The sequence below is a fragment of the Megasphaera micronuciformis F0359 genome, assembly GCF_000165735.1.
Taxonomy (GTDB): Bacteria; Bacillota; Negativicutes; order Veillonellales; family Megasphaeraceae; genus Megasphaera; species Megasphaera micronuciformis.
The window spans coordinates 1-57,671 of sequence record NZ_GL538177.1; the positions used below are offsets into that span (position 1 = coordinate 1).

At 46.7% G+C, this 57,671-nt stretch carries 49 protein-coding genes and 1 other RNA gene (1 of these 50 running past the window's edge); 8 read left to right on the plus strand and 42 right to left on the minus strand.

Annotation, left to right across the window (positions count from 1 at the left end):
* Nucleotides 1-101: 101 nt before the first annotated feature.
* The 5 genes from HMPREF9429_RS00200 to HMPREF9429_RS00220 form a co-directional block, all read right to left on the minus strand.
* Nucleotides 102-1,511 carry an FAD-binding oxidoreductase gene (locus HMPREF9429_RS00200; protein ID WP_006940716.1) on the minus strand — a complete coding sequence of 470 codons (1,410 nt, stop codon included), beginning with the start codon at nt 1,509-1,511 and terminating at the stop codon, nt 102-104.
* A gap of 38 nt (nt 1,512-1,549) precedes the next feature.
* Nucleotides 1,550-2,497 (minus strand): bile acid:sodium symporter family protein, encoded by a 948-nt coding sequence (locus HMPREF9429_RS00205; protein ID WP_006940717.1) that lies wholly within the window; start codon nt 2,495-2,497, stop codon nt 1,550-1,552.
* Nucleotides 2,498-2,699: 202 nt separating this feature from the next.
* Nucleotides 2,700-5,165: a DNA gyrase subunit A gene (gyrA, locus tag HMPREF9429_RS00210; protein ID WP_006940718.1), complete on the minus strand. Its 2,466-nt coding sequence runs from the start codon at nt 5,163-5,165 to the stop codon at nt 2,700-2,702.
* 123 nt (nt 5,166-5,288) lie between these two features.
* On the minus strand, nt 5,289-6,242 hold the full coding sequence (locus HMPREF9429_RS00215) for an L-lactate dehydrogenase (RefSeq protein ID WP_006940719.1): 954 nt from the start codon (nt 6,240-6,242) through the stop codon (nt 5,289-5,291).
* A gap of 24 nt (nt 6,243-6,266) precedes the next feature.
* A complete protein-coding gene (locus HMPREF9429_RS00220; RefSeq protein WP_006940720.1) occupies nt 6,267-10,016 on the minus strand; it encodes a phosphoribosylformylglycinamidine synthase in 3,750 nt (1,249 codons plus the stop codon).
* A gap of 149 nt (nt 10,017-10,165) precedes the next feature.
* Here HMPREF9429_RS00220 and HMPREF9429_RS00225 point away from each other — a divergent pair, with 149 nt between their 5' ends.
* The 3 genes from HMPREF9429_RS00225 (at nt 10,166) to HMPREF9429_RS00235 (ending at nt 12,371) form a co-directional block, all read left to right on the plus strand.
* Nucleotides 10,166-10,441, plus strand: coding sequence for a DUF1653 domain-containing protein (locus tag HMPREF9429_RS00225; RefSeq protein ID WP_006940721.1), 276 nt, complete (start codon nt 10,166-10,168; stop codon nt 10,439-10,441).
* A 3-nt stretch (nt 10,442-10,444) separates the two neighbouring features.
* Nucleotides 10,445-11,059 (plus strand): hypothetical protein, encoded by a 615-nt coding sequence (locus tag HMPREF9429_RS00230; protein ID WP_006940722.1) that lies wholly within the window; start codon nt 10,445-10,447, stop codon nt 11,057-11,059.
* A 118-nt stretch (nt 11,060-11,177) separates the two neighbouring features.
* A complete protein-coding gene (locus HMPREF9429_RS00235; protein ID WP_040773039.1) occupies nt 11,178-12,371 on the plus strand; it encodes a M20 metallopeptidase family protein in 1,194 nt (397 codons plus the stop codon).
* 61 nt (nt 12,372-12,432) lie between these two features.
* Here the strand turns inward: HMPREF9429_RS00235 and nifJ are convergent, their stop codons facing one another.
* Both nifJ and pepD read right to left on the minus strand, forming a co-directional pair.
* Nucleotides 12,433-15,957 carry a pyruvate:ferredoxin (flavodoxin) oxidoreductase gene (nifJ, locus tag HMPREF9429_RS00240; RefSeq protein WP_006940726.1) on the minus strand — a complete coding sequence of 1,175 codons (3,525 nt, stop codon included), beginning with the start codon at nt 15,955-15,957 and terminating at the stop codon, nt 12,433-12,435.
* Nucleotides 15,958-16,203: 246 nt separating this feature from the next.
* Nucleotides 16,204-17,652, minus strand: a complete 1,449-nt coding sequence (gene pepD, locus HMPREF9429_RS00245; protein ID WP_006940728.1) for a beta-Ala-His dipeptidase — start codon at nt 17,650-17,652, stop codon at nt 16,204-16,206.
* 233 nt (nt 17,653-17,885) lie between these two features.
* Between pepD and HMPREF9429_RS00250 the strand changes: the two genes are divergently transcribed.
* From HMPREF9429_RS00250 to eno, 4 genes are all read left to right on the plus strand, one after another.
* Nucleotides 17,886-19,952 carry an OPT family oligopeptide transporter gene (locus HMPREF9429_RS00250; RefSeq protein WP_006940729.1) on the plus strand — a complete coding sequence of 689 codons (2,067 nt, stop codon included), beginning with the start codon at nt 17,886-17,888 and terminating at the stop codon, nt 19,950-19,952.
* Between the two features lie 110 nt (nt 19,953-20,062).
* Nucleotides 20,063-21,328 carry an RNA polymerase factor sigma-54 gene (locus tag HMPREF9429_RS00255; RefSeq protein ID WP_006940730.1) on the plus strand — a complete coding sequence of 422 codons (1,266 nt, stop codon included), beginning with the start codon at nt 20,063-20,065 and terminating at the stop codon, nt 21,326-21,328.
* Between the two features lie 81 nt (nt 21,329-21,409).
* On the plus strand, nt 21,410-21,781 hold the full coding sequence (locus tag HMPREF9429_RS00260) for a DUF488 domain-containing protein (RefSeq protein ID WP_006940731.1): 372 nt from the start codon (nt 21,410-21,412) through the stop codon (nt 21,779-21,781).
* Nucleotides 21,782-21,799: 18 nt separating this feature from the next.
* Complete coding sequence (eno, locus tag HMPREF9429_RS00265) at nt 21,800-23,095, plus strand: phosphopyruvate hydratase (RefSeq protein WP_006940732.1); 1,296 nt, start codon at nt 21,800-21,802, stop codon at nt 23,093-23,095.
* Between the two features lie 79 nt (nt 23,096-23,174).
* Here eno and HMPREF9429_RS00270 read toward each other — a convergent pair whose 3' ends face one another.
* The 15 genes from HMPREF9429_RS00270 to HMPREF9429_RS00340 are packed head-to-tail and all read right to left on the minus strand — an operon-like array spanning nt 23,175 to nt 37,577.
* Complete coding sequence (locus HMPREF9429_RS00270) at nt 23,175-23,810, minus strand: PdaC/SigV domain-containing protein (RefSeq protein ID WP_006940733.1); 636 nt, start codon at nt 23,808-23,810, stop codon at nt 23,175-23,177.
* A gap of 33 nt (nt 23,811-23,843) precedes the next feature.
* The gene (locus HMPREF9429_RS00275; protein WP_006940735.1) at nt 23,844-24,410 is read right to left on the minus strand and encodes a phosphatase PAP2 family protein; all 567 of its coding nucleotides are present in this window, start codon (nt 24,408-24,410) and stop codon (nt 23,844-23,846) included.
* 14 nt (nt 24,411-24,424) lie between these two features.
* A complete protein-coding gene (locus HMPREF9429_RS00280) occupies nt 24,425-25,111 on the minus strand; it encodes an aspartate/glutamate racemase family protein (protein ID WP_006940737.1) in 687 nt (228 codons plus the stop codon).
* Nucleotides 25,108-26,316 carry a [FeFe] hydrogenase H-cluster maturation GTPase HydF gene (gene hydF, locus HMPREF9429_RS00285; RefSeq protein WP_006940739.1) on the minus strand — a complete coding sequence of 403 codons (1,209 nt, stop codon included), beginning with the start codon at nt 26,314-26,316 and terminating at the stop codon, nt 25,108-25,110. The genes HMPREF9429_RS00280 and hydF overlap by 4 nt, the downstream gene beginning before the upstream one ends.
* An 11-nt stretch (nt 26,317-26,327) precedes the next feature.
* Nucleotides 26,328-27,077 carry a nucleotide-binding protein gene (locus HMPREF9429_RS00290; protein WP_040773102.1) on the minus strand — a complete coding sequence of 250 codons (750 nt, stop codon included), beginning with the start codon at nt 27,075-27,077 and terminating at the stop codon, nt 26,328-26,330.
* 14 nt (nt 27,078-27,091) lie between these two features.
* Nucleotides 27,092-28,312 carry a nitrogenase component 1 gene (locus tag HMPREF9429_RS00295; protein WP_006940743.1) on the minus strand — a complete coding sequence of 407 codons (1,221 nt, stop codon included), beginning with the start codon at nt 28,310-28,312 and terminating at the stop codon, nt 27,092-27,094.
* Nucleotides 28,309-29,658, minus strand: coding sequence for a nitrogenase component 1 (locus HMPREF9429_RS00300; protein ID WP_006940746.1), 1,350 nt, complete (start codon nt 29,656-29,658; stop codon nt 28,309-28,311). Before HMPREF9429_RS00300 ends, HMPREF9429_RS00295 begins: the two co-directional genes overlap by 4 nt.
* Before the next feature lie 15 nt (nt 29,659-29,673).
* Entirely contained in the window at nt 29,674-30,678 is a 1,005-nt protein-coding gene (gene hypE, locus HMPREF9429_RS00305; RefSeq protein ID WP_006940748.1) for a hydrogenase expression/formation protein HypE, read from the minus strand.
* The gene (hypD, locus tag HMPREF9429_RS00310; RefSeq protein ID WP_006940749.1) at nt 30,679-31,722 is read right to left on the minus strand and encodes a hydrogenase formation protein HypD; all 1,044 of its coding nucleotides are present in this window, start codon (nt 31,720-31,722) and stop codon (nt 30,679-30,681) included.
* The gene (locus HMPREF9429_RS00315) at nt 31,722-31,928 is read right to left on the minus strand and encodes a HypC/HybG/HupF family hydrogenase formation chaperone (protein WP_006940752.1); all 207 of its coding nucleotides are present in this window, start codon (nt 31,926-31,928) and stop codon (nt 31,722-31,724) included. The genes hypD and HMPREF9429_RS00315 overlap by 1 nt, the downstream gene beginning before the upstream one ends.
* Complete coding sequence (gene hypF, locus HMPREF9429_RS00320) at nt 31,919-34,231, minus strand: carbamoyltransferase HypF (protein WP_006940753.1); 2,313 nt, start codon at nt 34,229-34,231, stop codon at nt 31,919-31,921. The genes HMPREF9429_RS00315 and hypF overlap by 10 nt, the downstream gene beginning before the upstream one ends.
* Complete coding sequence (locus tag HMPREF9429_RS00325) at nt 34,228-35,265, minus strand: nitrogenase component 1 (RefSeq protein ID WP_006940755.1); 1,038 nt, start codon at nt 35,263-35,265, stop codon at nt 34,228-34,230. Before HMPREF9429_RS00325 ends, hypF begins: the two co-directional genes overlap by 4 nt.
* The gene (locus HMPREF9429_RS00330) at nt 35,262-36,560 is read right to left on the minus strand and encodes a nitrogenase component 1 (protein WP_006940757.1); all 1,299 of its coding nucleotides are present in this window, start codon (nt 36,558-36,560) and stop codon (nt 35,262-35,264) included. Before HMPREF9429_RS00330 ends, HMPREF9429_RS00325 begins: the two co-directional genes overlap by 4 nt.
* On the minus strand, nt 36,557-37,312 hold the full coding sequence (locus HMPREF9429_RS00335) for a nucleotide-binding protein (RefSeq protein ID WP_006940760.1): 756 nt from the start codon (nt 37,310-37,312) through the stop codon (nt 36,557-36,559). Before HMPREF9429_RS00335 ends, HMPREF9429_RS00330 begins: the two co-directional genes overlap by 4 nt.
* A 10-nt stretch (nt 37,313-37,322) precedes the next feature.
* Nucleotides 37,323-37,577: a TM1266 family iron-only hydrogenase system putative regulator gene (locus HMPREF9429_RS00340; protein WP_006940761.1), complete on the minus strand. Its 255-nt coding sequence runs from the start codon at nt 37,575-37,577 to the stop codon at nt 37,323-37,325.
* Nucleotides 37,578-37,858: 281 nt separating this feature from the next.
* Between HMPREF9429_RS00340 and HMPREF9429_RS00345 the strand changes: the two genes are divergently transcribed.
* The gene (locus HMPREF9429_RS00345) at nt 37,859-38,062 is read left to right on the plus strand and encodes a hypothetical protein (protein WP_006940763.1); all 204 of its coding nucleotides are present in this window, start codon (nt 37,859-37,861) and stop codon (nt 38,060-38,062) included.
* A gap of 89 nt (nt 38,063-38,151) precedes the next feature.
* Here HMPREF9429_RS00345 and HMPREF9429_RS00350 read toward each other — a convergent pair whose 3' ends face one another.
* From HMPREF9429_RS00350 to HMPREF9429_RS00445, 20 genes are all read right to left on the minus strand, one after another.
* A complete protein-coding gene (locus tag HMPREF9429_RS00350; RefSeq protein WP_006940765.1) occupies nt 38,152-38,937 on the minus strand; it encodes a short-chain-enoyl-CoA hydratase in 786 nt (261 codons plus the stop codon).
* Nucleotides 38,938-39,247: 310 nt separating this feature from the next.
* Nucleotides 39,248-40,270, minus strand: coding sequence for a YadA-like family protein (locus tag HMPREF9429_RS00355; RefSeq protein ID WP_006940766.1), 1,023 nt, complete (start codon nt 40,268-40,270; stop codon nt 39,248-39,250).
* Between the two features lie 630 nt (nt 40,271-40,900).
* Complete coding sequence (locus HMPREF9429_RS00360) at nt 40,901-41,596, minus strand: hypothetical protein (protein ID WP_040773046.1); 696 nt, start codon at nt 41,594-41,596, stop codon at nt 40,901-40,903.
* A 518-nt stretch (nt 41,597-42,114) separates the two neighbouring features.
* Nucleotides 42,115-42,837 (minus strand): hypothetical protein, encoded by a 723-nt coding sequence (locus HMPREF9429_RS00370; RefSeq protein WP_006940770.1) that lies wholly within the window; start codon nt 42,835-42,837, stop codon nt 42,115-42,117.
* Between the two features lie 40 nt (nt 42,838-42,877).
* A complete protein-coding gene (locus HMPREF9429_RS00375) occupies nt 42,878-44,041 on the minus strand; it encodes a GNAT family N-acetyltransferase (RefSeq protein WP_006940772.1) in 1,164 nt (387 codons plus the stop codon).
* A 12-nt stretch (nt 44,042-44,053) separates the two neighbouring features.
* Nucleotides 44,054-44,920, minus strand: a complete 867-nt coding sequence (locus tag HMPREF9429_RS00380) for a DUF2156 domain-containing protein (RefSeq protein ID WP_006940773.1) — start codon at nt 44,918-44,920, stop codon at nt 44,054-44,056.
* Between the two features lie 168 nt (nt 44,921-45,088).
* Nucleotides 45,089-45,859: an IclR family transcriptional regulator gene (locus tag HMPREF9429_RS00385; protein WP_006940774.1), complete on the minus strand. Its 771-nt coding sequence runs from the start codon at nt 45,857-45,859 to the stop codon at nt 45,089-45,091.
* 16 nt (nt 45,860-45,875) lie between these two features.
* Nucleotides 45,876-46,982 carry an efflux RND transporter periplasmic adaptor subunit gene (locus HMPREF9429_RS00390; protein WP_006940775.1) on the minus strand — a complete coding sequence of 369 codons (1,107 nt, stop codon included), beginning with the start codon at nt 46,980-46,982 and terminating at the stop codon, nt 45,876-45,878.
* Between the two features lie 12 nt (nt 46,983-46,994).
* Complete coding sequence (locus HMPREF9429_RS00395; protein ID WP_006940778.1) at nt 46,995-47,240, minus strand: pro-sigmaK processing inhibitor BofA family protein; 246 nt, start codon at nt 47,238-47,240, stop codon at nt 46,995-46,997.
* A gap of 10 nt (nt 47,241-47,250) precedes the next feature.
* Nucleotides 47,251-47,841: a recombination mediator RecR gene (recR, locus tag HMPREF9429_RS00400; protein ID WP_006940780.1), complete on the minus strand. Its 591-nt coding sequence runs from the start codon at nt 47,839-47,841 to the stop codon at nt 47,251-47,253.
* The gene (locus HMPREF9429_RS00405; protein ID WP_006940782.1) at nt 47,841-48,161 is read right to left on the minus strand and encodes a YbaB/EbfC family nucleoid-associated protein; all 321 of its coding nucleotides are present in this window, start codon (nt 48,159-48,161) and stop codon (nt 47,841-47,843) included. The genes recR and HMPREF9429_RS00405 overlap by 1 nt, the downstream gene beginning before the upstream one ends.
* Before the next feature lie 223 nt (nt 48,162-48,384).
* A complete protein-coding gene (gene dnaX, locus HMPREF9429_RS00410; RefSeq protein ID WP_006940783.1) occupies nt 48,385-50,268 on the minus strand; it encodes a DNA polymerase III subunit gamma/tau in 1,884 nt (627 codons plus the stop codon).
* Nucleotides 50,269-50,345: 77 nt separating this feature from the next.
* Nucleotides 50,346-50,445, minus strand: an RNA gene (gene ffs, locus HMPREF9429_RS08800) — signal recognition particle sRNA small type.
* Between the two features lie 136 nt (nt 50,446-50,581).
* Nucleotides 50,582-51,637 carry an OmpA family protein gene (locus tag HMPREF9429_RS00415; RefSeq protein ID WP_232216627.1) on the minus strand — a complete coding sequence of 352 codons (1,056 nt, stop codon included), beginning with the start codon at nt 51,635-51,637 and terminating at the stop codon, nt 50,582-50,584.
* Nucleotides 51,638-51,762: 125 nt separating this feature from the next.
* Nucleotides 51,763-52,197: a GtrA family protein gene (locus HMPREF9429_RS00420; RefSeq protein ID WP_040773053.1), complete on the minus strand. Its 435-nt coding sequence runs from the start codon at nt 52,195-52,197 to the stop codon at nt 51,763-51,765.
* A complete protein-coding gene (locus tag HMPREF9429_RS00425; RefSeq protein WP_006940790.1) occupies nt 52,197-53,528 on the minus strand; it encodes a replication-associated recombination protein A in 1,332 nt (443 codons plus the stop codon). Before HMPREF9429_RS00425 ends, HMPREF9429_RS00420 begins: the two co-directional genes overlap by 1 nt.
* A gap of 23 nt (nt 53,529-53,551) precedes the next feature.
* Nucleotides 53,552-54,139, minus strand: coding sequence for a hypothetical protein (locus HMPREF9429_RS00430; RefSeq protein ID WP_006940791.1), 588 nt, complete (start codon nt 54,137-54,139; stop codon nt 53,552-53,554).
* Nucleotides 54,140-54,149: 10 nt separating this feature from the next.
* On the minus strand, nt 54,150-55,286 hold the full coding sequence (gene sfsA / locus HMPREF9429_RS00435) for a DNA/RNA nuclease SfsA (protein ID WP_006940792.1): 1,137 nt from the start codon (nt 55,284-55,286) through the stop codon (nt 54,150-54,152).
* A gap of 11 nt (nt 55,287-55,297) precedes the next feature.
* A complete protein-coding gene (gene dapF, locus HMPREF9429_RS00440; RefSeq protein ID WP_006940793.1) occupies nt 55,298-56,140 on the minus strand; it encodes a diaminopimelate epimerase in 843 nt (280 codons plus the stop codon).
* A 20-nt stretch (nt 56,141-56,160) separates the two neighbouring features.
* On the minus strand, nt 56,161-57,671 hold the 3' portion of the coding sequence (locus HMPREF9429_RS00445; RefSeq protein WP_006940794.1) for a hydratase. It continues 766 nt past the right edge of the window; 1,511 of the gene's 2,277 nt are visible here — the last part of the coding sequence; the start codon falls outside the window, past its right edge; it ends in the stop codon at nt 56,161-56,163.

The following is a 57,671-nucleotide window of genomic DNA, read 5'->3' on the forward strand; positions in this document are numbered from 1 at the left end:
ATTCACCTTCTCTTGTCAACCTCTTTTTATCTGTTTTTCCGTTTTATACATAAAAAGTACGGAGTATACAAGATTTTGTATACCCCGTACTCTATGCTCCTCTATTCGTCGATATCTACAATCTTCGACGGATTCATAATATTGTTCGGATCGAGGGCTTTTTTAATAGCTTTAATAATATTGCGTTCCCCTTCCGGCGTATGACGTTTGAATTCTTTCAATTTCTTATACCCTACGCCGTGTTCACCCGACATCTTACCGCCCAAAGCATAGACTTCCTTAAAGAGATCGGCATGGAAGGATTCCATCTTTTCCATCCACCCTTCAGGCGACAAGCCGTCCTTATTCAAGGGCAATACGTGAATATTGCCGTCACCGATATGGGCAACCGTAACAGTGTAAAGACCGTGTTTTTCTTTTAAGGCCGGCAGCTTGGATGTAATTTCGGCAATCTTGTCCAAGGGTACAACAAAGTCTTCGGCAACAAACATAATATCGATGTCTCTCGCCGCTTCGGCAAATTGGCGGCGGCAACCCCAAATGCGTTCATCCGCCGCAATAACATCGACGGCACCGCATGCTTCACAAACATCGCCGGCCTTTTCCATCTTTCTGTCCAACTCATCTTCATCAAAAGTTTCTACCGTTACGATAACATAGCAGACCCCTTCATCTACATGGGGCAATGTAATATCGCAATAGTTTGACGAAATTTTCAATGCTTCATTATCCATGTATTCAATGCTGGTCGGTTCAATCCCCGCTTTGAGCAACTTGTTCGGCAAGGTAAAGGCTTCGTCATCAGTCTTAAAAATAGATACCAGGTCAAACTTATAGGGCGGTAAAGGACGAAGTTTCAACGTGACTTCCGTAATAATCCCCAAGGTGCCTTCAGAGCCGCAGAAAAGCTGTTCCAGACAGTAGCCGGTCGAACATTTTTGTAAGCGGCCGCCGATATCTACAATATCCCCTGTCGGGGTAACCACCTTCATGCCGTAAATTTGATTTCTCGTCGTACCGTATTTAACAGCCTTATTGCCGCCCGCATTGGTTGCCACATTACCGCCGATTTGACAGCTGTCGGCACTACACGGATCTCCGGCATATAAAAGCCCCCGTTGACGACACTGTTCCTGTATTTCACTGGTCCGAACGCCCGTCTGAACAACGGCGTACAAATTATCTTCATCCAGTTCCAGAATCTTATTCATTCTGTCGAGTTCCATAACCAACCCGTGGTGAATGGGAATAGCTCCACAGGCAACGCCCGATCCGGCGGCACGCGGCGTAATCGGAACTAGGTGTTCATTGGCAAGTTTCACAACGGCCGCTACTTGTTCCGTCGTTTCCGGGAAAACGACCACTTCCGGTGTACGGAACCAGTAGGAGTTCCCTTCTTCATCCGTTTGGAAGGTCAGAAGTTTTTCCGGGTCCGTCGTAACTCCCTTTTCTCCTAAAATACTACGCAATTTTTCAACAAATTCCGGTGTAACCTTATTGAATTTAGACATGATTTCATTCCCTCCGTTTACATTAAGCCGTTTTAATCTTACTGTCCCATGCCGCCCGCTTTAGTATCGCGACCGGCCCACACAGAAGCTATAAACGAACAACAAATAGTAGTCCATACGACACCGATGGCCCCCGGCAAGGCTGCCACGGGATCGAAGTACTGTACGGCCAGTGCTACGGCTAAGGCCGTATTCTGAACGCCGACAACAAAGGTCATGGCTTTACCCTTTTCAGCCGGCATACGCAAAAGTTTGGATACGAAAAAACCGAGTGCCAAACCGCAGAAAGTATACAATACCAGTGCCACAGCCGCTTCCAGTGCTACTGCCTGTAACAACTTGACGTTTAAGGCCACGACAACCAGCGTTACCGTAACGATGGCAAAAATAGTTGTCGCCGGCACGAGTGCCAAGATAGTATCCATATACTTCGCTGCCGCCTTACGAATGACCAGTCCGAGTACCACCGGTACAATGACAATTTTAATAATGCTCATAAACAACGCCATTCCGTCAACATTCATATACGTTCCGGCATAAAACATCAACAAGGTCGGCATGACAAGAGGTGCCAACATAGTGCTGATACTGGAAATAGTAACGGATAACGCCTTATCCCCTTTTGCCAAAAAGGTCATGACATTCGACGTCGTTCCCGTCGGCGAACAGCCCAACAGTATAAGTCCCACTGCAAGCATGGGAGACAATCCCAAAATCTTACCTAAGCCGATCCCGACCAAGGGCATACATATATATACAGTAAGAATACCGATAATAACATCCTTCGGTCGTAATATAATCAGCTTAAAGTCCTGTGGGGTCATCGAAAGTCCCATGCCGAGCATAATTAAACTCAGACAGGGAGAAATCACCACCTTGTAATCGCGAAACATGTGCGGCCACATGTAAGCGATAGCGGCCGATATGATAACCCATAAAGGTACATATTTAGCCATGAAGGCAATACACTTTTTCCAATCACCCATAGCATCCCCTCCTAATATATATTTATAAGTACATAATAATTATATCAAAGAGGCGTCCTAGTATAAATAGGAATAAACGGCTTATTTGTCATTTATATAACGATTACTTTCTTCTTGCCGTTTATGCAAAATACGCTTAAACGTTTATCTTTATACAAAAAAGGCATTTTTGCCGTAAAGCAAAAATGCCTTTTCTTACATTCTACATCAGCGTATCTTGGACCGGTTCGTCGCTTCCTTCAACAGAAATCGTATCGAGAGCGGCCACTTTATCGTTTTCTTCAAGTCGCTGAATCTTGACTCCCGACGTATTGCGTCCCTTCTTAACACCGATACTTTCAATATCCGTGCGAATGACGATGCCGTTTGAAGTAATGAGTATGAGCTCTTGCGTATTCCGAACAACTTCAACACCCACAATGACCCCGGTCTTCGGCGTAATCTTAAAGTTTTTTACGCCCTTACCGCCACGACGCTGGACCTTATAGGCATCTACGTTATTGCGCTTGCCGAAGCCTTCTTCACTGACTGTAAGCACTTGTGAATCATCGGCCAGGATGTCGGCACCGATAACCATATCGTCTTCAGCAAGAGTGATGCCGCGAACGCCGCGCGTATTTCTGCCCATGGGCCGTACATCCGTTTCTTTGAAGCAAATAGCCATGCCCTGCTTTGTGGCAAGGATGATATTCTGATCACCCTTGGTCATGCGAACCTTAGCCAGGTGGTCACCGTCCATAAGAGATATAGCAATGAGACCGTTACGGCGTACATTACTGAATTCCTGTAAGGACGTCTTCTTTACAAGGCCCCGTTCCGTCGCCATGAACAAGTTTGCCTGCGGATCGACCTGGTCAACATCAATCAACGCGTTTACTTTTTCCCCTTGTGACAGAGGCAAAAGGTTAATGGCCGCAATACCCTTGGAGTTTCGGCTGTTTGCTTCGGGAATTTCATAAGACTTCAGGCGATAGACGCGACCGAAGTTGGTAAAGAAAAGCACCGTATTATGAGCCGACGTATATAAAAGATGGTTAACCGCATCTTCATCCTTCGTCGCCATTCCCTTTATGCCGCGACCTCCTTTATTTTGTGTATGGTATACATTGGCATTAATACGTTTAATATAGCCGCGTCTGGTCAGGGTCAGCACCATACGTTCATTAGGAATGAGGTCCTCTACATTTAATTCCGACGTATCCGCTTCAATCTGTGTGCGGCGTTTATCGGCATACTTCTTCTTCGTTTCCAGAAGTTCATCTCTGATAATACCCATGAGTTTGTGTTCATCAGCCAAGACACTCCGCAAGTAATCGATTGTCTTTTCCAGTTCGGCATATTCTTCCTGAATCTTGTCGCGTTCCAAACCGGTTAAGCGACGTAAACGCATATCCAAAATGGCAATGGACTGCTTTTCGCTCAAATCGAATTTACTCATTAAGGCATTCTTGGCAATTTCATCCGTAGCCGATTCACGAATCGTCTTAATGACTTCATCTATGTGATCGAGGGCAATGAGCAACCCTTCCAAAATGTGCGCCCGCGCTAAGGCCTTATCCAGTTCAAAACGGCAACGTCTGGTAACGACGACCTTGCGATGTTCCAAATAATAAGCCAATACTTCGCGCAACGTCAGTACCCGCGGATGTCCGTCCACAAGAGCCAACATGATAACGCCGAACGTTTCTTGCAGCTGTGTATGTTTATATAATTTATTGAGAATAATATCGGGATTTACGTCGGCACGCAATTCAATGACGATCCGCATACCTTTACGGTCCGATTCGTCACGTAATGCCGTAATGCCGTCAATATCCTTATTGCGCGACAAATCGGCAATACTTTCGATAACCCGAGCCTTATTGACCTGATAGGGAATCTCCGTAATGACAATGCGATTCTTCCCTTTGGACATCGGTTCAATTTCGGCGCAAGAGCGCATCTTCACACTACCGCGACCGGTCGAATACGCTTTAAGTATGCCTTCACGACCGAGAATCTTAGCGCCCGTCGGAAAATCAGGACCCTGAATCTTTGTCATCAACTGATCCAACGTTACATCCGGATCATCAATCATCATGACAAGCCCGTCAATTACTTCCCCTAAATTATGAGGAGGTATATTTGTCGCCATACCGACGGCAATCCCTGCCGAGCCGTTTACCAGGAGGTTCGGGATTTTAGCGGGAAGTACGGTCGGTTCCTGTAAGGAGCCGTCATAGTTCGGCATGAAATCGACAGTCTCTTTGTCAATATCCGCCAGCATTTCGCCCGTAATCTTTGCCATACGTACTTCAGTGTAACGCATGGCAGCCGCCGAGTCGCCGTCTACGGAACCGAAGTTGCCATGACCGTCTACTAAGGGATAACGCGTCGAAAAATCCTGTGCCAAGCGAACGGTCGCATCATACACGGAACTGTCCCCGTGCGGATGATACTTACCTAATACTTCACCGACAATACGTGCCGACTTCTTATACGGTTTATTAGGTGTCATACCGGCTTCGTGCATAGCATACAAAATGCGACGATGAACGGGTTTTAACCCGTCTCGTACATCGGGCAACGCACGCGTAATAATAACACTCATGGCGTAGTCGATATACGAATTTTGCATTTCGTGTTCCAAGCACACGGGTAACACTTTATCAAATTGCTGTTCGTCCACAATGTCACCTCAACTAACCAAAACGTTTTCTTAAAAACAGCAGCTCATAACCGCCGTTATGAGCATATCCGTTTTATTATAGCAAATACGGTCGATTTTGAACAGGTTTACGTAGCTCGTCATTTACAAAGACTCGGCTCTGTCAAGGAAGGACCGTATAATTTCGCAAGAAGCGTGGAATTTTTCCGCTTCTTCGGGTAATAAAGGAACCTCGATGATTTCTTCAATGCCGTTTTTTCCTAAGACACAAGGTACGCCGGCTACGACATCTTTTTCCCCGTACTGACCCGTAAGAACGGTCGAACACGGCCAAATCAACTTTTGATCATGAAAAACCGCACGAATCAACATGAGCGCCGCATTGGCGATGCCAAACTCCGTACAACCCTTAAAGTCCACCTCTATATCGCCAGCCCGTTTAACGCGAGTCTGCAACTCATCCAAATCCGTATCAGCTAATTCCGGCTTGCTCTTAATTACATCCGTAAAGGGACGGCCGTTAATACGTACCGTCGACCAGGCGATAAATCCCGAATTACCGTGTTCTCCGAGACAAAACCCCTGTATGGAACGGCGGGCATACCCGGTAAGATTGCCGATAACACGAATAAGTCTGTATGTTTCCAAGCTCGTTCCCGTGCAGAAACAACGACTTGCTTCCCACTTCATAGCCCGACGAATATATTCGCAAATAATATCTGCCGGGTTGGAAATATTAATCATAATACCTTTGAAATCCACTGTCTTTAACCGGCTTACCACTTCATCAGCCATACGAATGGAATCGTCAAACATATCCAATCGAGTTTCTCCGGGTTTGCGGCTACGGCCGAAGGCCGTAACCAGTATATCCGCATCGTTCAACTCTTCATATCCGCCGGCACGAATAACCGTATCGCGACCGCAAGCCGCTCCGGTTACGGCATCGTCCAGATCGAAGGCCTGACCGACAGCCTTGTCTTTATCTATATCGATAAGGACGATGTCATCCGCTTCACCCGACTGAATTAATGCCAGTGCTACATGTGAACCTACGTGCCCTGCTCCTACAATAACGACTTTCCGAGTATCATACATCTTTTACGTCCCTCCGGTTTTATATTATTTGAAATATTCCGTACCTGCTGCAAAGATGGGTTGTACCTTATTACCGTCAATGTTTCTGAACATCGTTTCACCTGTATATCGTTCCGTATGTGCCATCTTTCCGAGAACACGACCATCGGGACTGGTAATACCTTCAACGGCAAATACCGATTGATTCGGATTAAACGTACTGTCATAAGTAGCCTTACCGTTCAAATCTACATACTGAGTAGCAATCTGGCCCTTAGCCGCCAGTTGACGAATCTGTTCGGGCGATGCGACAAAACGACCTTCACCGTGAGAGATCGCCACCGTATGTATATCACCGGCCCTTACATTGGAAAACCACGGCGACATGACGGATACTACCTTCGTATCGACCATGCGCGACAAGTGGCGACCAATGGTATTATACGTAAGCGTCGGACTGTCGGCCTTTAGAGGCTGAATATGTCCGTACGGTAACAGGCCAAGTTTAATTAAGGCCTGGAAGCCGTTGCAAACACCGAGAACCAAGCCGTCCCGCTTATACAGCAAGGACTCCAAGGCTTCCGCTAAGGCCGGGTTACGGAATAAGGTAGCAATAAACTTGCCCGACCCTTCCGGTTCGTCACCGGCACTGAAACCGCCGGGGAACATAATAATCTGCGCTTGCCCAATGCGCTTTCTCATTTCTTCAATAGAGTCTTCTAAGGCCTGCGGCGTTTCATTGCGAATAATAAAGGTATCCGTCACGGCCCCGGCCGCTTCAAAGGCATCTGCCGAATCGTATTCGCAGTTCGTTCCCGGGCAAACGGGAATAAAGACGCGAGGCTTGCCGAATGATTCGCTCCGTTTCGGGCCGTACGTTGTATAAAGAGGTAATTCGGCACTTCCATCCGCCGATTGGCTCTGCAAGGGGAAAATACGCGATAAAGTTTTTTCCCAAGCAGTCTGCAATTCTGATAAGGAAATACGCACGTCTCCTGCAACGGCTGCGGGCTCTTCAATCGTCTGAGCCACGACGGCAACGGCATTGAGCTGACTAGCCCATTGAGCCCCTTTTTCAGCATCCGTTTCCACTACAATCGCTCCATACCGAAGGGCGAACAGGTCTTCAGAGCTTACGTCCGAAGAGACTGTAAAGCCGATCCCGTTGCCGAAAGCCATTTCCGCAAGCGTGGCTGCCAACCCGCCCTTACCGACGGCACGTGCACTGTAAATATCTCCTGATACCATGTGTTCATGAATAAAGTCGCAGTGCTGACGGAATACGTCCCAATCCAAAACAGCATCTTCGCCGCGGCGAACATCAAAGAGAACAATTGCATGTCCGGCCTTTTTAAATTCGGGTGAAACAATGTGTTTTGCATTTTCCGTCGTTACGGCAAAGGATACCAGCGTCGGCGGAACCGTCAGCTGTTCAAAGGTACCGCTCATGCTGTCTTTACCGCCGATAGCCGCAATTTGCAGTTCCTTCTGAGCCGTATACGCCCCCAACAGAGCTGCCACGGGCTCACCCCAAGCACGAGCATCCGTACCGAGGCTTCTGAAAAATTCCTGCAGCGTTAAATATGCTTTTGTACGGTCGCCCCCTAAGGCCACTAACTTCGCTACAGACTGAACGACAGCATATAAAGCGCCATGGAAGGGGCTCCATGATGCCAACTCGGGATCATATCCGTGGGTGAAAACACTGGCTGTTTCCGTCTTTTGTCCCACACCTACGGGAATACGTGCAACCATACCTTCAACCGGAGTCTTTTGGTATTTTCCGCCGAAGGGCATGAGAACGGTACGGGCACCGATAGTGCTGTCAAAGCATTCCGCAAGGCCCTGTTCAGACGCTATATTCAATGAGCCCATGGTGCTTAGCCATGTGTCCTTAACATCTGTTACGACAGGTGCCGTAAAGAAATCTTCCTCTTTCGGATTTTGTACGACAGCCTGACGGTGCTGCATGACACCGTTTGTATTCAGGAATCGGCGAGATAAGTCTACGACATCCTTGTTTCGCCATTTCATAACCAGACGATTCGTACCCGTGACAGTAGCGACTACTGTTGCTTCCAAATTCTCTTCCGTCGCATAAGCCATAAACTTTTCTGCATCTTTAGCCGCAACGACAACGGCCATACGTTCCTGCGATTCGGAAATAGCCAATTCTGTTCCGTCGAGCCCCTCATACTTCTTAGGTACCGCATCCAGACAAATGTCGAGGCCGTCCGTCAACTCGCCGATAGCCACGGAAACACCGCCGGCACCGAAATCATTGCACCTTTTAATAAGAGTTGTGACTTCCCCGCGTCTGAATAAGCGCTGAATCTTTCGTTCTGTAAGAGCATTACCCTTTTGTACTTCCGCCCCGCTCGTTTCCAAGGACGTAAGCGTATGCTTCTTAGAAGAGCCCGTAGCTCCGCCCATGCCGTCACGACCGGTCTTACCGCCCAAAAGAATAACTACATCGCCGGGTTGCGGTTCTTCACGAACTACATTGGCACGCGGTGCCGCCCCTAAAACAGCCCCGATTTCCATGCGTTTGGCTACAAAACCGGGATGATAATATTCCTTAACTTCTCCCGTCGCCAACCCGATCTGATTGCCGTATGAACTGTATCCTTTGGCTGCACCCGTCGTAATCGTTCTCTGCGGCAACTTTCCGGGAATCGTATCTTTTACGGCTTGCCTGGGGTCCCCCGCACCGGTTACACGCATAGCCTGGTATACATACGCACGTCCGCTTAAAGGATCACGAATACACCCGCCCAGGCACGTAGCTGCACCGCCGAAGGGCTCAATTTCTGTCGGATGGTTGTGCGTTTCGTTCTTAAAGAGGAGGAGCCACTCTTCCTGCCTACCGTCTACATCGACAGGGACGATAATAGTGCAGGCGTTAATTTCATCCGATTCATCCAAATCCTGCAACTTTCCTGCCGCTTTCAGTTCCTTAACGGCAATGGTCGCCATATCCATTAAAGTCTGCGGTTTTTTACGTTTTAAAGCTTCTCGTGTCGTCTTATATGTTTCATAAGCACGACGAACAGGCGCCGTAAAGGTTCCGTTTTCGAAAACAATATCCGTGAGTTCCGTCATAAAGGTCGTATGGCGACAATGATCGGACCAATATGTATCGATAACACGAATTTCCGTCATTGTCGGATTACGTTTTTCTTCATTACGGAAATAGTCGCGGCAAAACAGCAAGTCTTCATAGCTCATCGCCAGGGACAAGCTGTTTCTGAGTTCCTTAAGCTCTTCATCGGACATAGTGATAAAACCGTCTATTACAGGTACGTCCGCCGGTTCTTCCCAAGCCGTTTCCAAGGTTTTCACTTCTGCTAAAGAGGCCTCTCTTGCTTCAACGGGGTTGATGCAATATTGTTTGATTATTTTCTTATCTTCATCCGTCAGGTCCCCGGTAAACACAAAAACTCGGGCTGTCCGTACAACAGCGTCGTTTTTCATAGTCAACATTTGCAAACATTGCATAGCCGAGTCGGCCCGCTGGTCATACTGCCCGGGCAAATATTCGATGGGTAGCACAAAAGCCCCGTCGGTTACGGGCAGGGTATCGTACACCGCATCCACAGGGGGTTCGGAAAAAATCATATCCTTGGCTGCCGCAAAAGCCGCATCGTCAAGACCGCTCAAATCGTAGCGATTGTACAAATGAACGTCTTTAAGTCCGTCAATCAGCAGGTTTTCTTTCAAGTCCGCATACATGCGTCTTGCTTCATGTGCGAATGCATCTTTTTTAGCAACGTATAAACGACGAATGGATTGCATCGAGTGACCTCCTCAAGTCGATAAATAATTTACTCGTATAGATTATTATACGGCTATACGTCTGTTACTGGCAAGGCAAAAGGCCATTACCTATGGACAAAATACGCCTCTATGTGTAAGATGTGTACCAATGAGAGGAGCTGTTACTATTGAAACGTGAATTACCTAAAGCCAATGAGGTGTGGCGGCATTTTAAAAATAAATTATATTTGATCGTGTCTATTGCCACCCATTCGGAAACCCGAGAGCCCTATGTCGTCTACAAAGCCTTATACGACGATTATGCAGATTATATTCGCCCTCTGGATATGTTTATGAGCGAGACGGACAAGGTCAAGTACCCTCAAGCCGAACAACACTGGCGCTTTGAAAAAGTTGCCGACGCGGCTGCTACGGACCCGTACCGCCATACGGACAGGAGGTAATTTATGCGCTCACAATTCTTTGACGGCTTCAATTTCAATGATAAGAAATATAGCCTTGTGGCTATTGAAAAGCCGAAAGAGCTTTTCAATATAAAAAGTCTCCCCTTGCGGCCTACGGTTTTTGACGAATCCTGTTTGCGCGGCTACTCGGCGGTTTATCGACTGGACGATGAAAAACGGCTTATTCTGTCACAGTTATTTACCAATAACGGCAACGATGAAGCTCCCTCGCTCTTCGGAGTAGAACCCGTTTCTTTCCATTCTCCTGCCGGAAACGTACGCTACGACTTGGAAAGACCCGTAATCTATACGGGGTCGTTCCTGATTGCCTACAAGTTTATTCACGAATTCTTTACCCCTTTCGGTTACCAACTCCCCCATGCCTTCGAAACGGTATACGAGTTAACGTTTGACAATGGCGTGTTCACCCGCGTAGAAGATCGCTCCTCAGCCGCCGCCCGCTTACGTACGGAATATGAGCCGCCTATAAACACCAAGAAAAAGTTGCAATCGAAGTTCGGCAATATATTCAAAGGAAAATCGGAAGAATTCGGGTTCGATGATGATATTATTGCCCAATATATGGATATAAGCTACGATACAAAGTATCTGTTTTAATATAACGCCTCCTACAGGGAGGCGTTATTTACATTTTCGTATATCATGCAATTCTCAGTAGCTTATATCCGGCTTCAATGGTATTATGAGAATATCTATACATAAAGGAGAGATTATAATGAGCCATACGATTAAAGACCTCGTCACCGCTTACGGTAATAAGGTGATAGATGACAGACGCTATTTGCACGCACATCCGGAACTGTCCTTTCAGGAAACCGATACGGCTCACTGGATTCGTAAACGCTTAGCCGCCGCAGGCATTCCTGTATTAGACGGGATTTCCGGCAACAGTACGGTCGGGTATCTTATCGGGTCTCAACCGGGGCCGTCTATCGGCCTGCGCGCCGACATCGATGCCTTGGGCCTTACGGAAGAAAGCGATTTCCCCTTTAAAAGCACAAAACCGGGCGTTATGCATGCCTGCGGTCATGATGCTCATACAGCAGTGCTCATGGGTGTTGCCGAAATCCTCGCCGCCCATAAAGATCTTATAAAAGGCACTGTATACTTTATTTTTCAACAAGGTGAAGAGTTCCTGCCCGGCGGCGCCTGCACCCTTGTTGAAGAAGGCATTGCCGACAAGGTGGATGCGTTTTTCGCTATTCACGTCGATGCCGAAAGACCCTTCGGATCTGTTGATGTTCTGGAAGGAACTCGCTCTGCCGCCATCGCCACTTTTGAAATTACCGTCACGGGCAAAGGCGGCCACGGCAGCACTCCCCATACAGCCAACAACCCCCTCTTACCGGCTTCCGATCTGGTAGATGCCATCAGCATGATCCCCGCTATGAAATGTGGCCCCTTAGATAATGCTACAGTCAGTGTTACCTACTTACACAGCGGCACTCACGGCGTTGCCAACGTCATTCCCGAAACAGCTGTCTTAGGCGGTGCCGTACGCGTATTGGACACGCAGTTGCGTAGCTTTGTAACAGCGGAGATAAAACGCTTGGGAGAAACGATTCCCGCGGCCTACGCGTGCAGTTCGGAGGTAACGATAGTCAACGGTTATCCGGCAGTTGTAAATGCGCCGGCTTGCGTTGCCGTCATGCAGGAATCGGCTCGTGAAATCGGTCTGGAAGTCGCTCACATCGACCCGCGGCTGGGCGGCGAAGACTTTGCTTATTACGGTATGAAAAAGCCGGCGGCCATCGCCTGGTTCGGCATGGCCGATGCAACGGGAAAGCACGCACCTACACCGCATCACAATCCGAAATTCCGCATTGATGATGAAACGGGGCTGCCGGCGGCCTTGGAATACATGCTCACCGTATATACCAAGGCTTGCGAGGCCTTCGCCGCTCATTAATGAATGCTCAAAGACAGGCAAAACGCCGACGACACATGTCGTCGGCGTTTTATATTCAGCCTTATTGGGGAGGCATAAACCCTCTTTCCATAGCCAAATAGGATTCATATCTTTCTTTTGCATCTTGTTCCGTCTTTTCAAACAGAGCTTCTGCCGAATCGGGGAAGGTCCGCAAGAGGGATGCGAATCGAGTTTCACCCATGAGGAAGTCGCGGAAGCTTTCCTTAGGCGGCTTCGAGTCGAGAATGAACGGATTCTTGCCTTCCTTCTTAAGAAGCGGGTTGTAACGCCATAAGTGCCAGTATCCGGCTTCTACAGCGCGTTTTTGTTCCAACTGGCTCTGTCCCTGGCCGATTTTCAGACCGTGGTTGATGCACGGTGCATAACCGATAATGAGGGACGGGCCGGGGTAAGCTTCCGCTTCCTGCAAGGCCTTCATAAACTGATTCTTATCGGCACCCATAGCGACCTGAGCTACATATACATAACCGTATGTCGCTTCCATGAGACCGAGATCTTTTTTCTTCGTCTTCTTGCCCGATGCTGCGAACTGTGCTACAGCTGCCGTCGGCGTTGCCTTAGAAGCCTGACCGCCCGTATTGGAATATACTTCCGTATCGAAGACAAGGACGTTAATATCTTCGTTCATAGCCAAGACATGGTCAAGACCGCCGTAACCGATATCGTAAGCCCAACCGTCTCCGCCGAAGAGCCACTGACTGCGTTTTACAAGGAACTGCTTCATCTTATAAACACGTTCCAATTCAATATGGCCGTCTTTTTCAGCTTCCAAAAGTGCCGTAACCTTTTCAGCCCGTTCGCGAGTGCCTTCGCTTACAGCCATCTTTTCTTTCCATTCAAGGAGAGCGTCTTTCAAGGCCGTACTTGCAGCTGCGGATTTCAAAGCTTCTTCTACATAAGAAGCAAGGAGTTTGCGTTCCGCTTTTTCAGCAACCAACATACCGAAACCGTATTCGGCATTGTCTTCGAAAAGGGATGTTGCCCAAGCCGGACCGTGGCCCTTTTCGTTCTTCGTATAACCGCATGTCGGTGCACTGCCGCCCCATACGGACGAACAACCGTGTGCATTGGCAATCATCATACGATCACCGTATAACTGCGTAATAACCTTACAATACGGAGTTTCGGCACAACCTGCACAAGCACCCGTAAACTCGAGCAAAGGCTGTTCAAACTGGCTGCCGATAACCGTTCCTTTATTAGCCGGATTGGGCTTATTCGGCACCTTAATAACATAATCCCAAATAACGGACTTGGGTTGTTCTTCATCGAAGGGTTTCATGGTCAGGGCCTGTTTCGGGCAAACATGCGTACAGCTGCCGCAACCGAGGCAGTCCATGACGGAAACTACAATGCTGTATTTGTAATCGCCGGCCGTCTTAATAACCTTGTTCGTATAGCCTTCCGGAGCTTTAGCCGCTTCTTCATCCGTTAACAAGAAGGGGCGAATAGCTGCATGAGGACATACAAAGGAGCACTGATTACAACCGATACATTTTTCATTATCCCAACTGGGAACGAACATAGCCACGCCGCGTTTTTCTTCGGCACATGTGCCTGTCGGCCAGTGTCCGTCTTCAAAGCCGTCGAAAATACTTACAGGCAGGTCGTCACCTTCAAGACGATTTGTCGGCAACGCAAATTTCTTATAAAATTCGGAGTGGCCGGACATATCGATTTCTTCATCAACAGCATCGGCCCAAGATGCGGGAACGTCGATTTTAACAATATTCTTAAGGCCTTCATCAATAGCCGCATAGTTCTTGTTAACGACTTCCTGTCCTTTTTTACCGTACGATTTTACGACCGCTTCTTTCAATTTTTCGATAGCTAAATCTACGGGAATAACTTCAGACAGCTTGAAGAACGCCGACTGCATAATCATGTTAATGCGCCCGCCTAACCCGATAGACTGAGCAATACCTACGCCGTCAAGGATATAGAACTGAACCTCGTTTTTGGCGATAGAGCGTTTCATAGCTGCCGGCAATTTTTCTTCCAGTTCTTCCGGTTTCCAAACTGTATTGAGAAGGAAGGTGCCGCCCTTTTTAATGCCTCTGAGCAAGTCATAGTTATATACATACGACTGTCTGTGACAAGCGATGAAGTCGGCACTGTTTACCAAATAAGGCATATTGATGGGGCTGGAGCCGAAGCGTAAGTGAGATACGGTTACACCGCCGGATTTCTTCGAATCATACGCAAAGTATGCCTGTGCATACATATCCGTGTTATCGCCGATGATCTTGATAGCACTCTTATTTGCACCGACCGTTCCGTCAGAACCGAAGCCCCAGAACTTACAAGCTTTCAACCCTTTAGCCGCCAAATTGACTTCTTCTTTACGCGGTAAGGATTTAAAGGTTACGTCGTCGACAATGCTGAGCGTAAAGTCGGTCTTCGGCTCAGCTTCTTTCAGATTATCGAATACGGCAATAACGTCTGCCGGCAAGAATTCTTTGGAAGCAATACCGTAACGACCATTGTAAATCTTCGGACGAATATCTGCACGTGCAAAGGATGCGGCTACGCTGTGATACATAGGTTCGCCGTTGGCACCCGTTTCTTTTGTACGTTCAAGAACGGCGATTTTTTTAACAGTCTTCGGCAAGGCTGCCAAGAAATGTTTTTCCGACCAGGGACGGAACATATGAACATTGATACAGCCCACTTTTTCGCCCTTTTCATTCAAATAGCGAACCGTTTCTTCAATGGTCTGAGCACCGGAACCGATAGCGATAATAACGTATTCCGCATCGGGTGCTCCCGTATAATTAAAGAGATGGTATTCACGACCGGTTATTTCGTGAATCATCTGCATATATTTTTCAGCTGTTTCGGGAACCTTGTCATAGAAACGGTTCAACGATTCTTTATGTTGCATATAAACTTCCGCCGGTTCACAGAAAGCTACCGCTTCGGGATTATCCGGATTCATCGCATGCTTGCGAAAAGCTTCAACTGCTTCCATATCGAGCATGGGGCGCAAGTCTTCATAATCAATAACTTCGATTTTCTGTAATTCATGGGATGTACGGAAACCGTCGAAGAAATTGATAATAGGTACACGACAGGAGATGGCCGTTGCATGTACGACAGCTGACAAGTCCATAACTTCCTGTACGCTCGATTCGGCCATCATACAGATACCCGTACCGCGCATAGCCATAACATCGTCATGACCGGCGAAAATGGTATAGCCGTTAGAAGCAATAGTTCTGGATGCTGCGTGGAATACGGCAGGCAGTAATTCCCCCGCCACCTTGAACATGTTGGAAAGCATGATCATCATGCCCTGAGACGACGTAAAAGTCGTCGTTAAAGCACCGGCATTTAAGGCACCGTGCAAGGTACCGGCCGCACCTTTTTCAGACTGCATTTCCTGTACGAGAACCGGTACTCCGAAGAGGTTCTTACGACCATGGGCCGCCCATTCGTCAACGTGTTCAGCCATAGGCGAAGACGGCGTAATCGGAAATATAGGTGCTACTTCCGTGAAGGCATAGGCAATGTGAGCGGCCGCCTCATTGCCGTCCATTGTCTTAAATACTTTTTCCCGACTCATTTCTTTCACTCCTTTTTTAATTTTCCGTCTATCTTTCTTTTAAAGCATAGCTACTATGCTTTATCTTGATATTATTGTAGTCTAAAACGTTTATCTTCTCAACAAAAAGCCGCCACCTTCCGGAGCGGCCGGTTTTTGAATAAAAACTCAAAAAGAGAGAAAATGCGATAACAAAGGCATTTTCTCTCTTTTTATTCGCTGGTACTAAAAAAAGTACCACATAATCTTAAGTTGTCGGTTCCCGCTTTATTTTGTCAGTCTTTCCAATGTACCGGCTATAACTTGGACAAGTTGGGCTACCGTGTCGAGTTCCACTCGTTCGTCCGCACTATGAATATCGTGAGTTTCGGGACCGACCGAAACGATGTCCAAGTCAGGATTCATAGCATAGAGGAAACCCGTTTCCAAACCGCCGTGCATAGCTTCCATTCGCGGTTCTTTACCCATTACTTCCTTATATGCATCTGCCATGAGGGCCTGCAACTTACTATTTTTACTTTCTGTCCAAGCGGGGAAGGGCTTTTCTATATGCACTTTCGTTCCCGTAGATTTTGCCATAATAGGCATGACGCGAACCAAAGCCTGCAAACGAGCGTCAGACGACGAACGGGGGAAGTACTGGAAGGCCAATACATCTTCTCGAGTCTCAATAGTACCGAGGCTGGCTGAAAGAGCCGGCAAACGCGGCAGGCGGCGATCCATTGCAAAGACGCCGCAATGGAGCAAGTTGATAACATCGACAATCGATGTCGTATCTTCTGCAGAAAGAACCGATTTCGGAAGGTCTGCCGGCGTAACTTCGAATACGGCATTCGGATCCGTTTCTCCGTAAACAAGATGAAAATCTTTTTCCGCTGCGGCCACCGTCGCCTTCACACGGTCAACGTCCTTTGCCGCTACTACTATGACTGCCAAAGCATCGGACGGAATGGCATTAGCCGCAACGCCGCCCTTATAATCGGCCAAAGCATATTTCACACCGCCTTCAGACAAGCGATACAAAATATCGGCTACAGCCTTAATGGCATTGCCGCGACCCTCGTTAATAACTTCGCCCGAATGACCGCCGGCCAAAGCGTGGGCGCGAACAGTCAAAGCCGTATCGCCCGTCAAAGCACAACGGTGCAAGTCACGCATAAACTCCATGTGACAACTTCCGGCCGATGCGACACAAATAACATGAATCGATTCGGAGTCACAGTTAATAACATATTTAGCGTCTTTTACGTGGTCTGCCGAAAGAGATAAAGCACCGGTCATGTTCGTTTCTTCGTCGACTGTAAAGATAAGACGCAACGGGCCGTGTTGAATTTTCTGTTGTATAAGATAAAGCGAAATTGCTACGGCAATCCCGTCGTCTGCGCCGAGACTCGTCCCGTCGGCACGCAAAATATTTCCTTCACGAACCAACTTAATCGGATCTTTTTGCGGATCAAAGGCTACTCCCGGCTTAGCTACGCAAACCATATCCATATGGCCTTGTAAAATAGTCAAAGGAACGTTTTCATAACCCGGCGTTGCCGGAACATCGGCAATAATATTATATATTTCGTCTTGTCGAGCCTTTACACCCAATTCGGCAAGACGGGCAACAATATAGTCACTTACTTCTTTTTCATGATGAGACGGGCGGGGATGTTTGGCAAGTCCTTCAAACTCCTTCAACACGCCCGAAATAATTTCTTGTTCTGTCATAACAGTAACCTCCTTCGCTATGGGTCAAAACTTGTATAAACCTATACTGTAATCGTCAATATTATAACATACCCATACCTTCCCGTCTTGTACTTAAACGCAACTACGGGTCTTATTACTGACTTTTTCGGCATTATTCCGTCACTGTTTCGTGACAATAAGTATTCTTCTATAGTATACTATTTAGAACCGAATTGGATTTTTATCATATTTTAATTAAGGAGGTAGAGTATATGAACTCTCAAAAAGATGTAACCGTATACCCGACCCTACCGGAACTTACCTTCCGAGGTATGTTCCTGGGTATGCTCATTACGGTTATCTTCACGGCGTCCAATGTTTACTTGGGCTTAAAAGTAGGCTTGACGTTCTCATCATCCATTCCGGCCGCCGTCATTTCTATGGCTATTCTGCGCATGTTTAAAGATTCCAATATTTTGGAAAACAACATGGTCCAGACCCAAGCTTCTGCTGCCGGTACGCTGTCAGCCATCATCTTCATTCTTCCCGGCCTTTTAATGCTGGGATACTGGCAGGGCTTCCCCTTCTGGCAAACCATGGTTCTTTGTGCTTGCGGCGGCTCGTTAGGGGTCTTATTTACCATCCCTTTACGTCGTGCCATGGTTGTAAACAGTGACCTTCCCTATCCTGAAGGCCTGGCTGCTGCGGAAATCCTGAAAATAGGCTCCGCTTCTCATGACGAAGACAAAAAAGCATCCAAAGACACGGGCATGAAAGATATCGTTAAGGGCACGTCATTAGCAGGCTTAATCAGCCTATGCGCCAACGGCTTCCATGTTCTGTCTTCCGAATTCAGCTACTGGATGTCCTTCGGCAAGGTGACGACACAGATTCCCTTGGGCTTCTCCATGGCCCTTCTCGGTGCCGGTTACTTAATCGGCATTGCCAGCGGTATCGCCATCTTGGTCGGCACTCTCCTGGCTTGGGGTGTCTTCGTTCCCTATTTAACTTCCACATTATCGCCGGCTGAAGGCCAGACGGCTGCCGCTTTTGCTAAGGCCGTATGGGCCCAAAAGGTCCGCTTTATCGGCGCCGGCACTATCGGTATTGCCGCCATCTGGACACTGATAAAACTGCTGGGGCCCGTTATCGACGGCATTAAAATGTCCATTAACGCGATTCGCGCCAACGATACGGCTGAAAAACAGGCTTTACACCATACGGATATCGATATGAGTCCCAAAGCGGTAGGTCTGGTTTTCCTGGCCATCCTGGCCGGCCTCTTCTTCACCTTCTACACCTTTGTCGCTGATGCGGCTCTGCCGGCAAGCGTAAGCATTACGTATATTGTCGTCGGTATTTTAATCGCCATTCTCATGGGCTTCTTCGTTGCCGCCGCCTGCGGTTACATGGCGGGCCTCATCGGTACCTCTGCAAGCCCCATTTCGGGCATCGGCATTCTCGGCATCATCGTTTCTTCTCTGGCCGTCCTTGCCTTAGGCAATGCTTTCAATATATTCGCTACGGCGGAAGGCGCAAAATTCGCAACGGCCCTGGCCATTTTTATTACCAGTGTCATTGTCAGCATCGCCTCTATCTCAAACGATAATCTTCAAGACTTAAAGACGGGCTATATCGTCGGCGCTACGCCCTGGAAACAACAGGTAGCCTTAATTCTCGGTTCCGTAGTCGGCGCCATCGCTATTGCGCCGGTTCTGAATCTGCTCTATCAGGCTTACGGCTTTACGGGAGCTCTGCCTCGTGAAACCATGGATCCGTCACAGGCACTCGCCGCTCCGCAGGCAGTCCTCATGACGACCATCGCACAAGGCATTTTCAGTTCCGATTTAGACTGGAACTTCATCCTCTTCGGTATCGGCGTAGGCGTCGTTGCAATTATTGTCGACATGCTTTTGCGTAAGAGCACCAAATCTCTCGCTCTCCCGCCCCTGGCTATCGGCATGGGCATTTACTTGCCTCCTACCTTGGAAGTTCCCCTGGTCATCGGTGCCGTTATCGGCTATTTCATTCACAAGCACTTGCGTAATCGCGCTCAACAACGTAACCCCGAACACGTAGAGGAAGATGTAGACGCTTGCCATCAGAGAGGCGTACTCTTCGCCTCGGGACTTATTGTCGGCGAATCTCTCATGGGCGTTATTATCGCTATGATTATCGTCTTCTCCATTACAACCGGCGGCAGTGAAGACCCGCTGGCTCTCGTAGGCAAGGATTTCGCTAATACGGCCGACTTCCTCGGATTGGGCGTATTCGTTCTTTCCATCATTTATTTCATCTATCACATCTTGTCGACGAAATTTACGCCGTCTGACAAATAATAGAAACGAATTAAAGCCGTATGGCCGAAAGGCTATACGGCTTCTCTCTGTTCTCACCTTCCGCCATATGATAAAATACACATGTAGATTCATATATTGAGGTGATTTCAATGCAAGGTCTGGCATTGTCTTTACAACAAAAACAAAAAACAACCCAGTTCCAGAAGCTTGCCACAACATTGCTAACCCTTCAAGGTCAAGACCTGGATGAATATATACGACAGCAAAGTGATGAAAACCCGCTGATTGAAGTGGCTTACCCTTCTCGCCGTCCCGATGCGGACCTGCCTATAGCCAAACTGTCGGAAACGCCGCAAGAAAAGCTGAAAAATCAGCTTTCTTTACTTTCATTACCCGTAACGATTCGAAAAATTGCCGAATTCATCATTGATTCCTTGGATGAAAAGGGGTTCTTTAAAGACGAAGACTTGCGGACGGCCGCCAGGCTCCCCTTTAGCCGTTGGGATATCGGGCGCGCAGCCATAGCCGTTCGCTCCCTCGATCCGCCGGGCGTCGGGGCGCGTTCGCTTTGCGACTCACTCATTATCCAAGCACGCCGCAAAAAAAACTGTCCGCCCCATACATTACAGCTTTTAAAAAATCACTATGACAATTTTCTGAACGGTCGCTGGCAAGTTCTTCGCAAGGAATCAGGCATAACTAACGATGAATTATCAAAGGTTATCGCTTTTTTACGTACTCTGTCGCTGGTTCCCTTGGAGCAAACGCCTCCGACGGCATTGTGGATTCGACCTGAAGGGGAACTGGTCATCGACACGGACACTGCATCCGTTCGCCCCGTATTGTTTCAGGCCTGTCCGTCCGTACGCTTCCGTTCCGACTTGTATGCGAGTTATCACAATACGGGGGATAAGCCGACACAACTCTTTTTGAGTCATGCCAAGCGTTCATATGCAACCTTACGTTCCGCCTTGGCTTATCGTTCCGATTCCATTCGACGAGTTTTGGAAGTTATTGCCACCGAGCAGCAGGAAGCCTTGCTGGCAGGTGTTCCGTTACAACCGTTAACACAGCGCGATATTGCCTTACGGACGGGACTGAGTGAAACAACGGTAAGCCGAGTCTGTAAAAATCGATACATACTTTTTCGAAACCGTACATACAAGATCCAGCATTTTCTTTCTCGTGCTTACGAAAAAGAGGTAGGTTCCAGTATTTCAGATGACGAGGTAAAACGAAAACTGCTTGCCCTGATTGATACGGAAGACCGCACCAAGCCCTATTCGGATAATGCTTTAACAAAGCTTCTTGTTGCCCAAAATATCCCCATCGCCCGTAGAACGATAACTAAACTGCGATTGCAACTGGGTATCCCCAACAGCACTATTCGAAAGGCCCATAATTCTAATTCTTAATTGCTAAAAATCTACTGTAGAAGTATAATTCAAATGTTGCAAGAATATAGTTATTATACGTAATTAACGGAGGATGATTTCGTGGGTAAATTACAGTGGAAGCGAGTTTACGACGCACCGGAAGAAAGCGACGGATACCGTATTCTTATTGATAGACTTTGGCCGAGAGGCATGAAAAAGGAAGCGGCCGAACTCTCCGACTGGGCCAAAGACATTGCTCCGTCAACGGACTTGCGCAAAAAGTACCATCACGGGGAGATTTCCTACGAAGATTTTGCCGCCGCTTACGACAAGGAATTATCCGATAATGCAAATTTACCGACCTTTGCTAAAGAAATCAAAGATCACCTTCGTGACGGTAATGTAACACTCCTTTACGCCGGGAAAGATCCGGATAAAAGTCAGATTCCTACCTTAAAAAACCATATTAATAAGCATGAACATATTAGCTGAGAAAGGGTGTATTTACTAATGAAAACACTGAAAATCGAAACGGTCATTGGTCGCGAAATCATCGACTCTCGCGGCAATCCTACTGTCGAAGCGGACGTAATTCTTTCCGACGGGACCGTCGGCACCGGCGAAGCTCCCAGCGGTGCATCTACAGGTCAGTTTGAAGCCCTGGAGTTGCGTGACGGCGACAAATCCCGTTTCGGCGGCAAAGGTGTCGACAAGGCCGTGACAAATATTAACACGATTATTCGCGAAACGCTTGTAGGTATGAACCCTTGTGACGCCTACGCCATTGACCGTGCTATGATCGCCGCTGACGGCACGACTGATAAATCCAAACTCGGTGCCAATGCTATCTTAGCCGTATCTATCGCTACTGCCAAGGCAGCCGCAACGGCCCTCGGAATCCCTTTATATCGCTATATCGGCGGCATTAGCGGGAATCGACTGCCCGTTCCGATGATGAATATTCTGAACGGCGGTGCCCATGCAGCCAATACGGTAGATGTACAGGAATTTATGATTATGCCTGCCGGCGCCCCTTCCTTCCGCGAAGGCTTGCGGTGGTGCACGGAAGTATTCCATGCCCTGGCAGCCCTGCTGAAAGAAAAGGGCCTGGCTACGTCCGTCGGCGATGAAGGCGGCTTTGCTCCCGACCTGGCAAGCGATGAAGAAGCCATTCAATACATTCTTGCCGCTGTTGAAAAAGCGGGCTATAAACCGGGTAAAGATTTCGTTCTGGCTATTGACGCCGCATCCAGCGAATGGAAGAGCGGTAAAACAGGCGAATACGTCTTGCCTAAATGCGGTAAGAAATATACATCCGAAGAATTGGTTAACCACTGGAAATCCCTAGTCGAAAAATATCCTATTTATTCCATTGAAGACGGTTTGGATGAAGAAGACTGGGACGGTTGGAAACACATGACGGAAGTACTCGGGGATAAGGTTCAACTCGTAGGCGACGACCTCTTCGTTACGAATACTCAACGTCTTTCCAAGGGCATTGCTCAAGGCAGTGCCAACTCCATCCTTATTAAACTCAACCAGATCGGCTCTCTTACGGAAACGCTTGATGCCATTAAGATGGCTCATCACGCCGGTTTCACGGCTATCGTTTCCCACCGTTCTGGCGAAACGGAAGATACCACCATTGCCGACTTGGCAGTCGCTTTGAATGCTGACCAGATTAAGACCGGCGCTCCTAACCGAAGTGAACGCGTAGCTAAATACAACCGCTTGCTTCGCATCGAAGAAGAGTTGGGCGACAGTGCCGTATATCCGGGTTTCAACGCCTTCCAACAAAAACACTAATATAAAAGTAAAGACGTATGGCTTAAGCCATACGTCTTTTTATTTGTCTGACAGTTTTTTTATCATTCTCTTGTATAAATCAACTGTTCATACGATTGAAATATTCAATGGCCTTCGGACTGAATTCAATAAACGTATTGCCGTATGAGAAGGGACCCAGTTCATACGGCTGGTATACGAGATTGATATATCCCTTGCCGCTTAAGAAGTAATTGTCCGATGCATAGTCTACATGCCATCCCTGTGGCAAGTATGTCCTTTTCCGAGTGCTCGTATAAAAGGAGAGGACCCCGTCCCGCACAGCAGTATCCAGTTGTTTGGCACTTGCAATTTTGACGTAGTTATATAAAGGAACCCGTTGGCCTGTTCTCTTATCATACACCATGCCTCTGGTTCTGTAGGATCCGTGCGCCGCCCCGGCACGATAATAGTACGTTGTCAACAAGAGAGAAACTACGTCCTTATCTTCATACGTCACTTTATAGCTTTGCGATACTTGGTAAACGTGACGATTATAGTAGGCGTCCTTGGCTTCACCTACATAAGCGGCAATATCCGTATTGATAGCAGTCTGAGCTATCGCATTTTCCGTATAAACGAGTGGATACTTCAAATCCATATTCATATCCGTTTGGCTGCCCGTCACGACTTTGGCATACGCCGGGACTGCCAAGGTGCTTAAAAGTGCTATCATACCGAGTTTCTTCCAATTCATTATCTCATCACTCCTTCTCTTTAGCCGGAACCTTTATTTCTGTCTCAGTATATCTTCCGCTTCTGTACAAACATAAGCCAACTGTCGAGATAATTTTCGCAATCTTTGTGATGAATGCACCCATACGGCGCAACCGGCTGCCAGTACGGCACTGCCGATAATATCACTCATGTAATGTACACCCGCGAAGACTCTGGACAGGCCTTGTAACAAGGCCCACCCCAAAAGACGGTTACCTCCGCTTTGCCGGCTAAGGATAAGCGAAAAGGCTGCGGCTACGGCATTTAGCGTGTGATTACTCGGAAAGGAAGCATTATCTCCGTGAGTAATACGTGCTGTTTTACCCCGAGTAAACGGCCTCGGTCTGCGCCAGATACGCCGAATGAGAAATGACACTGACGAGGCCGCAAGAACGGAAAAAATTGCCTCCACGAGGGCCTCCCGTTTTCGTATCCGTTCCTTACGAGATGCCACAAACCACGAAACAATTCCGTACAAAGGATAAATAAGAAACCCGAAACGAGCCACCCAAACAAGAAGTCTTTCATATCCCCGTACTACTACGAAAGTTATATAAATAAAGCGTAAAATACGTGACATTTTCTATACCCCGATTATTCCGTCACGGCCTTGATCAAAGCTTCTACATGCACGTCCGTTACATCTACAACAGGCACAGATATATTCATCGTCTTGAAAAGAATCGGCAATTCCGTACATCCTAATATAAGCGTATCTATATGATGACTGCCAATCATTTCTTCAACAAGGTTCGAGAAATATTTTTGTGCCGTCTCCGTTATGCTTCCCGCTTCCAATTCTTTTTCTATAAATTTATGAACCTTCAACTGATCGGCTTCTTCAGGAACAATCGCTTCAATGCCCTTATCTCTAAAAGCCTTTTTGAAAAAGTCTTCTCTCATGGTAAACAAGGTACCTAACAACAAAGGCCTCTTAAGCCCTTGTTCTGCCACATAATGAGCTGTCACGGCTACACTGCTGACCAAGGGAACATGTGATTTTTCAGACAACTTGTCAAAGACGATATGCGGCGTATTGCCCGTCATAGCGACGACTTGTGCACCGCCTGCCACCAGATTGGTAATGCCCTTGTCCAAATACGCCGTAAGACCTGCATAATCCTTTTGGCCACAATAAGACAACACTCGATGAACATCTAGGCTCTCTATAAGAAGTGGCGGAAACAGATTTTCCCGCTTATAAACTCTCTCGGTTATCTTTTTATAGTATAACAGCGTAGATTCGGGGCCGATACCGCCGATTAACCCTAATTTTTTCATAACTTCTCCTTCAAAAAAGCCAATTCCGGAACAGCCTCTGCCGACCGTTCCAGAATACCGTTCATGTAGGCAATTAAAATGCCGTAGTTAACAATCGGCCTAAGTTGACGCTTAGCTTCTTTCGCTCTATATTTCATTTCTTTTTCGTTCAGCATACACCCGCCGCAATGAATGACCAAAGAATAGGGACTCAAATCTTGCGGGAAAGTCATGCCGCTTGATGTTTCAATATGAATGTCTTTTCTCGTAAAGGTTTTAAGCCAACGCGGAATTTTCACCGTGCCGATATCTTCACATTGTCGGTGGTGTGTACATCCTTCGGCAATAAGCACCGTATCCCCGTCGGCCAATCGTTTTACGGCATTAATGCCGGTTGTAAGAGCAGGCAAGATCCCCTTGTGACGAGCCATTAACACAGAAAAAGATGTCAATTTCAAATGCTTCGGGGCAATGGCGGCCACTTCTTTAAAAACCTGACTGTCCGTAATGATAAAAACCGGTTCTTTGTTCAAAAGAGAAAGCGTTTCACCCAATCGTTTTTCATCCGTAACTACGGCTACGGCTCGAGCCTCTAAAATTTCGCGAATCGTTTGTTGTTGCGGCAAAATAAGGCGCCCCTTCGGCGCCGCCTTATCAATAGGCACGACAAGAACAACCGCATCGCCTTCATGAAGCAGATCTGAAATAATAGGTGTCTCAATATCCCTTACCCCAACCAGACTGATCAGTCGTTCCTTAAGCTTATCAATACCGGTCTTTGCGACGGTGCTGACAAAGATTTCACGGCCTGTCTCTTCCTTGTCGCAATTCAACAAATCCGCCTTGTTTCTCACAATACAATACGGGATTTTTCTCTCTTTTACAAGGGCAATCAGCTCCTTATCCGATGGCGTAAGTGGCAGGGTACCGTCCGTTACGATAACGGCTATGTCCGTCTTACGTAATACCTCTTTAGTTTTTTCTATGCGTAAGAGGCCCACCTTACCCGCATCGTCCAATCCCGGGGTATCTATTAATACGACAGGACCTAAGGGCAAAAGTTCCATAGCCTTATACACAGGATCCGTCGTCGTTCCCTTCACATCCGACACAATGGCCGTATACTGCCCCGTAACGGCATTGACCAAGCTAGATTTTCCCGCATTTCGATTACCGAAAAAACCGATGTGGATTCGCTCTCCTCTCGGCGTTTCATTCAGTCCCATAGCCGTTTCTCCTATTCATTTCCGAGCAGGCGTTGCGCCAATTGTCTATATACGATACTTATATCGGAATCCGGTTCGCCTTCTATAACCGTCATGCCTCGGTCTTCCCAAACTTGAATTTCTTTGCTTCTGGGAATATCCGCCAAAATAGGCAGATCTCTTTCGTCCGCAAAGGCTTTAACCCGCTCATACTCGTCTTCTACATTACGACGATTCAAAATAAGTCCTTTCACGCTCGCATAGCCGCGGTTTTGGAAGTTCTGTACAGCCTTATAAATATTATGAGCGGCATAAAGGGACATTTTTTCTCCCGATGTAACGATACAAACTTCTTCGGCATATCCGTCACGAATAGGGGCGGAAAAGCCGCCGCATACAACGTCTCCCAGGACATCGTACAAAACAATTTCGGGATTTATCTTTTCAAATACTTCCAATTCATCTATCAAATCGAAGGTGGCGATAATACCGCGTCCGGCGCAACCGAGCCCCGGCGTGGGACCTCCCGTTTCCATACAAAAAACATGACCGAATCCGTAGGCTCCGATGTGTTTAAAATCGGGGGCTTCCGTATACTTGCGATAATAGTCCATAACAGGCATGAGCGGCTTACCGCCCAATAAATTCATAGTCGAGTCGGCCTTCGGATCACACCCGATTTGAATAACTCTTTTTCCCATTCGAGCAAAGGCGGCAGCCAAGTTTGACGTAGTCGTCGATTTGCCGATACCGCCCTTACCGTATATAGCCAATTTTTTCATAATATACTCCCGAATTATAAATTCTTCGCCCATTCTTCAATAAATCCGCCAATAAAAAGCGGCATTTCATCCCTGTACCGACGGCCGGAATAGGCTTCATGAGGAAAAGATACGAACCGTTTCGCCTCTTTCGGTAACAGATGTGCGTAAATAGGGTCGGCTATAATTTTCTTTGCAGTCTTACAAACCTGCCGCAATTCATCTTCTACACTGATAATATCCATATCTTTCAAAAGTAAATTCGGTGCATCCGCCAAGGGACAAATAAGACGAATATTTTCTATGCCTTTTTCAACTTCTAAATAACGACGCAAAGATAAAATTCTCACAGGCTCGCCGATAAGCAGTATATCACAAGGCTCTTCGCTTTGTCGGCTCTCATTTTTCCATGCGTTGAGATCAGCCATGGCGAACTGTACCTTACGTAATGACTCTTCTCCCGTAAGTCCCGTTAAATATGTCGAGTCACCGCTCTCCAAAGCCTTTAACCACGGCTCTACGGCAGCACGTCCTGCGGGAATTCCCACTACATAAGGAATATCATACTTTTCCTTCAGGTACTGGGCTGCATAAAAACCCGTAGAAGACACGACGGCATTAACATCCCCTTCGGCGGCAAGGGACATATTTTCGAGAGAATCACCCATAGACCAGGATGAATGCACCTGAAGTCCCGCTTCTTCAATCAGCTTTTTCAGTTCCGTCGCATTACCGACAACGGAAAAATCCAGCGGTGTCAAGCCGAGTATATTGACTTTTACTGCCGGTTTTTGCGGCTTTACTCGCGGCGACTTTACAAATTCTTTTGCCAGCCGTAAGTAAGCTTCGCCGGCTCCGGGCAAATAACTGTGAATACCGTCTGTCCTGAAGGATAAAACGGGAAGGCCTGTACGTTGCCTCAAGATCCGTTCAATAGCCCGAAAATCCGTACCTATAGCATTCGGCATGGGGCTACCGCCGACGGCAATAAAGACCGGACAAGTTTCTTCGGCAGCGGCCGCCACTTCGTCAATAAGACGCATATCATTGCCCTGAATCGTGTCGATCTCACAAAGTCCCGAAATATATACCATAGACGGCGTGTCATACCAACGCGGTTCATCATGTGTACTGTACGTAGAATTACATCCCGATGCGTCATGCATAACTACAAGACCGCCCAGTTCATATAAAGCTGACGCGATGCCGAACATATCAACCGCATAAGTAGACAATATTTGTTGTGCCTGTTTCACGCCCGACACCCCCAAGCCTTGATTTGAATAAGGGACTGTACGTCCTGCTCCGTCCCTGCACCGAGTATCATCATATCCATGAGCTTCAAAAGCCCCGTATATCCGTACAAGCCGCTGTTCTCAATAAGATTTACAAAATGTTTGGTCCCCGTAAAATAGGCTGCTTTTTGCCCGACAGCCAAGACGGGACCGTGACGTTGTACCTCGTCTCTCGGTAAAAGGCGACGTTTATAATGCATAGTCGAACGTAATGACAGGCGGGGATAATGTTCTTTAAGAAAATAAAAATCGGCCTCGTCGGCCCTATCGACCGCATCCAAATAAACGGCAAAGACATCTATATCATGAGTCAGCAAAAACCGTGCCAACGACAAGGGCCGCGGCGTGGCCGAGCAGTCAACGGCTACCCCCATTCCTTTTAAAGCGTCCTTAAGCTGCCTTGCCTTATTTGCAATTTTCTTTTCATACATATCGCAATCGGGCAAAGTCGCCCCGAAACGCTTCGCTGCCGTTTCTAAAAGTGAGCGTATCTCAAAAATATCATAAGAATAGGGCAGATATACAGCGTCTCTTTCCAATCTTCGAGCCGTATCTTCCGCTGCCGGACGAGAATTTTCCAAGAAAAAAATCTCCGCCTGCGCCGCCCCCAAATCCTTATAGTCGGCATAGGTTTTACAGTCTGCAAAATCCCCGATTTCCCACCCGGCATCAACAAGCATTCGCACCAATTCCGATTCCTTGTCTACAGGATAATAGTTAACTATAAAGTTGACCTTTTTCCGTACGGGTAAAGCCGTAACGGCTCGCATCAGCTGGCGTCGACCCAACACATCGGGTGAATAGCGCCTTTGTAGCGTAGGAATCATATAACCGTCTATAAAATCGATGTCCGGAAACCTTTTTCGCAACTGTGCGTATACTAAATGTATATCAATATGCAAAAAATGTTGAATGCAACTTGTAAATCCTTCAACACACCTGGGTCGTTCGGGAAGATGTTCGACAATATGCGCAATCCCGTCTATCATCATTTCTTCCAAATTGCCTTTTATAATATTCTCGTTCGTCACCGTAACCGTTGAAAACCGTTCGGCTCCGCCTTCTATCTCATGAGCCGACAACACCACTCCGTGCAAACAACAAGCACAACAAACATAAACCTGATGGCATTGGGGAATCAAAAAAGGAGAATGGGCAATTGTCCAATGTCCGCGAGCTGGCGATGCATATTGAAGCCCTATATGAAAAGGCTTCGGATACGAAGCTTCGCCTATATCGATCTCCGCCCCGTCAGGTGCCACTCTTATAGTCGGTACCCTCGGTCTTATTTCATTTTCGTAAATCATAAAACCGACGCTCCTTTAACAAATACGGGGCAATAACTCTCCGCTCGGCGGCGGTAATATCGTTTCCGTTCCTATTTCCGTCGTCACGGTTACCGTACCGCTACGCCCATCCGTAACTTCCCCGATAATGGCGGCATCAACAGAATACGGCTGAGTATGTAACACGGCTACTGCCTGTTCTGCCGCTTCCGCCGGTACGACAAAGACCAACCGGCCTTCACAGGCAAGATATAAGGGTTCCAAGCCCAGCATGCCGCAAACCCCCTTAACGGCCGGTCGGACAGGTATGTCCTGTGCCGTCAGATGCATGCCCGTACCGCTTTGTGCCGCAATCTCATATAACACGGTGCCGACACCTCCGCGCGTAGCGTCGCGTATGACATGTATGTTTTCTGTTTGCGCCAAAACGGCGGCGACAGTCCGATTCAGGGGAGCACAATCACTGGTTATATCAGCTTCTATACCGAATGTATCTCGGGCCAATAAAATAGCACATCCGTGACGACCTATATCGCCGCTTACAATGATTTTATCGCCCGGTTGTGCCGCTGCCCCGGACAGACAAAGACCGTCACGAATCTCACCGATCCCCGTCGTCGTTATGAAGAGTTTATCTACCTGGCCCCTTCCGGCAACCTTAGTATCACCGGCTACAATATGAACGCCTGCCTCAGCTGCCGTTATCGCCATGGCTGCCACATATCGTTCCAAGTCATCAAAGGGTAATCCTTCTTCAATAACAAAGGCGCACGTAAGGTACTTCGGCACGGCACCCAGGCAAGCCAAGTCGTTAACAGTACCGCAAATGCTCAACTTACCGATATTTCCGCCGGGAAAGTCCGGCGGTGACACGATAAATCCGTCCGTCGAGACAGCCAATCTATTCGTACTAGACGGTAATACGGCCGCATCATCGGCAGTAAACAGAGGATTCCCCAAATATTTTTTAAAAATACGCTCAATCAACTCGGACGTCTTCGCACCGCCCGAACCGTGGGCCATTGTAATTGTTTCGCTCATTTATATACCTCCGTACCTGTAAAAGGCAGAACATGTACCTTCTCCCGACACCATACACGCTCCTACGGGATGTTCAGGTGTACACCCTTTACCGAATACGGGACACTCGGTAGGCATACACTTGCCTTGCAACACGTCGCCGCAACGGCAAGCCGGGTTTTCCTTGCCTGCAATATGAGGCATCGAATATTTTATACGACTGTCAAAGTCGATAAAAGACTTTTTTAATTTCATGCCCGATTGTGCAATAATACCGAGGCCTCTCCATTGCGAATCACAAGGTTCCATAAACCTATCTACAACGGCACGTCCGTTAGGGCTCCCTTCCGGTCGCACAATGCGGGGATAGCAATTAACAAAGTAAGGTCTGCCTTCTTGCGTTTTCTTGACTATAAAAGCCAAGGCCGTAATCAACTCGGCAGCCGTAAAACCGGCAACTACCCCCGACGTACCGCGCCGAGCCAAGTCTTCACAAACGGCGGTCCCGCTGACGGCATGGACGTGTCCGGGGTACAAAAAGGCGTCACAACTTCCGCGCATAGCTTCATATGCTTGAGGCATCGTTTTATTAGCCGTCAATAGAGAAAAATTCGTCAGCCCCTCCGATGCCGCCGCTGCTACGGCAATACAAGCCCCGGGTGTCGTCGTTTCAAAGCCGACAGCCAAAAAGACTACTTCCTTATCCTTGTTCGCCGCCGCATACTCATAGGCATCATAAGGTGAATAAACGACTCGTACATCGGCACCCCGAGCCCTGGCATCGCTCAACGTCTCGCTTGACCCGGGAACTCGCAATAAATCCCCGAAGGTACAGACCGTAACCCCTCTTTCTCGGGCCAACCACAAGGCCTCGTCAATAAAAGCTACGGGGGTTACGCATACGGGACAACCGGGGCCGGAGACCAGCTCCATATGAGGGGAGAGTAATTTCCGTATACCCAGCCTGAAGATTTCGTGCGTATGCGTTCCGCATACTTCCATAATACGAATCTTCGGCCCCTTATATGACATAACGAGCCGTTTGGCTCCTTCCAAATCCGCCATTATAAATCCTCCAGCAATTCCGTTGTTTCTTCAATGTCATCGGAGCTGATTTTAGCAATAGCCGTCCCGGCGTGAACCATAACATAATCGCCCGGATCAAGATTTTCAATGAGTTCCGCCGATACTTGTCGCCGGGCTCCCGCCGCGTCGACCAGTGCTATATTCCCCTTCACCTTCACGACTTTCGCCGCCAATCCTACACACATGTTCTTTCTCCTTTTTGTAACTTAATCATAGCTGCCAAGGCCTGTCCCAAAGCAATTCCGCCGTCATTCGTCGGTACGAGACGGTGCGTATATACTGTAAATCCTGCCGTTTCCAAATAGGCGCGACTTAATCGTAAAAGCAGGGTGTTTTGAAAAACACCGCCACTCAGACATACTTTTGAAAGTCCTGTTTGTTTGCGAACAGCTTCAGCTCCCTTGCACAAAAGACCTGCCGTTCCCTTATGAAATAAGTAAGCACAATAATTAACACTTGCTCCCTTATCAAATAGTTCTGTCACTTGTTTTACCAAGTCCAACAGATCCAATATAAGCCGTCCGTCTCTTTTTTCAACAAAAAGATTCAAGGGCGCCTCTTCACCCGCCTTACCTTGTTCATAGGCTTCCGCCGCAAATTGGAGCTTCATAGCACCTTCGCCTTCAAAGGTTGAAGCCCGACACACTCCCAATAAGGCGCTCATACCGTCAAAGAAACGACCGACTGATGTGGAAATACAGGTATTGACACCTTGAGTCAGCATAAACAATTGCACTGCAGCCTCTTGCGGAGTACACAACGAGAGGTCGCTCGCCAGATGACGAACGGCATCTTTCCCGTACAGTGCATACAAAAACGATAAGGCTGATCGCCATCCGTCTCGCACAGCTGCATCACCGCCGGCATGAAGAAAGGGACTGACAGAGCCTACGCGTGTAAATCCGTCATACGAGACTTGTAATAATTCGCCGCCCCAAATCGTTCCGTCCGTACCGTACCCGGTCCCATCCAAAGCTATGCCGATAACTTCATCAGAGCAGCCGTTTTCCGCCATACACGAGAGAATATGTGCATAATGATGTTGTACGGAAATGACGGGGATTTGGGCCTGTTTAACCAACTGCGACGACTCATAGGCCGGATGTATATCCGTAGCACCGCATTGCGGAGTAATCTCCAATAAGTCCCGCAACCGTACGGCACATTCATGTTGTGCCGTTTCCGTCCGCACACAACCTACATCCCCGATATGCGGTGAAAGATAAAAAAGATTATCCTTCGCCAAGCAAACCGTATTCTTTAATTCTCCCCCGGCCGAAAGCACGGTGCCGTGAAAATCGCCGTTCACATGAATCGGTAAAGGGGCATAGCCGCGCGAACGACGAATCATATACGGCTCATCTGCACTGACTGTAACAACCGAATCGTCTACACGTAATAAAATATCCCTGTCATGAGATAAGATGAGGTCGCATAAGCCCGGTAAGTCCGTACGGACTTCTTCATCAGTCCGACAAATAGGCATACCGCTTCGATTGGCACTGGTCATAACCAATAAATCGGGCATATGTAAACCGTCATTATAAGAAAACAGGAGAAGCTGTAAGGGGGCATACGGAAGCATAACTCCCATATACGGATTGTCGGGTGCCACAGATGCAGCAGCCTTACCGCCAATCCGTCGTTTCATGAGAACAATCGGTCTTTCATAGCTCGTCAGTAATTCTTCGGCGGCACGAGTGACTACACACTCTCGCTTCGCCGTCTCAAGATCAGCAGCCATAACGGCAAAAGGCTTAACCGGACGCGGTTTCAGGCGTCTTAGTCGACTGACAACCGCTTCGTTCGTGCCGTCGCAACAAAGATGAAATCCTCCGATACCTTTGACCGCAATAATCTTCCCTTGACGGATTGCTTCCCGTGCCGCCCTAATCGCCTGATGTCCGTAAATTTCCGTGCCGACCACATATACTTGCGGGCCGCATTCGTTGCAGCATACGGGTTGGGCATCATAGCGACGTGAATTGGGATCCGTATACTCTTTTTCACAAGACGGACACATGGGAAAGTTATTCATACACGTTCGTTCCCTATCATAGGGCATAGCCTTCATGACGGTCAGTCGCGGCCCGCAAGCCGTACAGTTAATGAAAGGATGTAAATAGCGACGGTCCGACGGATCAAAGAGCTCCCTTTTACATTCATCACAAATGCCGATATCGGGCGATACAAAAATATGTCCCTTATCAGGGGTGCTCTCAATAATGGAAAAGCCGCTTAACAAATCGGCCTTGTCTATATAATCCGTTTCCATACCCATAATTTGAGAACGCGGCGGAGCTTCATCTCGCAAAGCATGTAAGAAAAAGTACTCTTCTTTTGCCGGCACGGCCATGATAACTTCCACATAGGAGCCGCGATTACTCACGGTTCCTACAATACCGCAACGTTTTGCCAAACGACTGACAAAAGGTCTGAATCCCACGCCCTGTACAATGCCGAAAATACGAATTCTCAAAGCCTTCACAACGAAGTCCTCCCCGATACGGCAAAGTGCGGAAAATCAACAAAGAGGCCTTTAAACTTTCCGGTTGCCCGCTTTAAAAAGATATCGGCAAAGATGACCTGGAAGGAATTTTCTTCTATTAGACGTAAAAAATCGTCTTCTTCCGCCAAATGCACATCCTTTTCCTTCATCAGTTCACGCGGTGCCGAAAACCAGGTCGCCGTCATTACGTCCGCCCCTCTTTCAGCCAACTCGTCTGCTAATTGTCTGGCCGCCACCTGTTGATGTACGACTAGAACACGTTTACCCTTCCAATCGTCAAGCACCTTAGTCTCATGGCCCTGCAAAGGGTATATACATTCATACGGGGTACCGAACTTTTTACAAGCATAAACCGCCGCCTCGAGCCCAGACGGTGATAAAACCAGATTTAACGTGTTTTCACAAGCTCTTTGCAACGGCTCCAAGCCTTCTTCTCCGTAAATATGAACCTCATCCCAGCCTTTATGCAAAAGTTGCTCTTTAATGCGTTCTCTATCTTGAGGAAATACGCAGTCCAAGGGAGTCGCTCCGAAAATACCGACACTGTTGTCTTGCCTTTTCCCCGTTTCTTTTGCAAAAGTTTTTAAAAGCTCTTTATAGGCTAAGGCTTCTCCTTTATCATAGTATTCCGTTCCCGTCGTTTCTACGGTTATAATCGGTTTTTGAATACGCTTTTCCGCCAATCTGCGTAGGCCTCTATAATCCGTGGCAATAACGGCCGGTACAGGAGTCCCTATAATAGCGGCAAAATCCGCATCTATATCCTCGGCCACAGATGCCAATTTATCCACCAAGCGGTCGTCCCGCCCCAAAATAGCGTCCATATCACGCAAACCGGCACTGAACACGGCACTCCTTTGTGAAAACCAACGCGGTTCATCAAACCCGCAAATATTTCCGGCACAACCGCCGGCATCACAGACAACTATGATGCCGCCCAGCCCGTATAAGACTGCCCCGGCACCGGATTGATCGGGTGCAAAGGGGGATATGTATTTCCACAAACCCTTCATATCCTATGCCCCTCCATGGCTCTTGTCATTTCATGAAACAGGGTTGTCACCCCTCTATGTCCGAAAGGTTGAATCTCCTGATTCCAAAAAACATGTGCCGCCTTCGGGTGATAATATGCTGCATCCTTTCCGATTGCCAGGTCAATACTCTCATCGTCTTTATAGTGCAGCATCGTCGGAGACAGGTTGGAGTACACCTTAATACTTCCGTTTGTCTCTGCAAGTTGGCGCAGACGCACAAAAGATTCCGCTGTTACAGTTCCGTAAATCTCCCGTACGTCCAATCCGTACTTACTCAAAGCGGCGGCCATATCAAAGGCATCTCCGTTCATCATTTCTCCTATGGCTACTCGTACCGGCCCGTATTTTTTAAGAAATTCTTCAGCAGTTGCTTCCGCCTCATCCTTATACGGTCTGTCATCAAGAGATACCCCTATAACCTTAGAAAAAATGCCGTACTGCTTATGTATTTTCTCCGTATCATACATGCGGGTCAATTCTATACTCGGTATTTGTAAACGTTCTTCCATATCCTGTGCCGCCAACCGTGATTCAGGGTGAAGGACGAGATTAAAATTGGCCTCACTCATGGCAAGATATTCATCAAAATCGTCGCAACGAGAAATCTCCCGAATATGCTTTACTCCGGCTTGCTTTAACAGGTCATATAGCTCGCAGTCATCCTGTAATGGTGAAAAATACCCGAGAAGATTTACAGCATCACCGCGACGTTTTCGTGACTTCAAGAGCGAATAAACAGCTTGCCGTACGGCTACCATCGGCGGTTTTCGACCTTCTCTAGTTAAGGCATACATATAGCAAGGAACGACAGGAATCCCTGCTTCATTTGCCGCCTTTCGACAGACGCGCTCCATATCCGTTCCTAAGAGAGCATCAACGCAGGTCATACAGACCATGACGACTGACGGTGCTTTTTCCGAGCTCTCGCAAATTTCTCTAATGGCCTGAGGAATTTTCTGCAAATGACGACTCGTAATAATATCCGTTTCGTCCATTGTATAGAAGAAAAAACGGTCACTATAGCCGCTCATTTCACTTAAAATCGTCGTATTCCGACCGCAACATCCAGGTCCCACGAGAAGCATAATCGAGCCGGGAATGGCCAGCCCCGCTCTTTTTACTCCGAATCCTTCCGCCCCCGGCGAATTAAAGACCAAGGAGGCAGGCGAATTGTAGATTACATGCTCAGTCGAAATAAGTTCGGCAGGAATACGTTCCGGTCCTGCCGCCGCTAACTCAGCTACGGTTTTGTAAAAAGCCGCTTTCTGCATCATACTTTTTCTCCTATCAAGGCTTCGGCTATGGATAAGAAGTTACGGCTGATAGGCAGGGTTCTATCCCCTTCAATAACGGTACAACCTTCTTCTTCAAAGCGAGAAATGTCATCATTGCGCGGAATATCACCGATAATCGACAAACTCCGTTCGCTTGCAAAAGCCTTAACCTTATCCTCTTCACCGGGAATGTTCCGACGATTAAAAATAATGCCTCTCATACGAGCATAACTGCGATCCTCAAAATTCTGCACAGCCCTGTAAATATTATCGGCAGCATAGAGTGACATCTTTTCACCCGATGTAACGATAATAACGTCTTTGGCATAACCCTCACGAATGGGTGCCGCAAATCCGCCGCAAACGACATCACCCAAAACGTCGTACAAGACGACGTCGGGCTTATATATATCAAAGAGACCTAAATCTTCTAAAAGGGCAAAAGTAGCTACAATGCCGCGGCCGGCACACCCCAGCCCGGGCGTAGGTCCACCTGTTTCAATGCACAAGACCCCGCCGAAACCGATTTCGGAAATGTCTTCAATCGATTCCGGCTCTTCGCCCTTCTCGCTCATATAGTTCATAACAGGCTGCAACAAATGGCCGCCCAAAAGATTCAGTGTCGAATCGGCCTTCGGGTCACAGCCGATTTGAATAACCTTTTTGCCTAAACAGGCAAAAGCCGCCGCCAAATTGGATGTCACCGTCGATTTACCAATGCCGCCCTTACCGTAAATTGCAATCTTTAACATAAACCTACCCCTATTCCGGTAACCTTGCGTAAATGGTTTTTGAACTTACGTGCTTTATCATACCCAACTTACCGGCAACGGCACTGATTACGGACTGGGGGGCATCCATAGTAATACTGATAATAGATATCCCTCGTTCTTTATAAGGTAATCCCATACGCCCGATAATATATTCTCTGTAATCGTGAAAAACGGCATTGATCTTTTCCGCCGCCCCGTCGTCGCTGACAATAATACCGATAAGAGCTACTCTAGTTTCATCCATAGCTACTCCTTATACAAAAAATCCCTGCGCAAATCGCAGGGATAGAGTCATCACATAGAAGACGAACCTTATTTACATGAGCTTATCATTGTAAACGAGGCCATACGGATATAGTTGTCCATGCGGTTTGCCGTCAGGCCGTTCCTTTCGACTCACCTATTGCCTACAGTATATCATTTGCCGGAATCACTGACAATTACTACATAATCCTTGCTTTTTTTATCCTTCTCGACATGCTATGATTAATAAAACATATAAAAAGCCTTTACGGAGATGATAAAATGATTTGTAAAACCTGCGGTGTCGAATTAAGAGACGGCGTTCGCATGTGTCCCATTTGCGGCACACAACAAGTGGAAGTACCGCCTAAACCGCGTCAAACACAACCGGCTAAGCTGGTCTTAACCAAGCAGAGAATCATCAGTCTGCTATTTGTTTTATTGTTCATTACCGTCGCCCTTTGGCACATAATAGTCCCGCAATAACACCGGGAAAAAAGTATCCCGTCGAAAATAATCGACGGGATACTTTTTATTTACAGTTCATATTATAGTAATTTCTTAATATGAACGAATTATTTGCCCTGGAAATTCTTTTCTTTTCTCTTTTCCATGAAGGCAGCCATACCTTCCGTCTGGTCTTCTGTGGAGAAGCACAGGCCGAATACTTCGTCTTCATAAGCAATACCCGTAACGATATCGCACTGCATTCCGCGATTAATAGCTGCTTTGGAAAGTTGTACGGCAATAGGAGCATTAGCCGCAATCTTCTTAGCCACTTTCATAACCGTCGGCATCAATTCTTCCTGGGGAACGACTTTATTAACAAGGCCGATACGATACGCTTCATCGGCTTTAATATTAGCAGCTGTGAAAATCAATTCTTTACCGTAACCGCGACCTACGACACGGGGCAGACGTTGCGTACCGCCAAAACCGGGCGTAATGCCAAGACCGACTTCAGGTTGGCCGAAGAGTGCATTTTCAGAAGCATATCTGAAGTCGCAAGCACAAGCCAATTCACAACCGCCGCCGAGAGCAAAGCCATTAACAGCTGCAATAACCGGCTGAGGAAGGTTTTCAATGCGGGTAAAGACATCCTGCCCGATTTTACCGAAGTTACGGCCGTCTACAGCGTTTTTCGTGGACATTTCCTTAATATCCGCGCCGGCAACAAAGGATTTATCTCCACCGCCGGTAATAACTACTACTTTAACGTCTTTATCCGTTTCAAGTTTGCCTACCAAATCATTTAATTCCAACAGCGTTTCGGAATTCAACGCATTCAGTGCCTTCGGGCGATCAATCGTCAAAACACCGATTCCGTCCTGGTTTTCAAATTTAATGTTGTTATAAGCCATTGTAATAACCTCCTTTAAATGTGCAAAACCGGATTTATCTCGCTTGTAATGGGCTATTCACAAGATAAATTCTTTATATTCATAGTATACCACGTTCCATTTGTAACAATAAGTATTTTATCTTCTTTTTCTATTCCTTTTATCGTTCGATAGCTTTTTATCTATGTTTTTTCGTAATACCTATTGTAATAATATACTTCTTTTATTTTATTTTTACTTTTTATATAAACTCTTTCAGCCTTCATTAGTGATTTAAATCACATTTATTCCGTAAAAGAGGAGCCTTCATCAGAAAGCTCCTCTTTAATAACTATTTTTGTAACTGTGCTACTTTAGCCTGTAGTTCTTTATTTTCTTCACGAAGTTGACGCATTTCCCGTTCCATAGCATCCATTCTTTCCGCCAAATCGGAATCCTGCCGAACGGAAGGTTCCCCTTCTTTTCCGACTCGGAAGGTAGCTCCTATATTGGCCGACAATTTGTGGCTGTCACCGAAATTCGATGCCGCTCCGAAGGAAAGCATCAAGTCACGGGACGCATTGTAAAATCCGCCCATAGCTACGGCTTTTTTCCCGTCATAGGAACCTAAGGCTGCCGCAATCTGGAATTTCGATTCACTTCCCGTGTAATCTAAAGGATGTAGTCCTGCCAGAGCTGCCGAGGCGGCACCGACATTTTTAATTTCTTTACTCAAGCCACCGGTCATATTTGCCCCGTATTGATACAGCTGATTACCTGTTACAGCATCATGAGATCCTGCAGCAATACGTCCATCCGCTACGTTAACAATCCGTCGTTGTGTCGTATCGTTGCCGACAGACACAACATTGGTTTCTGCCGCCGTACTGCCGCCGCCGATAGCAATACTCCCGTTACCGGTGACGGAAGCATTATGCCCCATAGCCAGCCCTTCTACGGCATTAACATTGGCACCGTTACCGATAGCTGCCGCATAATCTTTCTTAGCTACCGCATTAGCCCCGAAGGCTGTACCGTTTCTACCCGTATTCGTATTTAAACCAAAGTTCGTCCGTTCGCCGCGAATGACAACACGTGCCGTATCGGGTGCACCGTTACCTAAGTTATCGGGTACATGACGTCCGCCATGTACAGGATATGAATCAGGTGCATAATTCGAATCGGGTGTCAAAAGAACACTGGCTCCTGTCGTCGCATCAACACGAGTTCTGCCGGCTGTCGCCTGACCCGGCGTCGCCTGACCGATCAAAACACTGGCTGCCGAATCTATTTGCGGCGCCGCCGCACAAACTACCCCTCCAATTACGGCACAAGCCGTAAGGGTCGCACAAATACGCATACTCTTATTTCTCATTACTACCCAGTCCCCTCTACTATTTGATAAGTATATACGTTATGTTTTTATTTTAATACTATGATATTCATTGTCAATATCTATTTTTAGAAAAATATTTCATTCTTACTAAGAATGAAATCGTTAATATCTCCTCTTTATCGGCTCTTAATCGGTATCTTTTTAATTTGTTTTATTTATAACAATAATAACAGTTATCTAATTTGTTTTCATTTGAATATATTTTATACACATAAAATACATCTTTTGCGGCTATAAAATAAAACAGCCCCCTTTTTAAGGAGGCTGTTTCTTTACCTGTACTTATATTATACCCGTCACCATACAATATAAAATAGATGAGCTTTTGACAATTTATGAGCGCATTAAGCCTCTCATTGAACGAACGTTATGCATAAAATAATCTCTTGCATTACTTTTTACTTGTTGCATAATCTATTTTTTCTAAATGACGAAGATATACTATGTACCTTTATTATACGTAGTCGGAAAAGGAATTATAGACAAGTCATTGGACTCATTTTGACTAAAAAAATTCAAATAGTTCAAAAAATTTGATAAACGCTTTTATGGAAAAAATACCCTCCCAATCGCTTATCCGATAAAGAGGGTATTTCTCTTATATGAAGTTTACTTTCCGTTTTTTAAAGCTTCAAGAGCTTGTCTTAATGCTTCATTTTCTTTACGCAATTCCGTAACTTGCTGTGTCAACGCATACAATTGGTTGCCCGTTACGACATCATTCGAGCCGAAAGCCACGGTCCCGTCGGCAACATGGGTTATCTTACGAACTCCCTTGTCACTGCCGACGGATACGGTATTAACCGTATCGGCAATACTACCTGCTCCGAGTGCCACACTGTTATCCGCCGTAACGGAAGCTCCATGCCCCAAAGATAATCCGTCTTCCGCCTTAACAGCCGCCTTATTGCCGAATGCCGCTGCATAGTTACCCTTAGCTTTAGCTCCCGCCCCTACAGCCGTACCGTTTTTAGACGTGTTCGTATTCAAGCCGAAGTCTGTCCGTTCACCACGAATGACAACACGAGCCGTCGCAGGTGAATCGGGTTTCAAATTATCGGGTACTCGTCTACCGTCTCTTTCAGGATAAGAAAGAGGCCCGTAATTTTGATCAGGCGTAATCATAATACTGGCCCCTGCCGTCGCATCTACACGAACCCGTCCGGCCGCTTCCGTTCCGGTAGCCCCACCGATACTGATAACCGCACTCGGGTCGGCAAATTGAGTTCCCGCAGCCAATCCCGTAATAGCCGAAAAACAAAGACCTGCAATTAAGCCGACCGACGTTACCTTACGTAGTTTCATAACAATCACCCTCCACTCGCTATTCATTAATTATTCTCAAGTAATTATAGCAAGTTCAGACAGCTAAATAAAGTCTGACCGGGAAAATCCGGCAAACAAAAAACCCGATGGGGCAAAGGATTCTACTTTGTCCCATCGGGTTATTTTACGCACCCATGTCATGTATGCTAGGATTGAGTCCGCCCGGCTTGGAGTTCAGAACCAAAGCATCCTCCAATTCCAGTCGTTTAATCCAAAAAAGGGATTTAACACAGATCGTCACGACATCTTTACCAGCTACGGGACGAAGAGTCGGCGGGTACCAGACGGTAATACCGCCAAAGTCTTCATGCGGGCAATCGGGTTTTAATGAGCGGTCAACCAATTGCAGTACGGGAATATATCTACCCCCTAAGGCATCACCAACTCAACAGTTCCCCGTATTTGATTGATAGTCGAAGCGAATAAGAATATTTTTTCCTTTTTTATTTATATAGCGCATAGCGCCGTCAGTTACGTGTATCATAAATGAACTTCCTTTAGAGAGGCTTTATTTGTTCCGCATAGTCGCGTACAAAATAGTGTTTTTTCGCCTTTACGGGAACAACTTTTGCCTTATCGTTAAGATAAACAACCAGCATGTGTTCACGTGAATCGGCGGCTACAGCGGTCAAGGGTATTTTTTCTATTTCATCCGGTGAAGAGTAGTCTCTCGCCAAGACGGTTTTTTCCGAACTCATACGTCCTACAGCCCCGTCTTTCGGGTTATAAATGTAGGCAACCGGCTTTGTTTCAAATACTTTAAGAGCTTCTTTTTTACGAATCAAAAGGGCTTCCGAGGTAGCTATAAAAACCTTGCCGGACGGCAATTCCTGTTTTACAGCAGAGTTTTCGTCAATTGCCCGTACATAAGAAAGAGGATACCCCTGTTGAACCGTAGACGGAGCCTTGGCAACTCGACCGCTAAGGGGAATGAGTTTACTACCGGGTTGCTTTGTCATATTCGCAAAAAGGGAGCTGAGCGTCGTATCACTATTGGTACCTGTAAGCACCATATCCATATAATCAGCATCGTTACTTGTAATTTTTTCCGAATCTTTAACAGATAAAGGTAATGTATCTTCAGTTCCCGACACGGTCGCCGTCATTCGGACTTGCGTCGCCGTCGTATCTGCCGCCTGAGTTTCATCGTATGTGCAAACGCCCCCGTTACAAGACGCTACTACTACCGCTATAATCATAAATTTCGTTACCGATTTCATACTTAATCTCCTCTAATATTGCCGGCTATAGCCGACAACCTTAATACCATTCATTAATATATGTTTCCGTTCTGGGGAAAAGGCGGTCCAAGAAATCCATGTCTTCCTCTCTCGCCGTTAATTTATTATAAACGGCCAAAGACTTCGCATCAAGTGTACCGAAAACCAGAAGAGCTAACGCGCCGATAGTCATCCGTATCGTTGCCACTTCTTTTACCGATTCTACGACGGCCTGACCGTCTTTCACAGTTAAGGAAAAGGTCCCCGTATTCCAGTCGGCCAAAGGATCTTCTACAGAAAATACCGCATGTCCTTGAATTTTTTTATCGTATGATAACTTTTCCAAAGCACCTTTGACATCGACAATACGGCCCGTCATGAAGGGTATTGTTTCATGGCCCTTTTTACCGTCCGGATAGAACCGATATGACTGGTCTTTCATTCCTTCATTCCACTGCAATTGTTCGCCTTGCGAGCGATGATTATAGAAGTACTCGAGGAGTCCTCTTTTGCCCTTATAATCGGAATATACGAATTCTCCGCATTGAATTGTCGACTCTCCCAGTTGGTAAAAAGCATAAGCAACAGGGTCCTCCCCGTCAAAAACAACACAAATATTTCCTTCCGCCAACTGTGCTTCTATATGACGACGCCACGAAGCTTCATCGCGATAGGCATAGCCGGAAAGTCCCGATGTATATGCCCGATAAACCTTATCCAAGTAAGGCCATCGATCGGCTGAATCGACAAAGGCAAAACGAACCGTTCGATCCGTTAAGGGTCTCAAGGAGTCAAGGGGCATCGTTTCACGCCATTGATGACAATACAGCTCATAACCGTATTGTTGATAAAAACCGGCCTTAGACGGCATAAGGATATGCACAACCTGACCGCGCCGCCGCATTTCCTTCAAGGATGCGGTTAACAGCTTTCCTCCCAAACCGCTGCGGCGAGCAGCCGGATGAGTAGCCAAGCCGACAATATAGGAAACAGGAAAACGAATACCTCGAATATTCAATTCATATTGATTCAAATGCGTCAAACATACGACAGCATCGTCCTGAATCCCCAAAAGTACGTTTTCGGGCTCATACATATTAGCAAAATACCAACGAAAGAACGGGTGTTCCTTCGGTTCGAAACAATATGCCCACAAGTCTTCCACCACATTTCGGTCCTGCGGACCGGCCAAGCGAAATTCCATATGCGCCTCTTTCTATTTAGCCAACGTAACACTGAATTTTTCTACATAATGGTCGGGATTGTATGATTCCTTTGACTGACGCAGCCCCGGAATACCCATATCCTCTTCTCTATTAATATACGTCGTATGACTCCATGCATGTACAACGAATTCATGATTAATTGCCTGATAAAGACCTCGGATATTAGGATCGCTTTTTTCAAAATGAATAATAGCCGTATCATCGTTGAGCATTTCTCCTATAGAAAAGGCGGCTATTTTATTAAAAATGCGAATGGCTCCACCCTTTGCACCTAAGGCATCCCAGTTATCAAAGATGGTTTTAATAGCTTGGCGTTCGCCTTTCATTTCATCCTCATCTTCCGTATCGCGATCGATACGATTTTCCATCCACCGTTTGTCCGCATCCAGGCATTCTTCAAAAATATCTTCCGTAATGGGAAGATATTCATATCCCATATACTGGTTACGGAAATGATTCAAGTTGTTCTTTTTCTGCCGGAATTTTTTACCCGACAAGTTAATCAAATCTTGTGTCAAATAAACGTATTCATAGTTATCACGGTCAGGCACAATCGTGTAGCAGTCAGGACACAGCATATTCAACTTGTCGACTACCGGTTGTGTAACCCCCTTCATCAAAAAAGGGTGATTATGTGCCGTAAACCATTCTTTCATTCGTTCCAAACCGGCAACGAGTCCACCATCTTTGCGCGAAAAAGGGGGCAACCAGAATTGCTGATTGCCGCGTCCCGAACGAATATACAAGACCTGATCTTCTTCAGCCCACTGGATGTCGTACGGGTATTGCCAAGCCAACAATGTCATAAAGGTAGCATCGGCCTGTTCGTACCGTTTTTCATGAAAATATGAATCCAATACGGGCTTATCGTTAATAGTAAATTCTCTAAACTGAATGATAATAATCTCTCCTTGCTAAAGTGCCTGACATATAATCGACAGGCTAAAACCGTTTGTATCGTTTCATTATAACAATCTCAGCAATTATCTGATATTCACTGTACATCAACTTCACATAATACGTTTCTATTTTTTCTTACGACAACCTAAGGCATAGGATATTTCAGATGCATACTGACTCATAGTAAAAAGCATTTTTTGGCGAATAGAATCATAAAATCTCATAGACGGACCGGCTACCGTCAACGAAGCGACCACTTGTTCTTCAAAGTTAAAAACGGGAACGGCTAAGGCAAACAGACCGTGTTCACTCTCATCTTGTGTAACTGCATATCCGTTATGCCGAATCATGGACAGTTCGCTTTCCGACAAACCGCCGTGCTTTTCACTGATGCGTTTTTGTTCGTCCTTATTAGCCCATGCAACCAACACCTTGCCTGCCGCCCCCTTATATACAGGCAACGACTCTCCCAAAGGGATGACACGGCGCAACGAATGGGTACTTTCCACGTGATCCAAACAGATACGACTGTCCCCTTCAGCAACATAAATACTGGCCGTTTCATTAAACTCTTGCTGCAATCTACGCAGATACGGTTTGGCTAAAGTCACGATATTTTCCGTCCAGTGTGAGGAATAGCCGAGGGCTAAGGCCTTGGGTCCTAAACGATACTGCTTCGAATCTTCATTTCGAGTTAAATACTGTCGACGCTCCAACGTGTTGACAATGCGAAAGGCCGTAGAGGTATTGAGCTTCGTCATACCGGCAATCTCTTTCAAAGTCATGCCCGTATTACACTCTACAAACAAATCCAATACATCCAGACTTTTTTCCAACGATTTTAAAAGGCTGTTTTCCCGATTCGCTTCGTAATGTCCTGTATCCTTCATATACATTCCTTCCGACTGGCTCTTATGATGATACTTTCATTCCTATTTCCAAAGAATCCGGCGGGTCGGATACAATCGTATCCCCCTCTTTAAGGCCGCTGAGAACGATCACTCGTCCGCCTTCTTCATCTCCCGTTAAAACGGCTCTGGCATCAACGACTCCGTCACTGTTTACAACATATACGAAATCTCCGCTGTCTTTGGTTTTAACCGCCTCTTTAGGCACCGTAATCTGATTGATTTCCTGAGGTGTAGAAAGGCGAATATGGTAAAACTCTCCGGGAACGAAGAGATTTTTATTATTGTTAAACGTAATTTTTGCCAAATAGGCATTGGTAGCTCCGTCAACTTCCGTCGACAAGAAGGTAAGTTCCCCCGCTTCTGTTTCACCTCCCGGCGTCAAGACCTGTACTTTCAAGGTCCCGGCCGTCCGTGCAGCTTGAACCGCATCGATATAGTCCTGCGGTACGGCGAAAGTGGCCACCAGTGGCGTCAACTGCTGAACTGTCGCCAACACATTTCCCGCAACGGCTACAGACGAATTTTCCGCAACAGCGGTAACCCGACCGTCGATGGGTGAATAAATAGTGGCATTACTCAGCATTTCTCTCGCTGTTTGAATCGTCTGTTGCAACTGGGCTAATTTCTCCGTATCCACAGCCGGTGTCGCCCTATACGTACCGCCACCATTTGCCCGCGACTGCATTTGATTATATTCAACACGTGAAATGGCACCCATCTGATACCATACATCAAGCTTTGCCCGCTCTCCCGTATCGACGGCCGGAGCTTCGTATACCGGTGCCGATGATGCCGATGCCGACATAAGCTCCGCTTCAGCACTGCTTAAACTTTGTTGATACGGCGTCGGGTCGACTTGAGCTATTACTTCTCCGGCTTTAATATCTTGACCGACAACCGGGGGGGCCGACACCAATTTTCCCGATACTTTCGGCATAATTTCCGCCGAATGTAAGGCCGTAATATTCGCATCTAAAGTCAAAGCCACCGGATGTGGCGACTTAGTCACCTTTTCCGTCTTAGCGGAAATAGTGTTGCCGCAACCGGTTAACAAACTTACGGAAAGCAGAAAAGCTCCCAACAATCCGAATGCATGCTTCACATTCATCCTATCGCATCCTTAAATAACCAAATAAAATAACGTTACCGCCACCACTCCGGGTACGCCGAAAAAACCTACAATAAGTCCCGTAAGGGGCGTAACATTAACGTGGTGCAAGCCCGCCAGAGATCCGTACGTATTGACCAGGTGAAGCAAAAAAAGCCCCATCATTGTATTAATAGCCAATCTACGAATAGGTGCTAAAATAAAACGATTTATAATAAGCAGCAGAACAATACCTGCACCGATATATAGGTATTCCACACGAAGTTCCTCACATTTCCCGGCGATTGGCTACGGCCCCGGCTAAAGTCGCTTCGTCGGCAAATTCAATATCGCCACCCATGGGAAGTCCTCTGGCAATTCTTGTCACCTTAACCCCTGCCGTTTTCAACAATCGTGCCAAATACAAGGCCGTCGCTTCACCTTCTACATCAGGATCTGTAGCAATAATGACTTCTTGAACCCGGGTGTCGCCCAAACGCTGCAATAATTCCTTGATATGCAAATCTTCCGGTCCGATTCCGTCGAGAGGAGATAGGGCACCGTGCAACACGTGATATAACCCGTGATAATCCTTTGACCGTTCAATAGCCGCCACGTCTTGAGGTGTTTCCACTACCATAATGACCGAATGATCTCTGTGTGCATCCGTACAATAAGTACACGGATCGGTAGATGATAAATTAAAACATACGGAGCAAAAATGCATCTGTTCTTTCGCTTTCCGAACCGCATCGATAAAGGCTTCCGTTTTCTCATCCGGTTGCTGTATCATGTAATACGCTAATTTACGAGCCGTTTTAATGCCGATACCGGGCAAGCGTCGAAATTGTTCCGCCAAATGTTCCAAAGGCGTATCCATTAGAACATACCCGGCAAATTCATACCACCCGTGATTTTGCTCATTTCCTGAGCCATCATGTCATCAACCTTCTTGCCGGCTTCATTAACAGCCGCTACAATCAAATCTTCCAACATTTCCTTATCTTCCGGATCAATCACGGACGGATCGATAGTAACACTTTCCACCGTTTTTTCGCCATTCATGACAATAGTTAACGTACCGCCGCCGACAGTCGCTTCAACAGTACGTACCTTTAATTCGTCTTGCATCTTCTTCATATCTTTTTGCATTTTCTGCACTTTTTTCATCATACCTTGCATATTGCCGCCACCGAACATAATAGTTCCTCCTTATAGTAAGCGAATATATTTTACACCCTATTTCGGTCATTCCAATTAGGAACGATTCCTTTTAAAACTTTACAATCCTTTATATTATACTATATTTTCACCGCTTCTGTCATAAAAACAAAGAATATATGCGGCCTCTTCCACTTACTTTCTTTATGAAAACGACACCCGGATAACGTAAGAGCACTCGCCGGTGTGAGCGAGTGCTCTGTTATGTATCTTTATATTCTACGAAAATACGACAATCTCCTACCGAATCAAGCACGGCCGCCAAGGCTTCTCGTTCTCCCTGCGGTATATCTTGCCGTTCAATAGCCACCGGTTCGTGTGAGCCTTCAACTTGTTCAATCAGCACCGGTTCCTTCTCCATGTCTTTTGTAGGGGTGAGATCCGACTTTATATCCGAATCAGTCTTTTTTTTTTCATATGCCGACAATTCGCTGTCCCCTTCAAGGTAACTGCGCATATGGTATCCCTTACCGAGAACTTGAGCCAAGGCTTCATCTACACAAGTATAATAGTCCTCTCGATTGGCTCGCTTAACCATAAATTCTGTCGGCAAGGCAAGGATAAACTCCGTCTCTCCGATATAAACAACTCGCCCGTTTCGTATACACGACAAAACAGCTTTCTTTTTAGCCCTGTCCAAGACAGCACAAACGCTACTCCAGATTCGATTATATTCAGCATCGTTAACCGGCACTTGCCGTCCTTTCGATGACATATCAACTGCCGAACCCTTCGATTTTTCCCCTTCAGCCTTCGGTTTGGGCTCTCCCACAGACGGTTTTACGGCTCCTATCGCTTCGGGCACCGTCACCGCTTCCGTAAGTTGTAATTTAGGCTCTTGTCTATGGACCTGTGTTTTTACCGAAGTCCGAGGTATACAAATCTCGGATTTCGTCCCAATGCCCTGCTCTAATCGCACAAGGCGATCCATAACATCCTGAGGAACAGCATACGCCCGTTTTTCCAAAGCCGTGACCCTTACCGCCAAGTCACCGCTCCCCGATTCGTTTTGAGCAGCCATCAGCAAACCCGTTTCTACGGCAATGCGAGGAAAAGGGGAGGTCTTAACCCGCAATAAAGATTCTTGCAAAATATTCAAGACCGCAAATATCCGTGCCGGTTCTATGGACTCGGCTTGCGCAGCCAATTCTTTTTCTACGTCCGCATAAGCCGCCAAGGTCTCAGACTTGGGAGCCGCTTGATACAGCATAAGAGCCCTTAAATGCATGACCATATCGGCTAATACATTTTGTACTTCTTTCCCTGCCTGTACAACTTCATCAATACCTTCAATAAGAGTTTCTCCACGACCGCTAAAAAGGGCCGCCGTCATAGAGAATAACCAATCTTTGCCGACAAGTCCCAACAAGTCCCGTACAATCTCTTCATCGACACACCGCCCACCGTTACCTACACACTGGTCAAGAAGGCTCAAGGCATCGCGCATACCGCCGTCGGCTCGAACGGCAATCATCCGAGCTGCGTCGGGCTTCAAATCTATTTCTTCCTTGTCGGCAATATAGGCCAACCGTTTCTGTATGTCGTCTGCCGTAATACGCCGAAAATCATATCTCTGACAACGAGAAAGAATGGTCATAGGTATTCGTTCCGGTTCTGTCGTCGCCAAGATAAAGACCACATGTTCCGGCGGTTCTTCCAACGTCTTCAGCAAGGCATTGAACGCTTCTGTCGTAAGCATATGCACTTCGTCGATAATGTATATCTTTTTATGCCCTTCCGTAGGCATAAACTTTACAGTCTCTCGCAACTGGCGAATATCTTCAATACTTCGGTTCGATGCCGCATCGATTTCCACCACATCAAGAGATTCACCACTCGTAATGTGTTTACATACATCACACTCATTACAAGGATGCGATGTCGGTCCGTGTACGCAATTAAGAGCTTTCGCAAAAATTTTAGCCGTACTGGTTTTTCCGGTTCCGCGCGGGCCGGAAAAAAGATAGGCGTGAGCCACTTTATCATTTTCCACGGCCTGTTGCAGAGTCTTCATAATTCGACCCTGACCGACAACGTCTTCAAATGTCTTCGGTCGCCATTTGCGATACAATGCAATGTAGGACATAGTCGTTCCCCTTATATGAAAAAAAGCGGCTTCGCCGCTGCTTTACCGCCTTCTCGTAAAAGCACTCGTGTGTAACAGCTTGCCGGGTTACCTCGTGGCACACGAAGATGACTACTTATCGCTGCTTCCTCTCGGACCTGACGAGGTTCATAGGTCTCCATTGCACAAGCCCCGACAGGCTGTCACGCACCAATACTTTTATGCTAGAATATTATACCTTATTCATAGTCGTAAGACAAGGCGACACAGTAACAAAAACAGGGAATCGATTATGCCGATTCCCTGTTATGGCCCTTGCGGGTAAATTCTTTATTTATCTGTGATGCCAAATATCTACACGACGATTGTCTGCACGGCCCTGATCGGTGGCATTCGTTGCAACGGGATCGTTCTTTCCTTCATAAGAAAGTTCGAGTTGTTCCGGATTTACACCGTGATCGACAGCGTATCTAGCTACATTTACAACACGACGTTTGGAGAGATCGTCATTGTAAGCATCCGTACCGCGAGCATCCGTATTACCTACGAGTTTGAACATATCATGCGGATATTCTTTCGCTACGGCTACAAAATGATCGAGCTTGCCCTGATCGTAGGCAATAGGCGTATCTACATCAAAGGCGAAGTGAACACTTTCGAGATAGTAGTCATTATATACGTGGCCGGGTTGTTCCTGCACAACCTGACGACGCGGCTGTTCTGCCACAACCGGTGCGGGAGCTGCTTTCTTATGACCGCCGAAACGATAAGATAAGGTTACGAAGGGTCCTTTATAGGCAATATTGGCATCACTCGTCGCTACTGCCGGGTTCGTAACGCTTGACGTATTCGTGAAGCCGAGAGCTGTCTGGCCTTTTTCGGCAAGACGCGTATTTACATAACGATAGCCTGCCGTTAAGTCGAAATCTTTGCCTATCGTATAACCGAGACCCGCTTCCCAAATAGTCGTATGCTTTGTACCTACGGCTGCCTTACCGTAAATGTCGAAATTTTTAGCCAAAGGAGCTTTGGCAATCAGACCGAGCTGAGCGATATTATTGGTTCTACTGAAAGAATCTTTAGAGTTTTTAATGCGATTCCAACCGCCATATACGGCAAAGTTTTTATTGAGAGAGTAAACCAGATTTACTTCATGTTCATCTCCGTCCGTACCCTTAATACCATCTTTTTTGGTATTTAAGTCATGGTACGCATATTCAAGACCCCATTTGTCGCTAAGACCGTAAGACAAACCGCCCGTAAAATTCCATTTGGAATCACTCGTCTTCGTACCCGTATATGCCGTTCCTGCCCCGGTAGCCGGCATCGTCGTTGCATCAAAATTGCTCATATCAACGGAAGATTTTACATTCCATGCACCGAGGTCCATCTGGAATTGACCCTTTTGAATACGGTTTTGATATGTATAGATCCATTTTTGCATTCTTTGCATATATGATGCTTTTCCGACACTTATAAAAAATCCCGCCAACAAAACGTTGAGCGAGATTTCTTTTAAAATATCCATTTTTTTCGCGACAGATAGTTCCACACGGTTACGACGGCACTGGCTATAATCTTTGCCGGCACGGGCTCTATGGAAAGTCCCGATGTAAATATCCACATGAGAAGTAAATTCCACAATAGCCCGATAATACTGACAACAAAAACGAGGGTCAGCTCTTTCTTTCGCTCATAACGACGACCGCTTTCAAAAACAAAGATGTTCCCCAAGATATAGTGATATACAGTAGCCAACGAAAATGCGGTAGCTGTTGAAACGGAAATTCTCAAAGCTGAATTATCGAAAAAGGATGTATAAAACCCGTCAAAGAAGTAAAACATAAGCCATTCTGCTATAGCTGCCGATCCGCCTATGCATAAATAAAAAAAGATTTTTGCATACTCGTTTGTGCTGTAATCTTTTCCGAAAATAACTTTCTTACTCATTATTTCTTCCCTTTGCCGTATCTTTTTTTCCATGCCTTTATTTCTTCAAACCGTGCCTTGAAACGTCCCTCCAATCCATGCTCCGTCGGGCGATAATACGTGCGCCCCCGCAACGAGTCGGGTAAACATTCCATGGCTGTCAATCCTTCAGGATGATTATGTGCATAGTCGTATCCTTTGCCATATTCCAAGTCCTTCATCAACTTAGTCGGTGCATTTCTAATCTGTAACGGAACCGGTTCGGCAATTTGTTCCAACGCATCCTTACGCGCCGATAAATAGGCCGTCTCCATGGCATTCGACTTGGGTGCTAACGATAAGTAGACAACGGCTTCCGTAAGATGAACCGAACATTCAGGCATGCCGATAAAATGGCATGCCTGATATGCTGCTACGGCTATTTCCATAGCCCTCGGATCGGCCAGTCCCACATCTTCAGCTGCAAATCGAACAACACGTCTGGCCACATAAAGAGGATCTTCGCCGGCCTCCAACATTCGGGCCAACCAGTATACGGATGCATCGGCATCGGAGTTTCGCATTGATTTATGTAGGGCCGAAATAAGATTGTAATGTTCTTCTCCCTTTTTATCATATAAAAGAGATTTTTTCGATATACACTGTTCGAGAGAATCTTTCGTAACTACCAAGGCATCGCCTTCAATTTCACCGTTTAAAACAGCCATTTCCAAGGTAGACAAGGCACTACGTCCGTCTCCGTTAGCAAAAAGAGCAATCGCCCCCAATAAATCATCGTCTATACGAATCTCTCGGGTACCGAAACCTTCGGGTTCTGCCAACGCCCGTTTTAATAACTCTTTAATATCATCTGCCGTTAAAGCATGTAAAACGAAAACCTTACAGCGGGATAATAAAGCCCCGTTAATCTCAAAGGACGGATTTTCTGTCGTAGCTCCGATGAGGACAATGCTTCCTTTTTCCACAAAGGGTAAAAATGCATCTTGTTGTGCTTTATTGAAGCGGTGTATTTCATCTACAAAAAGAATTGTCTTTTCACCGTAGCGTGTATTTTCGTCAGCCTTCTGCATAATTTGGCGAATTTCTTTAATGCCGCCCGTCACAGCCGAAAAATCTACAAAAGCAGCCTTCGTATGTCCGGCAATTACGCGAGCCAACGTCGTTTTGCCGACACCCGGAGGCCCCCAAAAAATCATAGACGGTACCGTATCATTTTCAATGAAACGGCGCAAAATACGCCCCTCTCCCAAAAGATGGCCTTGGCCTATAATATCATCAATTGTCTTCGGCCGTATGCGTGCCGCTAAGGGCTGATTGGCCGTGTCGGTGTTAAAAAGAGACGTTTCTTCCATGGCGACTCCTTTGCCGAAAAATTCTATGCTTCCTGTCCCGTCAATTCGGTATACTCTTTATGAATGTCGTCTTCACACGAACGCATGGCGAGAATCGTTTTTTCCATTAAATCCGTCAACTCCCAGCCGAGTAACTCGGCTCCTTGCGTAATGATATCACGAGAGCAACCGGCGGCAAAACGTTTATCCTTAAACTTCTTCTTCAAACTTTTTACTTCCATATCTTTAGTGCTCTTTGATGGCCTCATAATGGCTGCCGCCCCCATCAGGCCGGTCAACTCATCAGCCGCAAAGAGAACCTTTTCCATCTGTACTTCCGGCTTTATATCTACACAAATACCGAAGCCGTGACTGCAGACGGAACGTATAAATTCCGGCGTTGCCCCGATTTCAGACAACAATTCAGGAGCCTTCTTGCAATGCTCTTGTGGATATTGTTCAAAATCCACGTCATGAAGCAACCCCACTAATCCCCAATAATCAGCTTCATCGCCATATCCTAATTCATTAGCATACCATTTCATAACGCCTTCTACCGTAAGTGCATGCAAAATATGGAAGGGTTCATGATTATATTTTTGTAACAAAGCCAAGGCATCTTTTCTATCCATTATTCTCTCCCTAAAAATCAAACAGTGTTTCCAAACGATTCATGCGAATATCCTCAAGAGCTTCTATAAACGGCTTATAATGCACCGGGTTTTCCTTAAAATAAAAAAGACAAGGTTTTCCGTCATCCCCGGTAATTGCCGGGACAAAACCGTCACTGACGTTACCTACACAAGATGCAAACTCCGCTTCCACGGTATCGGACGTACGCACGGCCGCCACAGACGATACTGTCATAAATAAACGAAGATAATCCGTAATTTGCACCGGCTTTTTACGCACTCGTCGAAGTCCGGATAGGCGGGCTTTCAAATTTTCTTCAACCGCCCCGATATATACATAATACCCTGCCTTAAAATCATGCTTTTTGCCCGCCTTAACAAACTCACAGCGGTCTTCTTCTAAACAATAAATGACGGCATAAGTTCCTCGATCTCTGTTTTCCCGCTCCAAAACAGCCTGCGGATACATAAGTTCACACCCGGGTGTAGGTTCGGAAAAATCGTCATTCCATTCAACCGTAAAAGCCTTCCAGTCAAGTTTATCCGCACAGGTTTCAAATGTTTCGGCAAAATCGGGATCTGTATGATAATCGGGCAAAAACCAGCGAGCCCGATTCCATTGAACCAAAAACAGAATACCTGCACGAATCCCTTTATCTCGCAAAGATGATAAATGGAGAAGGTGCCTCCTCCCCCGTTCCGTGACGGCGTCGGGAAACATAGCTCCGTTTTTACTGAATAAGGTACAAGACTTCACTTCTAAAAAGAAAAGGTCGTCTCCTCTATGTAATAAAAGGTCGAACCGACTGCCTTCTATGGCAACTTCTCGCCGCAAAACATCCCAGTCCTCCCAACCCGGTATCCGTTTCTCCCGAATTAAAGCCTCAGCCACGTCATTATTATATTGAGTATCCAGTAAAACAGGAATTCCATCCCTCTCAATACCGATAACATCATAAGGTGTCTTTCGCCCCGGCGTTAAAACCTTACGAACCCACACCGTCGTCCCGACATACAAAAGTTCCCATAGTCTGCCGGGATTCGGTAAATGACAAGTCACCGTTTCATCATCTATTTCGACATGAACAATAAACCGATTGGGTCGATCTATAAACCGGCCTTTAAATAGTTTTTCGTGTCTAATCATAATAATAAATACTACGTTTCGTCAGGCCAAGTCCCCGTAAAGGATACTGCGGCCGGCCCCGTCATATATACATTGCCGTCTTCTTCCCTATATTCAATGTGCAAAGTTCCCAAGGGAAGTTGAATATCTACTTCTCTTCCCGTACGCCCGTTTAAAAAGGATGCGACGGCAACAGAACAGGAGCCGGTCCCGCATGCCAGCGTAGCACCTGCACCGCGTTCCCACGTACGAACCTTGACAGTCCGGTCATCCATTTGTTGTGCAAAGTTAATATTTGTATGCTTCGGAAACGCCTCGTGCTTTTCAAATAAAGGCCCGATTTTTTCAATATCGACAGTATCCACATCGTCCACATACGTTACTGTATGCGGCACACCCATGAGAAGAGACGTGACTTTCCAATTTTCGCCGTCTACACACAAGTCTTCATTCAAGACTCGACCATCGGCTCCCTCCATGGGAATTTCACTTCTATTAAACGAAGGTCTCCCCATGTTGATGGTAATCAGTTTCGCCTTGTTATCTGCCCCGACTGTAATTTCCGGTTCCATAATTCCTGCCGGCGTCTCTACGGTAAACTGTTTTTTTTCAATAATGCCGCTGTCATACACATACTTGGCAAAGCAACGAATGCCGTTTCCGCACATTTCCGCTTCGCTGCCGTCAGAATTGATGATACGCATACGCACATCCGCAACGCGGCTGTCTACAATGACAATAAGCCCGTCCGCACCGATTCCTGTATGTCGATTACACATGGCACGAGCCAGCGCGGTATAATCCTTGTCTTGACCCGTCTTATCTTCAATAAAGACAAAATCATTGCCCAGTCCGTGCATTTTTACAAAATCCATATGTTCCCCCGAAAGTGTTCTTACTTCTTATTCCGATTATAGTTAATGAGACAGCCGGCTCGAATAATTTCTCGTTCTTCCGACGTCAAGTCTGCGATATAAAGAGTTACTTCCTCTATACTGTTCTTTCGTACTAAATAAGCCTTGATGTTATTCATATCCCCTTCTAAGATCTTACGGATATGCGGTACATATACGTAGTCACCAACAGCAAATTCCGTCTCTTTCCGTACCTGAAAGGGTAACATCCCCCAATTGATAACATTGGATCTATATCGTTTCGTTGCATATTCCTTACAAATATTGGCTAACCCGCCCAAAACGCGCTGACAACTGGCAGCCTGCTCGCGAGCCGATCCGTCTCCGGGTTTAGTGCAGTAAATAACGCTACCTATCTCCGTTTTATTTCGCTCTACATTTCCCAAATGCTTTTCCAATAAACTATAGACAGCTGCAACTTCCGCATCCATTTCACCGTTAAGTCGTAACTCTTCCTTTTGCTTAACTTCCTTGGCTCGTCCGACGTAGTCGGGATCTCTTCTGGACAAGGTAAATTCGGCCAATCCCAAAGGATTTGACCGATAGGAAGACGTTTCCCCCGACGGAATCAATTCATCCGTAGTCGTAACGGGGTCTGTAATGACAGAACACATTTTCAACAACACGTCTTCAGCCAAAGCTTCCTGTTCCGGCCAATCCTTAATATTCGGTCCGTAAACCAGCTTTTCTTCCCCTTTGCCACGGTTAAATCCGTAATATACACGACTTGCGTACGGTCCGTCGTCATACGTATACGGGCGTTCCTTATAATTGTCAAAGTATCCGTCAGCCGACGTAAGAAGTCCGCCATTTACGGCCGTTGCCGCAATAGAACGAGCATCCATCAGTGCAACCGCCGAAAATTGACCGTCACCGGGTTTGCTTCCCTCACGATTGGGGAAGTTACGTGTCGTATGACGAATACTGAACGCATTATTAGCCGGCGTATCTCCGGCACCGAAACAAGGACCGCAAAAAGCCGTCTTCCATACGGCACCGATAGCCGTTAAATCTGCAACCGTTCCATTCCTTAAAAGGTCAAGTCCGACAGGCTGTGACGACGGGTAGACGTCAAGAGTAAACACGTCGTTCGACAAACTGTGATGTTTAAGCACATGAGCCGCCGCCTCTATATTCGTATAGTTACCTCCTGCACAACCGGCAATAACACCTTGTTGAACACGCAGTCGATTTCCTTCCAATTTATCCGTCAAAGAAAATTCAATGGACTTATTAGCCAACCGCTCTTTGATAATCTCTTCCGTTTCTCTTAAAATATCCGGGCCGTTTGCAATAACATCATCAATTGTAAAGGCTCTGCTAGGATGCATAGGCATAGCAATCATGGGCTTGATTTTCGATAAATCTACATAAATCATACCGTCATAATATGCAACAGCCGAAGGATTCAGTTCCTTATATGCATCTTTACGGCCGTGCATAGTCAAATAAGCCTTCGTATCCTCATCGGTTCTCCATACGGACGAAAGAC

What these genes read in the sequence shown, in the direction of transcription:
- HMPREF9429_RS00200 (WP_006940716.1), bottom strand. Translation starts at nt 1,511, where the DNA reads ATGTCTAAATTCAATAAGGTTACACCGGAATTTGTTGAAAAATTGCGT.
- HMPREF9429_RS00205 (WP_006940717.1), bottom strand. Translation starts at nt 2,497, where the DNA reads ATGGGTGATTGGAAAAAGTGTATTGCCTTCATGGCTAAATATGTACCT.
- HMPREF9429_RS00215 (WP_006940719.1), bottom strand. Translation starts at nt 6,242, where the DNA reads ATGTATGATACTCGGAAAGTCGTTATTGTAGGAGCAGGGCACGTAGGT.
- HMPREF9429_RS00220 (WP_006940720.1), bottom strand. Translation starts at nt 10,016, where the DNA reads ATGCAATCCATTCGTCGTTTATACGTTGCTAAAAAAGATGCATTCGCA.
- HMPREF9429_RS00230 (WP_006940722.1), top strand. Translation starts at nt 10,445, where the DNA reads ATGCGCTCACAATTCTTTGACGGCTTCAATTTCAATGATAAGAAATAT.
- HMPREF9429_RS00235 (WP_040773039.1), top strand. Translation starts at nt 11,178, where the DNA reads ATGAGCCATACGATTAAAGACCTCGTCACCGCTTACGGTAATAAGGTG.
- nifJ (WP_006940726.1), bottom strand. Translation starts at nt 15,957, where the DNA reads ATGAGTCGGGAAAAAGTATTTAAGACAATGGACGGCAATGAGGCGGCC.
- pepD (WP_006940728.1), bottom strand. Translation starts at nt 17,652, where the DNA reads ATGACAGAACAAGAAATTATTTCGGGCGTGTTGAAGGAGTTTGAAGGA.
- HMPREF9429_RS00250 (WP_006940729.1), top strand. Translation starts at nt 17,886, where the DNA reads ATGAACTCTCAAAAAGATGTAACCGTATACCCGACCCTACCGGAACTT.
- HMPREF9429_RS00255 (WP_006940730.1), top strand. Translation starts at nt 20,063, where the DNA reads ATGCAAGGTCTGGCATTGTCTTTACAACAAAAACAAAAAACAACCCAG.
- eno (WP_006940732.1), top strand. Translation starts at nt 21,800, where the DNA reads ATGAAAACACTGAAAATCGAAACGGTCATTGGTCGCGAAATCATCGAC.
- HMPREF9429_RS00270 (WP_006940733.1), bottom strand. Translation starts at nt 23,810, where the DNA reads ATGAATTGGAAGAAACTCGGTATGATAGCACTTTTAAGCACCTTGGCA.
- HMPREF9429_RS00275 (WP_006940735.1), bottom strand. Translation starts at nt 24,410, where the DNA reads ATGTCACGTATTTTACGCTTTATTTATATAACTTTCGTAGTAGTACGG.
- HMPREF9429_RS00280 (WP_006940737.1), bottom strand. Translation starts at nt 25,111, where the DNA reads ATGAAAAAATTAGGGTTAATCGGCGGTATCGGCCCCGAATCTACGCTG.
- hydF (WP_006940739.1), bottom strand. Translation starts at nt 26,316, where the DNA reads ATGGGACTGAATGAAACGCCGAGAGGAGAGCGAATCCACATCGGTTTT.
- HMPREF9429_RS00290 (WP_040773102.1), bottom strand. Translation starts at nt 27,077, where the DNA reads ATGAAAAAATTGGCTATATACGGTAAGGGCGGTATCGGCAAATCGACG.
- HMPREF9429_RS00300 (WP_006940746.1), bottom strand. Translation starts at nt 29,658, where the DNA reads ATGATTTACGAAAATGAAATAAGACCGAGGGTACCGACTATAAGAGTG.
- hypE (WP_006940748.1), bottom strand. Translation starts at nt 30,678, where the DNA reads ATGAGCGAAACAATTACAATGGCCCACGGTTCGGGCGGTGCGAAGACG.
- hypD (WP_006940749.1), bottom strand. Translation starts at nt 31,722, where the DNA reads ATGGCGGATTTGGAAGGAGCCAAACGGCTCGTTATGTCATATAAGGGG.
- HMPREF9429_RS00315 (WP_006940752.1), bottom strand. Translation starts at nt 31,928, where the DNA reads ATGTGTGTAGGATTGGCGGCGAAAGTCGTGAAGGTGAAGGGGAATATA.
- HMPREF9429_RS00325 (WP_006940755.1), bottom strand. Translation starts at nt 35,265, where the DNA reads ATGAAGGGTTTGTGGAAATACATATCCCCCTTTGCACCCGATCAATCC.
- HMPREF9429_RS00330 (WP_006940757.1), bottom strand. Translation starts at nt 36,560, where the DNA reads ATGATGCAGAAAGCGGCTTTTTACAAAACCGTAGCTGAGTTAGCGGCG.
- HMPREF9429_RS00335 (WP_006940760.1), bottom strand. Translation starts at nt 37,312, where the DNA reads ATGTTAAAGATTGCAATTTACGGTAAGGGCGGCATTGGTAAATCGACG.
- HMPREF9429_RS00340 (WP_006940761.1), bottom strand. Translation starts at nt 37,577, where the DNA reads ATGGATGAAACTAGAGTAGCTCTTATCGGTATTATTGTCAGCGACGAC.
- HMPREF9429_RS00345 (WP_006940763.1), top strand. Translation starts at nt 37,859, where the DNA reads ATGATTTGTAAAACCTGCGGTGTCGAATTAAGAGACGGCGTTCGCATG.
- HMPREF9429_RS00350 (WP_006940765.1), bottom strand. Translation starts at nt 38,937, where the DNA reads ATGGCTTATAACAACATTAAATTTGAAAACCAGGACGGAATCGGTGTT.
- HMPREF9429_RS00355 (WP_006940766.1), bottom strand. Translation starts at nt 40,270, where the DNA reads ATGAGAAATAAGAGTATGCGTATTTGTGCGACCCTTACGGCTTGTGCC.
- HMPREF9429_RS00360 (WP_040773046.1), bottom strand. Translation starts at nt 41,596, where the DNA reads ATGAAACTACGTAAGGTAACGTCGGTCGGCTTAATTGCAGGTCTTTGT.
- HMPREF9429_RS00370 (WP_006940770.1), bottom strand. Translation starts at nt 42,837, where the DNA reads ATGAAATCGGTAACGAAATTTATGATTATAGCGGTAGTAGTAGCGTCT.
- HMPREF9429_RS00375 (WP_006940772.1), bottom strand. Translation starts at nt 44,041, where the DNA reads ATGGAATTTCGCTTGGCCGGTCCGCAGGACCGAAATGTGGTGGAAGAC.
- HMPREF9429_RS00385 (WP_006940774.1), bottom strand. Translation starts at nt 45,859, where the DNA reads ATGTATATGAAGGATACAGGACATTACGAAGCGAATCGGGAAAACAGC.
- HMPREF9429_RS00390 (WP_006940775.1), bottom strand. Translation starts at nt 46,982, where the DNA reads ATGAATGTGAAGCATGCATTCGGATTGTTGGGAGCTTTTCTGCTTTCC.
- recR (WP_006940780.1), bottom strand. Translation starts at nt 47,841, where the DNA reads ATGGATACGCCTTTGGAACATTTGGCGGAACAATTTCGACGCTTGCCC.
- HMPREF9429_RS00405 (WP_006940782.1), bottom strand. Translation starts at nt 48,161, where the DNA reads ATGTTCGGTGGCGGCAATATGCAAGGTATGATGAAAAAAGTGCAGAAA.
- dnaX (WP_006940783.1), bottom strand. Translation starts at nt 50,268, where the DNA reads ATGTCCTACATTGCATTGTATCGCAAATGGCGACCGAAGACATTTGAA.
- HMPREF9429_RS00415 (WP_232216627.1), bottom strand. Translation starts at nt 51,637, where the DNA reads ATGGACCTCGGTGCATGGAATGTAAAATCTTCCGTTGATATGAGCAAT.
- HMPREF9429_RS00420 (WP_040773053.1), bottom strand. Translation starts at nt 52,197, where the DNA reads ATGAGTAAGAAAGTTATTTTCGGAAAAGATTACAGCACAAACGAGTAT.
- HMPREF9429_RS00425 (WP_006940790.1), bottom strand. Translation starts at nt 53,528, where the DNA reads ATGGAAGAAACGTCTCTTTTTAACACCGACACGGCCAATCAGCCCTTA.
- HMPREF9429_RS00430 (WP_006940791.1), bottom strand. Translation starts at nt 54,139, where the DNA reads ATGGATAGAAAAGATGCCTTGGCTTTGTTACAAAAATATAATCATGAA.
- sfsA (WP_006940792.1), bottom strand. Translation starts at nt 55,286, where the DNA reads ATGATTAGACACGAAAAACTATTTAAAGGCCGGTTTATAGATCGACCC.
- dapF (WP_006940793.1), bottom strand. Translation starts at nt 56,140, where the DNA reads ATGGATTTTGTAAAAATGCACGGACTGGGCAATGATTTTGTCTTTATT.